49 protein-coding genes (2 of these 49 running past the window's edge) are annotated in these 56,790 nt (G+C 74.4%); 25 read left to right on the top strand and 24 right to left on the bottom strand.

Annotated elements, in window-relative coordinates:
* The 5 genes in view from FGW37_RS30390 to FGW37_RS30370 are tightly spaced (each overlapping or abutting the next) and all read right to left on the bottom strand, a layout consistent with a single transcriptional unit that may run on beyond the window.
* Positions 1-1,673 carry the 5' portion of an aldehyde dehydrogenase family protein gene (locus FGW37_RS30390; RefSeq protein ID WP_218650617.1) on the bottom strand. The gene continues 829 nt to the left of window position 1, outside the view, so 1,673 of the gene's 2,502 nt are visible here — the first part of the coding sequence; it begins with the start codon at positions 1,671-1,673; its stop codon lies off the left edge, out of view.
* Positions 1,670-2,836, bottom strand: coding sequence for a LuxE/PaaK family acyltransferase (locus tag FGW37_RS30385; RefSeq protein WP_179083996.1), 1,167 nt, complete (start codon positions 2,834-2,836; stop codon positions 1,670-1,672). The genes FGW37_RS30390 and FGW37_RS30385 overlap by 4 nt, the downstream gene beginning before the upstream one ends.
* A complete protein-coding gene (locus FGW37_RS30380) occupies positions 2,833-3,978 on the bottom strand; it encodes a GNAT family N-acetyltransferase (RefSeq protein WP_179083995.1) in 1,146 nt (381 codons plus the stop codon). The genes FGW37_RS30385 and FGW37_RS30380 overlap by 4 nt, the downstream gene beginning before the upstream one ends.
* On the bottom strand, positions 3,975-5,411 hold the full coding sequence (locus FGW37_RS30375) for an MFS transporter (RefSeq protein WP_179083994.1): 1,437 nt from the start codon (positions 5,409-5,411) through the stop codon (positions 3,975-3,977). Before FGW37_RS30375 ends, FGW37_RS30380 begins: the two co-directional genes overlap by 4 nt.
* The gene (locus tag FGW37_RS30370) at positions 5,408-6,679 is read right to left on the bottom strand and encodes a phenylacetate--CoA ligase family protein (protein WP_179083993.1); all 1,272 of its coding nucleotides are present in this window, start codon (positions 6,677-6,679) and stop codon (positions 5,408-5,410) included. Before FGW37_RS30370 ends, FGW37_RS30375 begins: the two co-directional genes overlap by 4 nt.
* Before the next feature lie 658 nt (positions 6,680-7,337).
* Here FGW37_RS30370 and FGW37_RS30365 point away from each other — a divergent pair.
* Positions 7,338-11,231: a type I polyketide synthase gene (locus FGW37_RS30365; protein ID WP_179083992.1), complete on the top strand. Its 3,894-nt coding sequence runs from the start codon at positions 7,338-7,340 to the stop codon at positions 11,229-11,231.
* A gap of 100 nt (positions 11,232-11,331) precedes the next feature.
* Here FGW37_RS30365 and FGW37_RS30360 read toward each other — a convergent pair whose 3' ends face one another.
* Positions 11,332-11,721, bottom strand: coding sequence for a DUF6233 domain-containing protein (locus FGW37_RS30360; RefSeq protein WP_179083991.1), 390 nt, complete (start codon positions 11,719-11,721; stop codon positions 11,332-11,334).
* 567 nt (positions 11,722-12,288) lie between these two features.
* On the opposite strand from FGW37_RS30360, the gene FGW37_RS30355 reads away from it, so the two are divergent.
* The 7 genes from FGW37_RS30355 to FGW37_RS30325 all read left to right on the top strand — a co-directional run bounded on the left by FGW37_RS30355 (position 12,289) and on the right by FGW37_RS30325 (position 19,578).
* Complete coding sequence (locus tag FGW37_RS30355; RefSeq protein WP_246430647.1) at positions 12,289-12,894, top strand: GTP cyclohydrolase II; 606 nt, start codon at positions 12,289-12,291, stop codon at positions 12,892-12,894.
* Positions 12,891-14,603 (top strand): WD40 repeat domain-containing protein, encoded by a 1,713-nt coding sequence (locus FGW37_RS30350; RefSeq protein WP_179083989.1) that lies wholly within the window; start codon positions 12,891-12,893, stop codon positions 14,601-14,603. The genes FGW37_RS30355 and FGW37_RS30350 overlap by 4 nt, the downstream gene beginning before the upstream one ends.
* A gap of 128 nt (positions 14,604-14,731) precedes the next feature.
* Entirely contained in the window at positions 14,732-15,487 is a 756-nt protein-coding gene (locus FGW37_RS30345; protein WP_179083988.1) for an SAM-dependent methyltransferase, read from the top strand.
* Positions 15,484-16,476: a formylglycine-generating enzyme family protein gene (locus FGW37_RS30340; protein WP_179083987.1), complete on the top strand. Its 993-nt coding sequence runs from the start codon at positions 15,484-15,486 to the stop codon at positions 16,474-16,476. The genes FGW37_RS30345 and FGW37_RS30340 overlap by 4 nt, the downstream gene beginning before the upstream one ends.
* 38 nt (positions 16,477-16,514) lie before the next feature.
* Positions 16,515-17,603, top strand: coding sequence for a bifunctional diaminohydroxyphosphoribosylaminopyrimidine deaminase/5-amino-6-(5-phosphoribosylamino)uracil reductase RibD (ribD, locus tag FGW37_RS30335; protein WP_179085001.1), 1,089 nt, complete (start codon positions 16,515-16,517; stop codon positions 17,601-17,603).
* Positions 17,600-18,841 carry a flavodoxin family protein gene (locus FGW37_RS30330; RefSeq protein ID WP_179083986.1) on the top strand — a complete coding sequence of 414 codons (1,242 nt, stop codon included), beginning with the start codon at positions 17,600-17,602 and terminating at the stop codon, positions 18,839-18,841. Before ribD ends, FGW37_RS30330 begins: the two co-directional genes overlap by 4 nt.
* Positions 18,838-19,578: a class I SAM-dependent methyltransferase gene (locus tag FGW37_RS30325; RefSeq protein ID WP_179083985.1), complete on the top strand. Its 741-nt coding sequence runs from the start codon at positions 18,838-18,840 to the stop codon at positions 19,576-19,578. The genes FGW37_RS30330 and FGW37_RS30325 overlap by 4 nt, the downstream gene beginning before the upstream one ends.
* Positions 19,579-19,677: 99 nt before the next feature.
* Here FGW37_RS30325 and FGW37_RS30320 read toward each other — a convergent pair whose 3' ends face one another.
* Together FGW37_RS30320 and FGW37_RS30315 are read right to left on the bottom strand one after the other, a co-directional pair.
* A complete protein-coding gene (locus FGW37_RS30320; RefSeq protein ID WP_179083984.1) occupies positions 19,678-20,280 on the bottom strand; it encodes an NAD(P)H-dependent oxidoreductase in 603 nt (200 codons plus the stop codon).
* A gap of 113 nt (positions 20,281-20,393) precedes the next feature.
* Positions 20,394-21,869, bottom strand: coding sequence for an MFS transporter (locus tag FGW37_RS30315; RefSeq protein ID WP_179083983.1), 1,476 nt, complete (start codon positions 21,867-21,869; stop codon positions 20,394-20,396).
* A 70-nt stretch (positions 21,870-21,939) separates the two neighbouring features.
* Between FGW37_RS30315 and FGW37_RS30310 the strand changes: the two genes are divergently transcribed.
* Complete coding sequence (locus FGW37_RS30310) at positions 21,940-22,614, top strand: TetR/AcrR family transcriptional regulator (protein ID WP_179083982.1); 675 nt, start codon at positions 21,940-21,942, stop codon at positions 22,612-22,614.
* A 65-nt stretch (positions 22,615-22,679) separates the two neighbouring features.
* Entirely contained in the window at positions 22,680-25,535 is a 2,856-nt protein-coding gene (locus FGW37_RS30305) for a helix-turn-helix transcriptional regulator (RefSeq protein ID WP_179083981.1), read from the top strand.
* A 66-nt stretch (positions 25,536-25,601) separates the two neighbouring features.
* On the opposite strand, the gene FGW37_RS30300 is transcribed toward FGW37_RS30305, so the two are convergent.
* Positions 25,602-25,973 (bottom strand): peptidase inhibitor family I36 protein, encoded by a 372-nt coding sequence (locus FGW37_RS30300; protein ID WP_246430646.1) that lies wholly within the window; start codon positions 25,971-25,973, stop codon positions 25,602-25,604.
* 170 nt (positions 25,974-26,143) lie between these two features.
* On the opposite strand from FGW37_RS30300, the gene FGW37_RS30295 reads away from it, so the two are divergent.
* The gene (locus FGW37_RS30295; protein ID WP_179083979.1) at positions 26,144-27,664 is read left to right on the top strand and encodes an alpha/beta hydrolase; all 1,521 of its coding nucleotides are present in this window, start codon (positions 26,144-26,146) and stop codon (positions 27,662-27,664) included.
* Between the two features lie 15 nt (positions 27,665-27,679).
* On the opposite strand, the gene FGW37_RS30290 is transcribed toward FGW37_RS30295, so the two are convergent.
* Positions 27,680-28,420, bottom strand: coding sequence for an oxygen-binding di-iron domain-containing protein (locus tag FGW37_RS30290; protein ID WP_246430645.1), 741 nt, complete (start codon positions 28,418-28,420; stop codon positions 27,680-27,682).
* A 176-nt stretch (positions 28,421-28,596) separates the two neighbouring features.
* Between FGW37_RS30290 and FGW37_RS30285 the strand changes: the two genes are divergently transcribed.
* From FGW37_RS30285 to FGW37_RS30265, 5 genes are read left to right on the top strand one after another with little or no spacing between them, the layout of a single operon-like run.
* Positions 28,597-29,418 carry a class I SAM-dependent methyltransferase gene (locus FGW37_RS30285; RefSeq protein WP_179083978.1) on the top strand — a complete coding sequence of 274 codons (822 nt, stop codon included), beginning with the start codon at positions 28,597-28,599 and terminating at the stop codon, positions 29,416-29,418.
* A 20-nt stretch (positions 29,419-29,438) separates the two neighbouring features.
* On the top strand, positions 29,439-30,332 hold the full coding sequence (locus FGW37_RS30280) for an FAD binding domain-containing protein (protein WP_179084999.1): 894 nt from the start codon (positions 29,439-29,441) through the stop codon (positions 30,330-30,332).
* Entirely contained in the window at positions 30,323-30,805 is a 483-nt protein-coding gene (locus tag FGW37_RS30275; RefSeq protein WP_179083977.1) for a (2Fe-2S)-binding protein, read from the top strand. The genes FGW37_RS30280 and FGW37_RS30275 overlap by 10 nt, the downstream gene beginning before the upstream one ends.
* On the top strand, positions 30,802-33,156 hold the full coding sequence (pucD, locus tag FGW37_RS30270; protein WP_179083976.1) for a xanthine dehydrogenase subunit D: 2,355 nt from the start codon (positions 30,802-30,804) through the stop codon (positions 33,154-33,156). The genes FGW37_RS30275 and pucD overlap by 4 nt, the downstream gene beginning before the upstream one ends.
* On the top strand, positions 33,153-33,896 hold the full coding sequence (locus FGW37_RS30265; protein ID WP_179083975.1) for a class I SAM-dependent methyltransferase: 744 nt from the start codon (positions 33,153-33,155) through the stop codon (positions 33,894-33,896). Before pucD ends, FGW37_RS30265 begins: the two co-directional genes overlap by 4 nt.
* Positions 33,897-33,963: 67 nt before the next feature.
* Here FGW37_RS30265 and FGW37_RS30260 read toward each other — a convergent pair whose 3' ends face one another.
* Complete coding sequence (locus FGW37_RS30260) at positions 33,964-34,269, bottom strand: ArsR/SmtB family transcription factor (RefSeq protein ID WP_229899435.1); 306 nt, start codon at positions 34,267-34,269, stop codon at positions 33,964-33,966.
* 82 nt (positions 34,270-34,351) lie between these two features.
* Here FGW37_RS30260 and FGW37_RS30255 point away from each other — a divergent pair, with 82 nt between their 5' ends.
* Together FGW37_RS30255 and ribA are read left to right on the top strand one after the other, a co-directional pair.
* Positions 34,352-35,818 (top strand): MFS transporter, encoded by a 1,467-nt coding sequence (locus FGW37_RS30255; protein WP_179083974.1) that lies wholly within the window; start codon positions 34,352-34,354, stop codon positions 35,816-35,818.
* A 156-nt stretch (positions 35,819-35,974) separates the two neighbouring features.
* Positions 35,975-36,598 carry a GTP cyclohydrolase II RibA gene (gene ribA / locus FGW37_RS30250; RefSeq protein ID WP_218650616.1) on the top strand — a complete coding sequence of 208 codons (624 nt, stop codon included), beginning with the start codon at positions 35,975-35,977 and terminating at the stop codon, positions 36,596-36,598.
* 42 nt (positions 36,599-36,640) lie between these two features.
* Here the strand turns inward: ribA and FGW37_RS33915 are convergent, their stop codons facing one another.
* From FGW37_RS33915 to FGW37_RS30190, 12 genes are all read right to left on the bottom strand, one after another.
* On the bottom strand, positions 36,641-39,532 hold the full coding sequence (locus FGW37_RS33915) for a helix-turn-helix transcriptional regulator (protein WP_179083973.1): 2,892 nt from the start codon (positions 39,530-39,532) through the stop codon (positions 36,641-36,643).
* Positions 39,533-39,888: 356 nt separating this feature from the next.
* Positions 39,889-40,350 (bottom strand): XRE family transcriptional regulator, encoded by a 462-nt coding sequence (locus FGW37_RS30240; protein ID WP_179083972.1) that lies wholly within the window; start codon positions 40,348-40,350, stop codon positions 39,889-39,891.
* A 32-nt stretch (positions 40,351-40,382) separates the two neighbouring features.
* On the bottom strand, positions 40,383-41,543 hold the full coding sequence (locus FGW37_RS30235) for a DUF5954 family protein (RefSeq protein WP_179083971.1): 1,161 nt from the start codon (positions 41,541-41,543) through the stop codon (positions 40,383-40,385).
* A gap of 129 nt (positions 41,544-41,672) precedes the next feature.
* Positions 41,673-42,341, bottom strand: coding sequence for a UdgX family uracil-DNA binding protein (locus FGW37_RS30230; protein ID WP_179083970.1), 669 nt, complete (start codon positions 42,339-42,341; stop codon positions 41,673-41,675).
* Positions 42,341-42,886 (bottom strand): type 1 glutamine amidotransferase domain-containing protein, encoded by a 546-nt coding sequence (locus tag FGW37_RS30225; protein WP_179083969.1) that lies wholly within the window; start codon positions 42,884-42,886, stop codon positions 42,341-42,343. Before FGW37_RS30225 ends, FGW37_RS30230 begins: the two co-directional genes overlap by 1 nt.
* Positions 42,887-42,936: 50 nt before the next feature.
* Positions 42,937-43,893: a TIGR03557 family F420-dependent LLM class oxidoreductase gene (locus FGW37_RS30220; protein ID WP_179083968.1), complete on the bottom strand. Its 957-nt coding sequence runs from the start codon at positions 43,891-43,893 to the stop codon at positions 42,937-42,939.
* A gap of 75 nt (positions 43,894-43,968) precedes the next feature.
* Positions 43,969-44,976 (bottom strand): SDR family oxidoreductase, encoded by a 1,008-nt coding sequence (locus FGW37_RS30215; RefSeq protein WP_179083967.1) that lies wholly within the window; start codon positions 44,974-44,976, stop codon positions 43,969-43,971.
* 53 nt (positions 44,977-45,029) lie between these two features.
* The gene (locus FGW37_RS30210) at positions 45,030-46,151 is read right to left on the bottom strand and encodes an enolase C-terminal domain-like protein (RefSeq protein ID WP_179083966.1); all 1,122 of its coding nucleotides are present in this window, start codon (positions 46,149-46,151) and stop codon (positions 45,030-45,032) included.
* Positions 46,148-48,601, bottom strand: a complete 2,454-nt coding sequence (locus FGW37_RS30205; protein WP_179083965.1) for a GMC family oxidoreductase — start codon at positions 48,599-48,601, stop codon at positions 46,148-46,150. The genes FGW37_RS30210 and FGW37_RS30205 overlap by 4 nt, the downstream gene beginning before the upstream one ends.
* 2 nt (positions 48,602-48,603) lie before the next feature.
* Positions 48,604-49,080 carry a hypothetical protein gene (locus FGW37_RS30200; protein ID WP_246430644.1) on the bottom strand — a complete coding sequence of 159 codons (477 nt, stop codon included), beginning with the start codon at positions 49,078-49,080 and terminating at the stop codon, positions 48,604-48,606.
* On the bottom strand, positions 49,077-50,897 hold the full coding sequence (locus tag FGW37_RS30195) for a thiamine pyrophosphate-requiring protein (RefSeq protein ID WP_179083964.1): 1,821 nt from the start codon (positions 50,895-50,897) through the stop codon (positions 49,077-49,079). The genes FGW37_RS30200 and FGW37_RS30195 overlap by 4 nt, the downstream gene beginning before the upstream one ends.
* Before the next feature lie 132 nt (positions 50,898-51,029).
* Positions 51,030-51,569, bottom strand: a complete 540-nt coding sequence (locus tag FGW37_RS30190; RefSeq protein ID WP_246430643.1) for a DUF6328 family protein — start codon at positions 51,567-51,569, stop codon at positions 51,030-51,032.
* Positions 51,570-51,751: 182 nt separating this feature from the next.
* Between FGW37_RS30190 and FGW37_RS30185 the strand changes: the two genes are divergently transcribed.
* The 7 genes from FGW37_RS30185 (at position 51,752) to FGW37_RS30155 (ending at position 55,920) form a co-directional block, all read left to right on the top strand.
* The gene (locus tag FGW37_RS30185; protein WP_168092243.1) at positions 51,752-51,928 is read left to right on the top strand and encodes a hypothetical protein; all 177 of its coding nucleotides are present in this window, start codon (positions 51,752-51,754) and stop codon (positions 51,926-51,928) included.
* Positions 51,925-52,356, top strand: a complete 432-nt coding sequence (locus FGW37_RS30180; protein ID WP_179083963.1) for an MrpF/PhaF family protein — start codon at positions 51,925-51,927, stop codon at positions 52,354-52,356. The genes FGW37_RS30185 and FGW37_RS30180 overlap by 4 nt, the downstream gene beginning before the upstream one ends.
* Positions 52,349-52,597, top strand: coding sequence for a Na(+)/H(+) antiporter subunit B (locus FGW37_RS30175; protein ID WP_179083962.1), 249 nt, complete (start codon positions 52,349-52,351; stop codon positions 52,595-52,597). The genes FGW37_RS30180 and FGW37_RS30175 overlap by 8 nt, the downstream gene beginning before the upstream one ends.
* Positions 52,594-53,355: an MnhB domain-containing protein gene (locus tag FGW37_RS30170; RefSeq protein ID WP_179083961.1), complete on the top strand. Its 762-nt coding sequence runs from the start codon at positions 52,594-52,596 to the stop codon at positions 53,353-53,355. The genes FGW37_RS30175 and FGW37_RS30170 overlap by 4 nt, the downstream gene beginning before the upstream one ends.
* Positions 53,352-53,696, top strand: a complete 345-nt coding sequence (locus FGW37_RS30165) for a sodium:proton antiporter (RefSeq protein ID WP_179083960.1) — start codon at positions 53,352-53,354, stop codon at positions 53,694-53,696. The genes FGW37_RS30170 and FGW37_RS30165 overlap by 4 nt, the downstream gene beginning before the upstream one ends.
* Positions 53,697-53,702: 6 nt before the next feature.
* Positions 53,703-55,505, top strand: coding sequence for a complex I subunit 5 family protein (locus tag FGW37_RS30160; RefSeq protein WP_179083959.1), 1,803 nt, complete (start codon positions 53,703-53,705; stop codon positions 55,503-55,505).
* 91 nt (positions 55,506-55,596) lie between these two features.
* Positions 55,597-55,920, top strand: a complete 324-nt coding sequence (locus tag FGW37_RS30155) for a plasmid stabilization protein (RefSeq protein WP_179083958.1) — start codon at positions 55,597-55,599, stop codon at positions 55,918-55,920.
* A 34-nt stretch (positions 55,921-55,954) separates the two neighbouring features.
* Here the strand turns inward: FGW37_RS30155 and FGW37_RS30150 are convergent, their stop codons facing one another.
* Positions 55,955-56,790 carry the 3' portion of an ABC transporter substrate-binding protein gene (locus FGW37_RS30150; RefSeq protein WP_179083957.1) on the bottom strand. Its footprint extends 715 nt past the window's final position, so only the last 836 of its 1,551 coding nucleotides appear in the window; the start codon falls outside the window, past its right edge — the gene reads right to left on this strand; it ends in the stop codon at positions 55,955-55,957.

The raw sequence follows: 56,790 nt of genomic DNA, 5'->3' as shown, positions 1-56,790 counted from the left end.
GGTATCTGGACGCCGCCCAGCCGCTCCAGGATGGAGAAGAAGCTGATGAAGCTGCCGTACATGCCGCCGCAGTAGAAGAGGTTGGCGGTGCGGTCGCGTGCCGGGTCGTAGCCGGCGGCGAGCAGGCCGCGGGCGGCGGCGTGCATCTGGGTGTCGTAGTCGTCGTAGCTGAAGAGGGACAGGGCGGGGGCGCCGGTGCTGCCGCCGCTGCGGAAGTACAGCTCGGCGTCGCCGCGGGCGACGTCGCGGTTGCGCTCCTGGACGGCAGCCTTGTCCAGCAGCGGGCCGGTGGGCGCCGGGAAGTCGGCGGCTCGGGCCAGGTCGTCCAGGCAGGCGGTGGTGGCGAAGCGCTCGTCGGCCTGGACGGCGACGCGGCGGCTGTAGCGCTGGAGGGCGTAGACGCCGTCGTGGGGCTCGCCGGAGTAGCCGGCGGTCATCGCGCCCACGGGGGTGACGCGGGTGGCGCCCGCGGCCAGGACCGTGGCGGACAGCTCCGCGACGTCGGTGCGGCTGCCGGCGATGCCGGCGGTCTGCAGGTAGCGGCGCATGGGGCGCAGGGCGCCGATCAGGCCCTTGCGGGGCAGGGGCTTGACCCACACGCTGCGGTGCAGCGGGGAGGCGGTCAGCGCGGGCCGGGTGTCGGCCATGACGCGCCAGGAGCCGTCGGGGGCGGTGATGACCCGGGTCAGGCCGAGGTGTTCCTCGAGGCGGGCGATGAGCTCGGTGGTGGTGAGCTCGGCCTCCTCCGCCGGGTCGAGGTCCTCCGCGGCGGCCGCCGGCATCCCGGCGAGGACGGCGGCGAAGCGCTCCGCGAAGGCGAAGACCTCGTCGGCGTCCTCGGTGTCGAGGTAGACGACCTGGGGGCTGGAGCAGGCCTGCTGCTCGAAGAGGCACACGTCGGCGGCGAGGGCGGCGAGGGTCTCCTCGTCGGCCCACGCGTCGCGCGTGAGGTAGGCGAAGGAGATCTTGTGGCCCCACTCGACGAGCCGGCAGCCGGCCGGGACGTGGGCGGCGACGCCCTCGACGGCCGCCTCGCCGCCCCAGACGGCGACGGCGTCGGCCGGGGCGCACATGAGCTTGAGCCAGTCCTGGCGGCCGGAGGAGAAGCGCAGCACGATGACGCGCTCGGCGACGGCCCCCGTGGGGTCGAGGGCGGCGAGCTCGGCGAGGAGGTGCTGGGCGAGGAGGGTGTCGGCGCTGCTCGTCTTGAGGACGTTGACGTTGCCGGCGAGGAGGCCCTCGATCAGGCTGAGGGGGGCGACGGTCGCGGCGTTGCCGGGGGCGATGTGGGCGACGAGGCCGACGGGGGCCCACGCCTCGTAGACGGTCTCCTTGGCGTCGGGGCGGTTCAGGCGCTGCGGCGCGGTGCCGCCCAGTTCGCGGCGGAGCTTGCGGCCGAGCGCGTCGCGGCCGAGGAAGGCGGCGAGTTCGCCGAGGAGGCCGTCGGCGTCCTCACCCGCCGGCAGGTGGGGGGCGAGCCGGGCGCGGACGGGGTGGGCCGGGTCGCGCAGGGCGTTCGCGAGGCTGTCGCAGGCGGCCAGGAGGGTCTCGGTGTCGAGGGGGGACGCGAGCGCCTGCTCGACGGCCGCGGGCAGGGTCTCGAGGCGGCGTGCGGCCTCGTCGTCGCCGATGAAGGCGCCCTGCCAGTAGTGGTGGTTCATGGTCTCGGTCATGACATTCCCTTCATCAGCTCGGCGGCGGCCACCGCGCAGCTCTTGTTGCGGCTCACTCCGGCGCGGCCGTGAATGGTGAACCACGGAGTGTCCAGCTCGCAGCCGCACTCCTCGCCGGGGAGGAGGGAGGCGAGGTCGCCCATGACGACGCTCTGGGCGGGCACGGAGGTGATGTACGGGGAGACGAGGTGCAGGTAGCCCTTCTCTCCGTAGGACAGCGGTTCGAGGGTGCGGGTGGAGCGGATGAACACCCGGGACCACACCGGCGCGTGCAGGTTGTGGTGGGAGCACTCGATGTAGGGGATGCAGTGCTCGACGGAGCCGAAGGTGTCGCGGATCCGCTCGGAGGGGACGCCGAGCTGTTCGGTGACGCGGGCGTAGAGCTCGTGCTTGCCGATCTGCCGGTCGGTGTGGCCCTTCCAGCCGCCGCCCAGGATGATCAGCGAGCCCTCGGGCAGCTGCAGGGGCGGCAGGCCCATGGCGCGCATGCGCTCCAGGGTGAACCAGAGGAAGGCGGGGAAGCCCAGGATCCGGACCGGGGCGTCGTCCTCGGCGAAGCGGCGCAGCGCGGCGATGCAGCCGAAGGGGTCGAACTCGTGGCCGCCGCCGGTGTTGCGCAGGGCGTACTCGACCTGGCGGGCCGGGGCGAAGTCGCACAGGTAGTTGTCGGTGAAGGACGTGCCCAGCTTGAGGGAGGGGGCCGGCTCGTAGCTGTAGAGCAGGTAGTTGACGGGCTGGTCGGGGGTGATCCAGCCGTTGCGCTCGAAGATGCGGGCGACCATGCGCTGGGCGGAGCGGATGGTCCACTCGTCGAAGAACATCTGCGACTTCTGCCCGGTGGTGCCGGACGAGGTCAGGTGCAGGTGGACGTCCTCGCGGGGGATGGACAGCACTTCGTGGCGCTTGAAGAAGTTGGCGTGGACCAGGGGCGCGCCGTAGGGCGCGTCCGCGGCGGTGGCCGTGTGGAGGTCGTGGAAGAACGGAGAGCGCTCGCGGTGCCAGGCGTGGCTCTCGGCCATGGCGGCGGCGAAGAGCTCCTCCTCGGCGGGGCCGGAGGTGTAGGGGTCGGTCAGGTCGCACAGGCGCTGGACGTGTGCGAGCGCGTCCGGGTCGGGGACGGTGACCGGGGCGAGATGGGGGTTGAGGGGTGTGGTGAGTGTCATGAGGCAACCTCGCGTGAGGGCAGATACGTCGACGCCCAGGCCGATACGTAGGAATCCAGGAAGGGCTGCAGGGCCGCGTCGGCGACCAGGCCGCGGAAGTCGATCTGCTCGGTGGTCCGGGACATCACGACGTAGTCGTGGAAGCCGTCGCCCTCCCGGCGCATGGCCGGGTAGAGGGCGCTGGGGATGAAGCCCTGGGCGAGGCCCGCGGAGAGCAGGTCGTGCCGGTCCAGCGGGAGCAGCGCCTCGACGTAGCCGGCTCCGGCGCGGGTCAGGGCGCGGGTGATCGGTTCGAGGTGGGCGGCCGCGACGGCCGGGCCGGGGTGACCGGCGACGAGGGCGCAGTAGCCGCCGGCCCGGTTGAGGCAGGCGTAGACCTCGAAGCTCCCGTCGCCGGGGACGAGCAGCACGTTGGGGGTGTGCAGGGGGTAGAACCAGTGGCCGGCGTCGGGGAAGCGCTCGCGGAAGCGGCGGCGCACGAACGCCGGTGCCTCGATCATCTCCAGGTCCGCGGCCGCGGGTCCGGCGGGTGCCGGCGCCGGTGCGGTGGCCCGGGTGCGGGCGTAGCTGACGCCCAGGCTCTGCTCCGCGGTGCGCAGGAGGGGGACGAGCGGGGCGGGCACCTCGGCGACGGGGGCGCGGCGTTCCAGCACGCCGGGCGAGTAACGCGCGTAGAGCGCGAGGCTCTCGCGGCTGTGGACGTCGACGGCGTTGGGCAGGACGCCCATGGGGCGGAAGCCGTTGCGGGCGACGACGCGCTGGGGGCCTGCGCTGACGGTGCGGACCGTGGCGTAGACGGAGTCGAGGCGGCCGGCGTCCAGCGTGCGCCGGCACAGGGCCTCGGTGAGCAGGCCGGCGAGCCCCGAGCCGCGCTGGTCGGGGTGGACGGCGAGCCCTTCGAGGCGGCCGAGGCGGCTGCCGGGCTCGCTGTGCACCGCGGCGGAGCCGGTGAGGGCGCCGGTGCGCGGGCAGCGGGTGACGAGCCAGAGGGTGTGCGGGTCCTCGATGAGGCCGGCCATGACGGCGGGGTCGGTGCCGAGCGCCGTGGGGTAATGCGGGCCGTAGACGGCGTAGTAGAGCTGGCGCAGTTCGGCGATGTCGCCGGGGGTGGCCTGCTCGGCGGCTGGGGCGGGGACGGTCACCTCGCGCCTCCCGCGCGACCGGCCGCCGCCGGGATGCCGGGGTCCTCGGCGGGCTCGCCCGGGCGCCCTTGCGCGAAGGACGTGGCGGACGTGGCGGGCGTCTCCGACGGCCCGTCCGTGAACGGCCTCGCCGGCTTCTCCGCGGGCTCTCCGGTGGACAGCGGAGCAGGCTCGCCCGCAGGCTTCTCCGCGGAGCCGCCCGCAGGGCCCTCGCGCAGCAGCGCCAAGGCGCACGCCGCCGGGACGAGACCCGCGGCCTGGATCAGGCACAGGGTCTGGGGCGAGAGGTGGTCGCCCAGCAGGCCGAACAGCAGCGAGGCCAGGGGGAAGGTCGCGCCGAGCACGGCCTGCATGACCGCGAAGAAGGCGGGCTTGTCGGCGGCGGGCACGAGGCGCTGGAAGAGGGCTACGAAGCGCACGCCGATGACACCGACGCACCAGCCGGTCACGGCGAGGCTGCCCGCGATGACGGGCCGTTCGCCGGCGATGCCGGGGACGGCGAGGGCGAGGGCCATCGCGCCGAGGCAGGCGGAGCCGACGACGGTGGGCCGTCCCGGGATGCGCGCGCCGGTGAAGGAGCCGATGAGGGTGCCGGTGCCGAGGGCCGCTTCGAGCAGGGCGACCGTCGCTCCGTCGCCGTGCAGCACGGACTTGGTGTAGAGCGGCATCACGATGAACACGGCCGTGGTGAAGAGGTTGGCCGCGGTGAAGCAGATCAGGATGGCGCGGACGAACGGCAGTCCGGACAGGACCTGGCGCAGCGTGCGCGGGCCGGTCCCCTCGCCCGCCTCCCCCTCGCCCTCGGCCGCGGCCGGGGTGCGGAAGCGGACGGTCGCGATGAGTACGGCGGCGGCCGCGTAGGCCGCGGCGCACCCGGCGGCGAGGCCGGGGATCCCGGCGCGGTCGACGATGAGGGCGCCGAGCAGGGCTCCGCCGAGGCTCGCAAGGGACTGGGTGGACAGTTCGAAGCCGGTGGCGGCCTCGATGTCCTCGTCGTCGACGAGTTCGGGGACGGAGGTGGTCAGGCAGGGGTCGAAGAAGGCCTGGCAGGTGGCGAGCGCGAGGGTCGCGGCGTAGGCGGCCGCGATGGGCAGGTCGCTCGCGTAGGCCCAGACGGCGAGGGCCGTGGCCGCGACGGCGGCGCCGCCGGCCGCGGTGCGCAGCACGGAGCGGTGGGCGAAGCGTCCGACGGCCCGGGCGACGACGGGGGCCAGGGCCACGGCGGGCACGGTGCTGACCGCCATGAACAGGCCCGAGGCGAGCCCGTTGCCGCCGGAGACGGCGTAGGCGACGAGCCACCAGGAGACGCCGACCTGGAACATGCGGACGGCGGCCTGGGTGAGCACCTGGCCGAGCCACACGGCGCCGAAGGCGCGGTTGCGCAGGACCAGCGGCAGCCGGCGGCCGGTGCCGGCCGTCGGGGCGGCGGTCATGCCGTGGGCCTTTCGTCGATGACGCGGACGAGCTTGCCGGAGCGCTGGTTGACGGTGAGGTCGCGGTGGCGTACCCACTCGACGGAGAGCGGGTGGACGAAGCCGGTGGCGACGGCGTCGGGGTAGAACGGGCGGGCCTCGGCGAGCTCGGTCACGACGGACTTGGCGAGGACGTCCAGCCCGGCCGGGTCCTCGTCGCCGGGGGCGGTGGCCAGGCGCAGCACGAGGCCGTCGCGGCCGTCCCAGCGGCGGACGACGAGCTGCATGCCCACGACGCGGCCCTCGGTGTCCGCCGCGGCGACGGCGCCCTGGGCGTCCTGGGAGTACAGGGAGACGGGGCCGACGCGCACGCCTTCCTCGGCGCGGCCGAGGATGCGGAAGACGCCCGCCTCGGGGTCGGTCCACTCGGCGCGGTCGCCCGCGGGGTAGCGGATGACGGGCATGAGGCGGCGGAAGAGCTGGGTGACGACCACGCGTCCGGGGCGTCCGGCCTCGCGGATGGGCTCGTCCGTGGCGTCGTCGAGGATCTCGACGACGGTGTGCGGGGCGAAGGCGCGGTGGACGCGGGCGTCGGGGCCCGGCACGGGGCGGCCGAGCAGGCCGGCGTCGACGCTGGCGTAGCCGAGGGAGCGGGGCTCGGCGTTGGGGAAGGCGCCGGCGAGGAGGCGGCGCTGGTCGGCGAAGAGCGCCTCGCCGCCGAAGAACAGCAGCTCGACGGAGGGGAGCTGCTCGCCGGCGGCGATCAGGTGCTCGGCCAGGCGGCACAGCGTGGTCGGGGTGCCGGCCACGATCTGGGCGGCGAAGTCGCGCAGCGTGGGGACGGTCGTCTCCAGCGGGGCGGCGCCGCCGATGGGCAGGCGCACGCTGCCCACGGGGGCGTGGGAGAGGGAGTCGAGGATGAAGAGGAAGCTGGCGTAGAGCTCGCCTGCGTAGAAGAGGTCCGCGACCCGGTGGCCGGGGCGCAGCCCGGCGTCGACGAGGCCGTGGCCGAAGGCGGTCACGAACTCCCGCCATTCCTCGCGGGTGTAGCAGGAGAATTTGGGTGCGCCGGTGGTGCCGCCGGTCTTGAAGACCGAGGCCTCGTCGAGCGGGGCGGTCAGGACGCGATTGCCGTGGAGGGTATTGGCGGCCCAGAAAGCGCTCTGGTCCACCACCGGCAGATCGGTGAGGCAGTCCACATCCGGCGGAAGGTCCGCGTAGAGGTCCGCATAGAACGGGGAGTTGTGACGGACATAACGTATGAGGTCCGATAGCTGATGGACGGGCATGCTGCCTTTGCCTAGCTCAGAGAATGAGGGATGGGGGTTCCGGCCGGGCGGGGCAGGTACGCTCGCCGCCCTCCGGTTGACTGTTCAACGGGAACGCGTGCACCACGCTCTCGTGAAGCGCCGGCAGTCCGCCTGACGCGCGGTCACAATGATGGAACACGGCCGAACGTCCTGCAAAATCGGTCGCCCGCGGACGGGTTCGGATGGCTGGAAACAGCGGCCATTCAGCGGTGTTGCAGCTCACACCCGGGCACCGTTCGCCACCGCGAACAGCACCGCCTCGAATGCGGGCCGGGAAACGGGCCGGACGGAGATTGGCCGGAGCGCCTCGCAAGGTGACCTCGGGTAACAGCTGCCGCCCGGCCAGCTCGCAGCCCCGCCCGGCGGGCGCGAAGCGCGTGCACCCCTTACCAAGTTGACAACTTCCACGGCGTCGTGTGGACCAACCACGCGGGCTGTGTGAGCGTTGCACAAGGACAGCGGATCTCGTCAGGAAGTCGCCGGGAACTCGTCAACGAGCATTTCCCTGCGGAGTGCCGGCAGCTCCGCGAACGCCCGCACGGACCCGTGCGCGGCCTTCTGCGAAAGCATCCCGGCCCCTGACTTCCGCCGCTCCTTCATGCATCCGCACTCGCCCGGACGAACGGAATTGAGACGCATGCGTATTCAAGAATCAGTGGCCCTCGTCGGCATCGGCTGCCGCTTCCCCGGCGGTATCGACTCCCCCGAATCCTTCTGGGACTTCCTGGCCGGCGGCAAGGTATCGGTGGAATCCACGCCGGAGGACCGGTGGCGCGCCTACACAAAGATTAGCCCGGAGTTCACCGAGGCGTTGCGCAGGGCCGAACGCCCGGGCAACTTCATCGGGGACGTCGACGGTTTCGACGCCGAGTTCTTCGGTATCGCGCCGCGCGAGGTCGAGCTGATGGACCCCCAGCAGCGGCTGGTGCTGGAAGTCGCCTGGGAGGCGCTGGAGCACGCCGGCATGGCGCCCCGCTCGGTGGCCGGCTCCGACGCCGGGGTCTACATCGGCACCTGCTCGGACGACTACGGGCGCCGGCTGCTGGAGGACCTGCCGCGGATCGAGCCCTGGACCGGCATCGGCGCCCAGCTGACCGGCATCGCCAACCGGGTCTCGCACGTGCTGGACCTGCACGGGCCGAGCTTCGTCCTGGACTCGGCCTGCTCCGCCTCCCTGGTGGCCGTGCACCTGGCCTGCCAGTCCCTGCTGGCGGGCGAGACCTCGCTCGCGCTGGCGGGCGGCGTGAACATCATCCTCTCGCCCGCCTACACCCTCACCCTCGAAGCGGCCGGCGCGCTCTCCCCCGACGGGCGCAGCAAGCCCTTCGACGCGGAGGGCGACGGCTACGGCCGGGCCGAGGGCTGCGGGGTGCTGGTCCTCAAGCGGCTGTCGGACGCGCAGCGCGACGGCGACCGGGTGCTGGCCGTGATCAAGGGTAGCGCCGTCGCACAGGACGGCCGTACCAGCGGCATCATGGCCCCGAACCCCGACGCGCAGCGCGACCTGCTCCGGCTGGCCTGGGAGAAGGCCGCGGGCCTGGACCCGGCGACGGCCGGCTACATAGAGGCGCACGGCACCGGCACCCGGCTCGGCGACCCCGTCGAGGCCTCGGGGCTGCACGCGGTCTTCGGTGCGGGCCGCCCCGCCGACAAGCCCTGCTGGATCGGTTCGGTGAAGTCCAACATCGGGCACGCCGAGCCCGCCTCGGGCGTCGCGGGCATCATCAAGGCGACGCTGATGCTGCAGCGCGCCGAGATGGCGGCGACGGTCCTCACCAGCGAGCCCAGCCCGGACATCCCGTGGGAGGAGTGGGGGCTGCGGCTGGTGACCGAGCACCAGGTCTGGCCCAAGGGCGATACCCCGCGGCGCGCGGGCGTCTCGGGGTACGGCTACGGCGGCACGATCGGCCACGTCGTCCTGGAGGAGGCGCCCGAGCCGGCCGAGGAGAGCGAGGAGGAGCCGCTGCCGGGCGCGCCGCGGCTCTTCCCGCTGTCCTACCGCTCCCGGGCGGGCGTCGCCGAGTACGCGTGCCGGCTCGCCGACTGGCTGGAGCGGCACCCCGACACCCCCCTGAGCTCGGTCGGCCACACGCTGGCCACCCGCCGCTCCCACCTCGACCACCGGGTCACGGTGGTGGCGGACGGCCGGGCGGAGCTGGTGGCCGCCCTGCGGGCCGTCGCCGCCGAGGAGGCGCAGGAGCAGGAGCTGGACAACGTCGCCGAGGGCACCGTCCGCCCGGGTCCGGGCGTGGGGACGGTGTGGGTCTTCTCCGGGCACGGCTCGCACTGGTCCGGTATGGCCCGCGAACTGCTCGCGGGTAACGCGGTGTTCGCGGACGTCATCGACCGCCTGGAGCCGGTGTTCCGCACCGAGCTGGGCTTCTCGCCGCGGCAGGCCATCGTCTCCGGGGACTTCGAGGCCGTCGACCGTGCCCAGTCGATGATCTTCGCGGTGCAGGTCGCACTCGCCGAGGTGTGGCGCTCCTACGGCCACCGGCCGGCCGCCGTCATCGGCCACTCCGTGGGCGAGATCGCCGCGGCCGTCGTCGCCGGGGCGCTGTCCCTGGAGGACGGCGCCCGGCTCAGCGGGCGCAGGTCCTCGCTGCTGCGCCGGGTCGCCGGCAAGGGCGCCATGGCCATGGCGGGCCTGCCCTTCGAGGAGGTGGCCGCCCGTCTCGAAGGGAACGCCGAGGTCTGCGCCGCGATCGCCTCCTCCCCCGCCTCGGCCGTGGTCTCGGGCGACGCGGAGGCCGTCGCCGCGCTCGTGCGGGACTGGGGAGCAAAGGGCGTGCCCGTCCGCAGCGTCAACTCCGACGTCGCCTTCCACAGCGCCCACATGGACCCGCTGACGGAGGGCCTGCGCGAGGCCCTCACGGACCTGCAGCCGCGCACGCCGCAGGTGACCCTCTACAGCACGGCGCTCGACGACCCGCGGGCGCAGGTGCGCCACGACGCCGGCTACTGGGTGGCCAACCTGCGCAACCCCGTCCGCCTCGCCCAGGCCGTCACCGCCGCCGTCGAGGACGGCCACCGCCGCTTCCTGGAGGTCTCGCCCCACCCGGTCGTCTCCCACTCGATCGGCGAGACCCTGGCCCACCTGGACGTGACGGGCGGCCACGTCGCCCACACCCTGCGCCGCGACCGGCCCGAGCTGCGCACGCTGCTTGTGAACCTGGCCTCGCTGCACAGCCACGGCGCCGAGGTCGACTGGAGCGCACAGTACCCGGCGGGCCGGATCGCGGAGCTGCCCCCGATCGCCTGGCAGCACCGCCGCTACTGGACCGACGCCGTGCTGCCCGCGGGCGCCGTCGTCGCCCACGGGCACGACGTCACCGGGCACACGCTGCTGGGCCCGCCGGTCGACGTCGCGGCCTCGACACCGCTGCGCATCTGGAACACCTATCTGGACGACGCCGTCCGGCCGTTCCCCGGCGGGCACGCGCTGCACGGCACCTCGATCGTCCCGGCCTCCTCGATCATCCACACGTTCCTGGAGGCCGCGCCCGGGCAGGGCGGCAGCAAGGCGCTGTTCGACGTCTCGCTGAAGTTCCCGGTCGCGCTGGCGATCCCGCGTGAGGTACAGGTCGTGCAGGAGGGGCTGACGCTGCGGCTGAGCACGCGGCCGGCGGGCCCGTCCGGCACCTCCGGCCCCGGCAACTGGCTGACCCACACCACCTCGTCCACCATGGCCGCGGACGCCCCGCCGTTCCCGGCCGGCATGCTCTCCGTGACGCCGCCCCGGGACCTGGCGGCGGCGGACCCGTCGGTCGTGATCGGGCGCCTGGACGCGATCGGCGTGGAGGGCATCGCCTGGCCGTGGACGGTCGAGGAGCTGCTGACGGGCGACGGCGTCATCCGCGCCCGGGTGCACGCGCCCGCCGTGCCCGGCGACCAGGTCACGTGGGCGCCGCTGCTGGACGCGGCCCTCGGCATCGTCCCGGTCATCTACGGCGGCCCGCCCACGGTGCGGATGCCCGCCCACATCCGCGAGGTCCGCGTGGTGGGCGAGGCCCCCGAGACCGGCTGGGTCGACATCCGGCTCGTGGACCCGGCGACGGACACCGTCGACATCGTCATCAGCGACGAGCAGGGGCAGTTGCGCGCGTGGCTGCCGGGCACCCGCTTCGGGGCGCTGCACGAGAACGGGTCTGCGGCGGACGGCGACGCGGCGGCGGACGGCCCGGAGCCGCTGTCCGCGGACGGCGCGGCGGCCTCCGCCGAGGACGACCCGGCGCGCTGGCGGGAGCTGCCGGCGGACGTGCTCGCCGCCCGTGTCGGTGAGGAGATCATCGGCCGGCTCGCCCGGGAGATGAAGATGCCGGCCGGTGAGCTGGACCCGGAGCGGCCGCTGACCGACCTCGGGCTCGACTCGGTGATGTCGATGCGGGTCTGCGCCCAGCTGGAGAAGCTGCTCGGTGTGCGGCTGCCGGTGACGGTGCTGTGGAACTACCCGACGGCGAAGGGGCTGGCGGGCTACGTCACCTCCGTCCTCGCCCCGCAGGACGAGCCGGCGGGGGCCCCCGCCGCGTAGCGGCCGGCGGGAGGACGGACCGCACAGGCGGCCCGTGCGCGGTGCCCGGCCGGGCCGCGCACGGGCCGCCGTGCGAGTCGGCAGCGCTTGCGGCGGACGGCTAGACCAGCGGGGTAAGGAACCGTTCCGGCTGGCAGGCCTCGCAGGGATGGGCGTTGCGCGCGAGGAGCTCTTCACGGGCCTGCGCGGTGGACATGGTCCTCTCGCCCCCCTTCGGTACCCAGCATCCGGCGTGATGCACCTCGTGCATGTTCCTGCCGGATCCGCGGTGCGTGGTGACCGGCCACACGGCGTGCTCCATGTCGGCCCGGTACGGCGGGCGGCCGTCCCCCGTGGAGCCGCCGGAGGCGGCGGGGTCCTCCTCCATGTACTCGTCGTCGGTGAGGATTTGCAGGACCACGGCGCGGACCCAGTCGCGCGGGTCCATCCCCGACTCCTGCGCGGCCGCCGTGATGAGGGCGAGTTCGTCGTCGCTGAAGAGCTGCTCCATGCCGCGCGACGGTAGCAGCGCAGGGGGCTCGGCGGGGGGTGGTTGCGCAGGTCGCAGTACCGGTGCGCGGAGTACCCGCGCGGTGCCCGGCGACGGTTCCCGGCAGCCGTGAGATTAGCCCGAAGGAGTGACGTCGGGGGGCGGCTCGGCCGGCCGGTGGCCCACCGGTCCGCGACCGGGCTCATCGGATCGTTGATCGCAAAGGGCGGTCCGGGACCGGAACCTCCCCTAGGCTCCAGGACGTCCCTGACAGAACCGGACGAGCGGTTTCCGCTCGCAGGAGCCTGACCGAAGATCCCGAAGCGTCCGGATCGCGCGGCAGAACTGACGCGCCAAAAGCTTCGGGCTTCCAAACGAACAGACCGGATGGTTCGGTACCGCTGCCAAATGATCTCGGTACCCGTACCGGTACGGACCGTGCTGTCCGCGCTGCCCTCCGCACCCATGCTGTGACTGCGCCCTGGGGTTCGGGGCGTGCTCGTTCTACGGGAGGAAGCAGTGCCCAAAACACTCAATGGGGAGGACACCCCGTTGCACGGAGCGTCGGTGGAACCGCCGGAGGGGCCCGTGGGCATCAGAGCCCGCGTCGAGATCCCCGTGCAGCGGGCCGACGGGGCCTGGACGCCCGGCCAGATGGTGACGTTCACCGGGCTCGGCGACGGGCTCGAGCACGTGGCGGTGCAGTTCGGACCGATCGCGGACGTCCCGCTGGTCCGGCTGCACTCCGAGTGCCTGACCGGTGACGTCTTCGGCTCCGCGCGGTGCGACTGCGGCCCTCAGCTGACCGAGTCGATGCAGCTGCTCGCCGCTTCCGGCGGCGTCCTGCTCTACCTGCGCCAAGAGGGCCGGGGCATCGGGCTGTACAACAAGCTCGACGCCTACCGCCTGCAGGACCAGGGCCTGGACACGTTCGCCGCCAACCGCGAGCTGAACTTCTCGGACGACCTGCGGGACTACCGCTCGGCCGCCCAGATGCTGCAGGCCCTCGGGGTGACGCGGATCAGGCTGCACACCAACAACCCCGACAAGGCCGCGCAGCTCGCCTCGTACGGGATCGAGGTCCTCGAACAGGTCCGTACCGGAATCTTCCGTAACGAGAACAACGACCACTACCTGCGCGCCAAGGCCGAGTACGGCGGCCACTCGATCGAACTCGTGGAAGGAACAGCGTGATCCAGCACCGGGGACCCATCAGCGGCATCGCGGCGTGGCAGGACGCCTACGTCGCCACCGCCGGCTACGACAACCAGGTCATCTGCTGGGACCAGCGGACCGGAACGGCCATCGCCCGCTCCTTCCACGACCACCTGGCCAACCAGTGCTCGTTCTCGCCGGACGGACGCCACCTGGTGACCTCCTCCAGCGACTACACCGCCCGCCTGTGGACAGTGCCGGACCTGCGCCTGGTCGCGGTCCTCGCCGACCAGGAGGACGACGTGGAGATGTCCGTCTTCCACCCGTCCAAGGAGCTCATAGCCACCGCCTCCCGCGACCACCGGGTGCGGGTCTACGACTTCACGGGCAAGCTCGTCGCCCGCTTCACCGGCCACACCGCCGACGTCATCTCGGTGGAGTGGGCCCGCGACAGCGACGAGCTCATCTCCTCCAGCGACGACGGCACCATCAAGCGCTGGTCCCTGGAGACCGGCGGGCTGATCGCCGACCTCGACATGGACGGCATCGAGACCGACACCATCGCCATCTCCTCCGGCGGCACCATCTTCGCGGGCAACGACGAGGGGCAGATCATCGTCGTCGGCCCCACCGAGCGCACCGTCCTGCCGGCCCACGAGGCGGGCATCAAGCGCCTGGTCCTGGACGACGCCCGCAATCTGCTGGTCAGCCTCAGCTACGACCGCACCATGCAGCTGTGGGACGTCGCCTCGGGGATCCCCGAGCGGCGCGACACCACCGCCCTGCCCGACGACGTCTGGCCCCGCTCCTGCGCCTTCGCCGGCGGCTCCCGGCTGGTCTTCGCGACCTTCGGCGCCGGCTACCGCGGCTACGACTACGAGGGCAAGGCCTGGGACGTCGCCGAGGTGCCGCCCACCCAGGGCGTCAACGCCGTGCTGCCCACCGCCTCCGGCACGCTGACCATCGGCGACGCGGGCATCGTGCACCGCGGTGACACCGGCGTCGTACACCACGAGGGCGAGGTCGTGGCCCGCACCGGCAGCCTGTGCAACTTCCTCACCCCGCTCGGCGGCCTGGTGCTCTCCGGCGGCCAGCTCGGCAAGGTCTTCGACGCCCTGACCGGCCGTGAGCTCCACCAGCACCGCTCCCCGCTCAACTGCGGCGCGGCCTTCGAGCGCGACGGCGCCTCCTACGCGGTCGTCGGCGCCTACACCGGCGAGGGCCTGCTGCTGCGCCTGACCGGCGACGGCGAGGCCGAGCACGTCAAGGACCTGCCGCTGCACACCAACGCCGTCAAGGGCGTCGCGGTCTCCGGCGACTTCATCTTCTCCGTGGCCGCCGACGCCTCCGCGACCTGGTACCGCATCTCGGACCTCACCGAGGTCGCCACGCTCGAGGACGCGCACGACCGGATCGCCAACGGCTGCGCGGGCCTGGGCGACGGCTGGTTCGCCAGCGTCAGCCGCGACCTGAAGCTGCGCATCTGGGACCCGCAGCAGCGCGCCGAGGTGCTCGACACCCCGCACACCCACTCCATCAAGTGCGTCGCCGCCTCCGGCGACGGCCGCGTGGTCGCCTCCGGTGCCTACAACGGCCGCATCGCGCTCTACGACCGCACCGCCGGTAAGTGGACCACCGTCGTCCGCCCGACCACCGCGGGCATCTCGTCCCTCACCTGGGACACCGAGCGCAAGGCCTTCGCCGCGTCCTCCTACGACGGCCAGGTGTACTACACGCCCGTCGTCTAGCACGGGCACCCGCACCGGTCGCGGGGGAGGCGAGGACTGCTCGCCCGCCTCCCCCGCGACCGCCCCATGCCCGGACCCGCTTCAGCACCAGCAACACCAGCACCAGAACACGACAGGACCGTGCACCGATGGGCGCAAGCCACTCCATAGCCGACCGGTATACGGTCGAACGCACCGAAGCCGCACCGCTCGACGAGGCCCTCTACGCCGCCGTCCTGCACAGCGACTTCCGCGACCACTACGCCCGCGGCCGCGACGTCTGGACCGGTGAGGAGGCGATGCGGCAGGCGCCGCGCCTGCTCATGGACGCCCTTCGCCACCGGACCGGCGCCGCCGGCCCCGCCCACGTGCTCGACATCGGCGCCGGCCGCGGCCGCGACGCCGGGCTCCTGCTCGCCGCCGGACACCGGGTCACCGGCATCGACCTCGTCGTCTCCCCCGAGTGGGAGACCCTCACCCGCCGCCACCCCGGCCGCGCCCGCTTCCTCGCCACCGCCGCCCTAGACCTGCCCGGCACCGCGCAGTACGACGCGGTGCTGGACAACGGGTGCTTCCACCACCAGCACCCCGGCGCGTACGGCCCGTACCTGCGCCGCGTCCGCGAACTGCTGCGCCCCGGCGGCCTCCTCACGCTCTCCGTCTTCCACGCGGCGGACGGCAGGGGCGGCCTCTACGCCAACGAGGGCAGCCGCCTCTACCGCGAGTTCACCGAGGACGAGCTGACCGCGCTGGCAGCCGGCCACGGGTTCGCCCTCGTGGGGATGCGCCAAGTGCCCCGCGCCGTCGGGGACCTCACCTATCTGGTGAGCACGTTCCGCCGCGCCGGAGACCGCTTCCGGCCGGCCGGAAGCCCCTTCCGACCGTCCACGGGAGACCAGTCATGACCTGCAGCACGCCGCCGGTCGTCCTCACCAACCCCAACACCCTGACCGACCGCGCCGCGATGGGCCTGCCCGACGCCTTCGTCTCGCGCGGCCCGCAGTACCTCCTGGCCGGCCACCGCGACCTGCTCACCGCGGCGCCGGACACCCTCGTCGCGATCGCGGAGGAGCCCGCCGAGCCGTTCGCCCGCCGCCACGCCGCCGGCACCGTCCTCGGCCTCGTCGGCGATCCGCGGATCCGTCCCGAGGACCCCCCGATGGCCGATGTGCCGGCCGCCCGGGTCCGCCTCGGCCTGGAGCCGGGCGAGGTGGGCGCGGTCACCGCCCGCTGGAGCCATGCCGGGGTCGAGGAGGAGTGGATCGCCAAGGAGTCCCCCGTCTACGAGGCGGACCTCGCGGCCTTCCGGATCGCCCTGTACCCCGTCACCAACGCCGAGTACCGCCTGTTCCTGGAGGACACCGGCGGCACCGGGCTGCCGACCGCCTGGCGCTTCGGCGTCTACCCCGAACAGCTCGCCAACCACCCCGTGTGGACCGTGGCCCCCGAGGCCGCCGACGCCTACGCGGCCTGGCTCGCGGCCCGCACCGGGCGCGCCTTCCGGCTGCCGACCGAGGCCGAGTGGGAGTACGCCGCCTCCGGCGGGGACGGCCGCGACTTCCCCTGGGGCGACGACTTCCGGCCCGGGGCCGCCAACACCGTCGAGGAGGGCCCCCTGGCGACCACGCCGATCGGTGTCTTCCCCGGCGGCCGCTCGCCGTTCGGCGTGCACGACCTCGCGGGCAACGTCGAGGAGTACGTGGCCGACGACTACGCCGCCTACCCCGGCGGGGAGGAGATCGCCGACGACCTCGCCGTGGCCCAGGGCGACTACCGGATCGCCCGCGGCGGCAGCTTCACCCGCTTCGGCGACCTCACCCGCGTCCGGCGCCGGCACGGCTGGTACAAGCGCGAGATCTACGCCATGGGCTTCCGCCTCGCGGAGACGCCGTGACGGCCCCGGGCGGCGCCACGCCCGCCGAACAGGCGGCGATGCGGCGCGCGCTCGCGCTCGCGGTCACCGCGCTGGGCCGCACCAGCCCCAACCCCGTCGTCGGCTGCGTCCTGTTGGACGCGGACGGCGCCACCGTGGCGGAGGGCTACCACCGCGGCGCCGGCCACATGCACGCCGAGGTCGAGGCCCTGGCCGCGGCCGGGCACCGGGCGCGGGGAGCGACGGCCGTGGTCACCCTGGAGCCCTGCGCGCACCAGGGCCGTACGGGGCCGTGCGCGGACGCGCTGCTCGCGGCCGGGGTCACCCGCGTGGTGTACGCGGTGCCGGATCCCGTCCCCGGCCACGCGGGCGGCGCCGAGCGGCTGCGCGCCGCCGGGGCCGAGGTCGTCGGCGGCGTCCTGCGCGAGGAGGCGGAGCGGGCCAACGAGCTGTGGCTGACCGCCACCCGGCTCGGCCGGCCGTGCGTGACCTGGAAGTTCGGCGGGAGCCTGGACGGCCGCTCGGCGGCGCCCGACGGGACCTCGCGCTGGATCACCGGCCACGAGGCCCGCGCCGACGCGCACACGCTGCGGGCCACGCACGACGCGGTGCTCGTCGGCTCGGGGACGCTGCGGGCGGACGACCCGCACCTGGGCCTGCGGCACGGTGTGGAGGGCGAGCCGCCGCTGCGCGTGGTGCTGGACCGCACCGGCGGCATCCGGCCGGACGCGCGCGTCCTGGACGACGCCGCGCCCACCCTCGTGGTCGTCGGCGAGTCGGTGGCCCCGCCCGTACTCCCCCACGGCCACGCGGTGCTGACCCTCCCCGAGCCCGGCGGGCGGCTGGACCTCACGGCGCTGGTGAAGGCGCTGTACGAGCGGGGGCTGCGCTCCGTGCTGCTGGAGGGCGGCGCCCGGCTTGCCGCGGAGTTCGCGGCGCAGGACCTGCTCGACCGCGTCGTGGCGTACGTCGCCCCGGTGCTGATCGGCGGTGAGGGGCGCGCGGTGCTCGACGGGTTCGGCGCGGGCACCTTGAGCGAAGCGCTGCGCCTGCGGCTGGACGAAGTGGCCCGGCTCGGCGACGACGTCCGGATGGTGCTGCGCGCCCGCCCCCTCCCCGGCGGCCCGGAGCCGGAGGAGGTGCCGTGACCCCGCGGGTCGCGGTCGTCTACCACAGCCGGCGCGGCACCATGCGGTCGCTGGCCGAGGCCGCGGCCGCCGGGGCGCAGGCGTACGGCGCCCAGGTGCGGCTGCTGCACGTCGCCGACGACGAGGCCGGTCCCGCGTGGCCGGACGAGGAGGCCGGGCCGGAGGACGTGCTGTGGGCCGACGGCCTGGTGCTGGCCTCTCCCACGTACTTCGGCAACGTCTCCGCACCGTTCAAGCGGTTCCTGGACGGCACGACGAAGCTGTGGTGCGACGGTCTGCTGAACGACCGGGTGGTGACGGGGATGACGGCCTCGACCTGCCTGCACGGCGGCCGCGAGGCCACCTTGCTGGCGCTCTATCAGTCGGCCCACCACTGGGGGGCCTGGACCGTCGGTGCCGGACCGGCCCACCGCGGCGGTCCGGCCGGTCCGGCCGGTTGCGGCGTGGGCGGAAATCCGTACGGGCTCGCGGTCACCGCCCTTCGCGACGGCAGTGTCGCGGAGCACGACCGGGCCGCGGCCCGGGAGCTGGGCGGCCGCCTGGCCGGCGTGGCCGCCCGGGCGCGCTCCGGCGGCCGTCCCGCCCCGGACGCCGCGGTCCGCAGCCGGGTGGCGGTCGTCCACTGCGCCGAGGACGAGACGGTCCGGCTGCTGGCGCAGGAGTGCGCGGCCGGCGCCCGGGAGCTCGGTGCCGAGGTGCGGCTGCGCCGGCTGACGGGGCCGGGCGTGCGGCGGGAGTCGGGACTGCCCGGCCGTGCGGGCGGCGCCCCGGCGGCGGCCGCCGTCGACCCGGCCGACGTGGCGTGGGCGGACTCGGTGGTCCTCGGCGCCCCGGTACGGGCGGGCGCCGTCGCCGCGCCGCTGCTGGGCTTCCTGCAGTCGCTGGAGCCCCCGGCCGGGCCGGGGCCGCTCGCGGGCAAGCCCGCCGGCGGGTTCGTCTCCACCGCCCGGCCGCACGCGGGCAGCGAGTCGGCGCTCCTCTCCCTCCACCACGTGCTGCACCACTGCGGTGCGGTCGTGGTGCCGCCGGGCTACACCGATCCCGTGGTGTTCGAGGCCGGTGGCAATCCGTACGGCACGTCGCACGCCCGGTCGGCGGGGGTCCTGCCGACCGTCCAGGCGCTGGCGGCCGCCCGGCACCAGGGCAGGCGCGCGGCCCTGGCCGGCGACCGGCTGCGCCGCCGGCCCGCCCCCGACGCCGGCGTCCTCGACACCCCCCTGGAGAAGGAACTCACATGACCGTGCAGCAGTACGACGACATCGGCGAGGCCTACGAGGGCTTCAAGTCGCTGCCCATGGCCCGCTACCCGGAGTCGGACAGCTTCCTGCGGATGCTCGGGGACCTGAGCGGCAAGTCGGTCCTGGACCTGGCGTGCGGGACGGGCTTCTACAGCCGGCAGGCGAAGCGGCTCGGCGCCGCGGAGGTCCTCGGCGTCGACGTCTCCGACACGATGGTGGCCGCCGCCTGGTCCATCGAGAAGCGCAACCCTCTGGGGGTGCGCTACCTGGTGGGCGACGGCGCCGAGCTGCCCCTGTTCGACCGGCGCTTCGACGTGGCGACCGCCGTCTACCTCCTCAACTACGCCGACGACGCGGCCACGATGGAGTGGATGTGCCGGGGCATCCACCGCAGCCTGCGGCCGGGCGGGGAGTTCTTCGTCCTCACCCAGGCACCGGAGTTCCGCTTCGACGGGCCGCCCACGGAGAAGTACGGCTTCCGTTACGAGCAGGTGGGCGAGGGCGAGGTGGGGCCGCGCGTGCGGATCACGGCGCTGCTCGACTCCCCCGTCGAGTTCGTGACGAACTACCCGCGGCGCGAGGTGTGCGAGGGCGCGCTGTGGGCGGCCGGCTTCCGCGACGTCACGTGGGTGCCGCTGGAGGTGCCCGAGGACGGCATCAGCATGTACGGCGCGGAGTTCTGGGAGGACTTCCTCGCCAACCCACCGCTGGTGATGCTGCGCTGCACGGCCGGCTGACGGCGGCCTGACCTGCGGCACGGCTGGTTTCACGGCCCTTGCGGCCTCTGACGGCCCCGGCGGCGATCGTCCGCCGCCGGGGCCGTCCTTCGTGCGCGGTCAGAGCAGCCACGGCCGGAAGTCGTCCGCGGGCGGCAGGCCGGAGGTCTCCCGGGCGGCCGCGGCGGTGCGGTGGACGTGGAACAGCAGCCGGACGGCCGCGCCGGGGTCGCCGAAGGCGACCTGCCCGTCGGGCTCCTCGCGCAGGGCCCGGTCGACGCGGGGGACGACGGTGCGCGGGCCGATGATGGTGGCGCCGGCGGAGAAGAGCATCCGCTCGACTTCGCAGTACGGTTCGGGCTCGGCCGCGGGGGCGGTGGAGGTGGTGATGACCGCGACGGGCTTGCCGACGAGCGGGGAGCCTTCGGTGGGCCACGTCAGCCAGTTGAGGAGCGTGCGCAGCGAGGTGGGCGGCGCGGCGTCCGTCTCGGGGGTCGTGATGACGATGCCGTCGGCGAGCGAGGCCATCTGGCGCAGGGCGTCGGCGACGGGGTGCGAGGGCGCGATGATCTCGCTGCCCGCGCGGGCCAGTACGGACGGCGCCGTGCTGACGACGAGCCGGGTGCCGGAGGCGCCGGGGGCCGAGAGCGCGCGCAGCAGCGGGTCGCCGTAGGGGTCGTCGTCGGCCGGGGCGCTCAGCCCCAGCAGCAGTACGTTCTCCACGGTCGGACTCCTTCCTTGACGTTCGGTGGCCTTGGGGTGCGCAGGCCTTGGGGACGGGGGCCCTGGGGGAAGGGCCCCGGAGGTGCGAAGGTGCGGGTGCGGGGCCCGGCCGGTCAGCCGGCCGGGGCGGGGCGCAGGCGCCTGGAGAGCAGGACGCCTGCCACGGCGAGCGCCGCGGTGAGCGCGAAGGTGAACACGAGCCCGGCCCGGGTGGTCGCGCCGTGCTGGTGGGCCATGGCGACTGCGGCGCCGCCGATGCCGGAGACCAGGGCGGTGGCGAGGGTCTGGGCGAGCTGAAGGGAGCCGCTGACGAGGCCCTGCCGGGCGGCGGGGGCCTGTTCGAGGGTGTCGGTCGTGGCGGCGTTGAAGGCGACGCCCATGCCGACGCCGCCCAGGGCCCAGCCCGCGACGGCGACGAGCGGGGGCACGGCCTCGGTGAGGACGGCGGCGGCCATGACGGCGAGGCCGGCGAGCAGGACGGCGAAGCCGAGGGTGACGCTGCCGGTGCGGCCCTGCGCCCGGCCGTCGCGGCGGGCCTGCCAGGCGGAGCCGGCGACCCAGGTGATGGCGCCGGCGGACAGGCCGAGGCCGGCCAGGGAGGCGTTCACGCCGCGCAGTTCCTGCAGGCCGAGCGGGAGGAAGGCCTCGCTGCCGAAGTAGACGCCGCACAGCAGGAAGCGGATGCCGATGCCGGCGCCGACTCCGGCCCGCAGGCCGAGGGTTCCGTCGGGTGTGACCCGGCGCAGGGCGGGCACGGCGACGGCCGGGCCGGCGAGGGCGAGCGGGATCAGCAGGGCGAGGTTCTTGAGGAGCAGCGCCTGGAGGAAGAGCGCGGTGCCCGCGGTGAGGAGGACGCTCGCCGCGAGGGGGCTCTGCCACCAGGGTCCGGCGGGGGCGGCGGCCGGGGCGGCGGAGGGGCCGTCGAGCCGGCGCAGCCCGGGGAGGGTGAGGGCGGCGGCGACGGCGATCAGCGGCAGCATGAGCAGGAACACGCCGCGCCAGCTGGTGAGGTCGGAGAGGGTGCCGGCGATGACGGGGCCGATGAGCGAGGGGACGGTCCAGGCGGAGGAGAGGAGGGCGAACATGCGCGCCCTGAGGTGTTCGGGGTAGGCGAGCCCGATCACGGTGTAGGCCATGCTCATGACAGCCCCGACACCGAGGCCCTGGAGCGCACGGCCGAGCAGGAACAGCGGCCAGGAGACCGCCGCACCCGCCACCGCGCAGCCGACGGCGAAGACCAGCATCCCGGCGGCCATGGAGCGCGCGGGCCCGCTCCGGTCGGCCGCGCGTCCGGCGACCACCGTGCCGACGATGTTGGCGAGCATCAGGGCCGACAGACCCCAGCCGTAGGCGCCGAGTCCGTGCAGGTCGTCCGCGATGCCGGGCAGGACCGTGGCCACGCCCAGGGATTCGAACGCGACCATGCTCACGGACAGGACGACGCCGAGGGTCAGCGCACGGCGCGCCCCTGAGAAGACACTCTCCGCCGGGCCCTCCCCCGCCGTCACCGACGGCGGGGCGCCGTCCGCACCGGGCGGTGCGGACGGGCCGCCGGCCCCCTCCACCGCCTGGTTCACCTCCTGCGACACGACGACCTCCAGCACAAAGTTTCGTTACGTTCCGGGACGGAACCAATTGCAGCTTACCTATACTGGCCGCATGGTGAACACCCCGAACGGCGCGGTGGCCGAAGCGCGGGAGACGCGCGAAGGCGGTCAGCAGCGCACAGGAAGGCCACGGGACGGCCGCATCGACGCAGCCGTGCCCGCCGCGGTGATGGAGATCCTCAACGAGTCGGGCTACGGGAACCTGACGCTCGAAGCGGTGGCCGCCCGTGCGGGGACGAGCAAGCCGGCCCTGCGCCGGCGCTGGCAGTCCCGCCAGCACCTCGTCGTGGACGCGCTGGTCACCACGGTGGGCACCACCCCGACCCCCGACACCGGCTGCACCCACTGCGACCTGATCGCCGGCATCGGCACGCTCAGCCAGGCCTTCGGCACCACACTGGGGCGGCGCGTCCTGCCCGCCCTCGTGGCCGACCTCGCCGACCACCCCGAGCTGGAGAGCCTGTTCCTGGAGCGCTTCTTCCACACGCGCCGGGCCTCGACGGCCGAGGCGCTGCGCCGCGGCATCCGGCGCGGGGACCTGCGCCCCGACGCCGACATCGACCTGCTGCTCGACATGCTGGCCTCCACCACGTACTACCGGGTGCTCTTCGGGCACCTGCCGGTGACCGCGACGCTCGCGGAGGACGTGGTCGAGGTCGTGCTCAAGGGCGTCGCCACCGAAGCCTGGCGCGGACGCCACAGCCACGGGGTCTTCGACGGCTTCTGACGCGCGGGGGCGGCGCAGGCCGGGCGCCGTGACGGCCCGGCAGGTACGAGGGGAGGGAGAGACTGTTGCTCAGCCGCGACAGCGAAATGACGGCCCTGGACGGGGCCTTGTCCGCCGCGGAGGCGGGCATGGGGGCCAGCCTGCTGCTGGAGGGCGGCATCGGTGCCGGCAAGTCGCACCTGGTGCGCGCCGCGCTGAGGACCGCCCGCAGCAAAGGCTTCGGAACGGTCTCCGCGCGCGCCAGACCCGGCGAGCGCGACCGCGCCCACGGCGTCCTGCACCAGATCCGCGACCAGCTGACCGGCCTGCCCGGTGCCGCCGGAGGGCCTTTTTTCGGCCCGCGGGAGGCCGACGGCGCGGACGGGGCCGACGAGGCCGCCGCGGTGCACCGGCTGATCACGGCCGCCACGGCCGGCGCCCCCCTGCTGGTCGCGATCGACGACCTGCAGTGGACGGACGCCCCGTCGCTGCACTGGCTCGGCTACCTGACGGCGCGTCTGGAGGGCCTGCCCGTCGTCCTGCTGGCCACCCTCGGCACGGACCGCCCCGACCTGACCGGCGAGGGCTCGGGCCGGCAGGGCTCCGAGTCCGCGGCCGGCGTCGCCTCCTTCTTCCACCGCCGCGTGGTGCTGCAGGGTCTCAACGCCGACAGCGTCGGCTATCTGCTGGCCTCCTTCCTCGGCGAGCCCGCGGACGACGCCCTCACACGCGCCTGCCGCACGGCCACCGGCGGCAATCCGCTGCTGCTCCAGGCCCTGCTGCGCGAGCTGCGCCGCACCGGCCTCATGCCCGGGGACCTCTCCGCCGACCGCGTGGCGCGGCTGGCGCCGGTGGAGGTCGCCGAGACCCTGCTGACCCGGCTCGGCGGCTGCTCCCCCGAGGTCGGCGCCGTCCTCGACGCCGTCTCGATCGTCGCGCCCGGGGCGAGCGGCCCGCTCGTCTCCCATCTCGTCGGCATCGGCGCCGACGAGGCGGCCGACGCCCTCTACCGGCTGGTGCGCCGGGGCATCCTGACGGAAGTCCACGACGGCATCGGCTTCGCCCAGCCCGTGGTCGCGGCCTCCTTCCGGGCCCGGATGCCGCCCAGCGAGCGGGCACGCCTGCACGCCGAGGCGGCCAAGGCCCTCTACGCGGGCAGCGCCCCCCGCGAGCGCATCACCGCGCACCTGCTGCCCGGCGCCCCCGTGGGCGAGCGCTGGGCGCTGCGGCTGCTCGTGGACGCGGCCGACGCGGCCCTCGCGGGCGGCGCCCTCGCCGAGGCCCGGGTCTGCCTGGAGCGCGGTCTCGCCGAGTGCGGGCCGCAGGAGGAGCCGGGGCTGCTGCGCCGGCTCGGCCACATCGAGCTGGCCGACGGACCCGAGCCCGCGGTCGCCCGGCTGCGCCGCACGGTCGACCTGATCCAGGGCGACACCGGGCACCGGGCCATGGCCCTGCTCGACCTGGCCCAGGCCGCCGCCATGACCGGCGACGTGCCGGAAGCGCTGCGGATCGTGGAACAGGAGGCGTGCGAACTCGACCGCGCGGGCGCCCCGAAGGAGCTGCGGGCGGGCTTCCGCGCCGTACGCGGCCTGCTGGAGCTCCTCGAAGGCCGCGGGCTGCACCAGGCGCCGCCCTCGACGTCCTCCCCCGCGCAGCTCAGCGAAGTCGCCCGGAGCCCGTGGGTGCGCCGCGCCGAGGCCGCACTGGCCGCCGTGAGCGCCCAGTGGAGCGGCACGCAGCGGGCCGAGGCGCTCCAGCAGGCCCGCCTGGCGCTCAGCGAGCCGGCCGCCACCGTCAACGACCACGCCCTGATGCGGCTGGGCCTCGTCCTCGTCCTGGCCCGCTCGGGTGCCGAGGAGGAGGCCCTGGAGAACTGCGCGGCCCTGCTGAGCGCGGCGACCGCGGAGGGTTCGCGCACCGTGGCGGCGCTCGCCCGGGCCGTGCTCGCCGAATGCACCTACCGCGCGGGCCGGCTGACGGAGTGCCTGGACGCGGCGCGCGAGGTGCTGGAGCGGGGCCCGGAGCCCACCGAGCACGAGTGGCTGGGCTCCGCCATGGCCCGCGGCTGGCTGGGCAGCGCCCTCTACGAGTCCGGGGACCTGGACCAGGCGCAGCGGGTCCTGCTGGAGCCCGGCCTGGAGGGCGCGGTCCCGGCGGTCACGCTGCCGGGCCTGCTGTTCCACCGCGGGCGGCTGCAGGTCGCGCTGGGGCGGGTCGGTCCCGGGCTGGCGGACCTGGAGGAGTGCGGGCGGCTGCTGCTCCACCGGGGCTGGACCAACCCGGCGCTGTGGCCCTGGCGTTCCGAGGCGGCCCTGGCACACGCCCGGCTGGGCGACGAGGAGGCGGCCCGGCAGCTCGCCGGTGAGGAGCTGGTCCTCGCGCGGGCGTTCGGCGCGCCCCACGCGGTGGGTGTCGCCCTGCGCGCGGCGGCGCTGCTGGCTCCCGGCGAGGAGCGGGCGGTGCTGCTCACCGAATCCGTCCAGCTGCTGCGGGAGGCGGGTGCGGCGCTGGACGAGGCGCGGGCGCTGCGCGACCTCGGGCGCGAGCTGATGCGCACCCGCAAGGCGCGCCAGGCCCGCGAGCACCTGCGGGCCGCGGCCGCGCTGGCCGAGAAGTGCGCGGCGCACGTCCTGGTGCAGGAGCTGCGCCAGGACATGGTCGAGGCCGGGGCGCGCCCCCGCCGCGACACCGAGATCGGCCCCGCCTCGCTCACCCCCGCCGAACGCCGGACCGCGCTGCTCGCGGCGGAGGGGCTCACGAACAAGGAGATAGCCGGGCGGCTGTACGTGACCCGGCGCACGGTGGAGATGCACCTGAGCCGGGTCTACCGGAAGCTGTCGATCTCCGACCGCCGCGCCCTGCGGCTGGTGACGGGCGATCAGCGGCCGCCGTCACCTTCCGGCCCGCACCCCCGGCACGAGGCGGCGGAGTCCTGCGCGTGACGGCGCCCGGCACCGCGGTGGAGGCGTCGCCCGCCCGGATCAGCGTCCTTCGCCGGGCGGTGTGCCTCAGCTCTGGCCGCCCGGCCCGCCGACCTGCACCGAGCTGAAGAAGTCCTGGTAGGTGGGGAAGAAGTTGCCCTTGCCGGTCGGGCCCGCGGAGGTGACGGCCGTACAGCCGCTGTAGTTCTCGTCGGACCACAGGTAGATGGTCGAAGGGGTCCGGTTCCAGTCCGACTTGGCCCGGTCGTTCATGCCGAGCGCCGCGAGATCCGGCGCGCTCGCCCTGAGCTTGATCATGTCGCCGGTGCCGTCGAGGCCCGAGAACATGCAGTAATAGCCGTCGGGGCACCGGTCGTACCCGCCGGCCGCATGGGCCGTGGAGACGGGCAGCACGACGGCGGCCGCAGCCACCACCGGCGTGAGCAGGGTACGCATCATATTCCTCATCCGCCTGACGCTAGAGGGAATCGACCGCGCCGGGGAGACCCTGTGAGGTCCGCACGTCCGTTCCAGGTACCGCCGACCGGATGCACCCCGCCCCCGGCCCGTTTGAAGCAGCGACCAACCGGAACATAACCCTCCGTCAGATCCAGTGGAGAGGGTCCCTCGTGAGATGTCGCCGGGCGTGCCGCTGGGCCGCAGGAGTGGCGGTCGTGCTGGTGCTGCTGACCGGCGGGCGTCCGGCCGCGCCCGCCCCGCACCGCCTCCGGTGGGGGCCGTGCCCGGCGAAGGTCGCGGCGCCCGCCCGCAGCGGTCTGCGGTGCGCCACGGTCCGGGTGCCGCTGGACCACGCGAAACCGGCCGGCCGCAGCATCACGATCGGCGTCTCCCGGCTCGCGGCCACCGGGCCCGGCCCCCGGCGCGGGGTGCTGCTGCTCAATCCGGGCGGCCCCGGCGGCCCGGGGACGCCCATGCCGCTGTGGTTCGCGGCGCACGTGCCCGCGTCCGTACGGGCCGGTTACGACCTCATCGGCTTCGACACGCGCGGCCTGTTCACCAGCACCCCGGTCTCCTGCAGGCTGAGCGCCGCGCAGCTGCGGCACGCGCCCGTGTCCATGCCCCTCCCCCACCGGCCGTTCGCCGCCACCGCCGAGCTGCACCGCAGCATCGCGCAGTCGTGCGCCCGGCACGCCGGGGCCCTGCTGCCGACCATGTACACGGCCAATACCGCCCGGGACATGGACCGCATCCGGCGCGCGCTCGGCGAGGAGCGCATCTCGTACTACGGCGTGTCCTACGGCGCCCACCTCGGCGCCGTGTACGCCACCGCCTTCCCCGGCCGCACCGACCGGATGGTCCTGGACAGCGCGCCCGACGCCCGGGCGGGCTGGTGGAAGGCCCTGCGGGCGTTCGGGCCGGGAAGCCAGCAGCGCTTCCCCGACCTCACCGCGTACGTGGCCGAACGGGACGCCGCCTACCACCTGGGCGCAACAGCCGACCAGGTGTCCGAGACGTACGCCCGGCTGCTCGCGGAGACCGCCGCCCGTCCGAAGGACGTCGGCCACTACACCGTGGACGACAACGTCCTGCGCCAGATCACCCTGCAGGCCCTGTTCTCGGACGCCTCCTTCCCGCAACTGGCGGACGTGTGGCGCTACCTGGCCCGCGCGCCCGGTGCGCCCGACGCGGCCGGGGCGGAGAAGGCCCTGGTACCGCTGCAGGCGGCCGTCCCCCTGGAGCCGCGGACCCAGCAGCTGGTCCTGCCGGCCATGCTGGCCGCCCTGTGCCAGGACACCCCGTGGCCGCGCTCGGTGGACACCTACCGGCGGGCGCAGCAGCACGACGCGTGGCGCTATCCCGTCGCCGGGGCGATGACCGGGAACATCTGGCCGTGCGCCTTCTGGCCGTACCGACCCGAGGAGCCTCCCGTGCGCATCGGCGACCGGGGCCCGCGCAACATCCTCATGCTGCAGAACCGCCGCGACCCCGCCACGCCGTATGCGAGGGCGCGGGCCGTGCGGAAGGCTCTGGGCCGGCGCGCGGTCATGGTGGACGCCGCGCAGGGAGGGCACGGCGTCTACGGGTTCACGTCCGACCCGTGCGCCGGCGGCGCGGCGACGGCCTGGCTGACCTGGGGCACGCTGCCGCGCACCGACCTCTCCTGCCCCGCGCGGCGTACGGACCGATGACGTGACCGCCGGGCCTCAGCGCAGGCCGCCCTCGCGCTCCACCGAGGCGGTGAACCGCTCGTCGTAGGCCCCGGCCAGGTCCCGCAGCGCCTGCGGGCAGTCGCCGTTGTAGGAGGGGCCGTGCATCAGGCCCAGCGTCACCGGCTCCAGCCCGGCGAGGCGGCGCATCGCCGGGGCGGTGGCGGCCGTCAGGCAGGTCGCCCCGAAGACGTCCTCGGCGGCGACGGCCGGTCCGACGATCTCCTGTTCCGTGAGGGCGGGTGCATCGCCGATGCGGGTGAAGAGGTCGCCGCAGAACAGGGTCCGCGTGGTCTCCTCGAAGAGCAGCCCGGCGTCCCAGCCGTGCGGCACGTGCGGGGTCTCCAGCCGCCGGACCCGCTTCCCGCCGAGGTCGATCACCTCGCCGTCGCTCAGCGGCACCGGCGGGCGGTCGGCCAGGTCGTTCACGGACACCAGGCAGCCCATGGCCCCGTGCGCCGCGCGGGCCTGCGGCGCGGCGGCGAGCCAGGAGTTGAGCGAGCCGCACTCGTCGGCCTCGACGTGCCCGAAGGTGATCCAGCGGAGGTTCTCCACCGGCGTCACCCGGGCCACGGCCCGCGTGACGAGCGGGAAGAGCGACCGCAGCCCGCAGTGGAACAGCAGCGGCTCCTCGGCGTCGACGAGGAACTGGTTGAACAGGAAGTCCGCCTCTTCGACGTACGTCGAGAGCCGGTAGATGTCCGGCGCGATCTCCGTGACCCGGGTCTCCATGGGCATCGCCTCTCTCCCCCCGGCTTCGCGGGTACGGCGCCAGTCTGGCGCGGCCGGGGCTGTTGTCTCGGTACCGGCACCCAAATGCTCCGGGTCGTGTTACGGGGCCCTCCGTGATCCACCTGCCGCACGGCGAACGGAATCGTGGAGTCCTGAACGTCCGGATGAAGGAGACGCGCCCCATGACCGACGCCGCCGACGGCCGCGCAGCGCACCCCACCCACGACGATCTGCAGTACGACCGGATCGGCGGGGACTACGAGCTCTCCAAGCTGCTCCCGCTGACCCGGTTCGTGGAACGGCCCAGCGTGCTGGGCCTGCTGGCCGACGTGCGGGGCAGGAGCGTCCTGGACCTCGCCTGCGGCACCGGCGTCTACAGCCGGCACGCCCGCCGGCTCGGCGCGCGGCGCGTGCTGGGCGTGGACATCTCCCCCAAGATGGTCGAGGTCGGCCGGGCCGCGGAGGAGCGCGAGCCGCTGGGCGTGGAGTACGCGGTCGGCGACGGCACCGAGCTGCCGCGGCTGGGCGACTTCGACGTGCTGCTGGCGGCGTACCTGTTCAACTACGCCGACTCCCCGGAGACGATGGGGCTCATGGCTCGGGCGTGCGCGCGCAACCTGCGCGAGGGCGGCGAGCTGCGGGCCCTCGTCGCGCACCCGGACTACGACTTCGGCCGGCCGCTGCCGCAGAAGTACGGCTTCTCCTTCGAGCGGGAGGCGGACCCGGCGCACGACGGCCGGATCCGGGTCACGGCGCACACGCAGCCCCCGGTCAGCTTCAGCGCCTACCTGCCGTCGGGGCGGGTGTACGAGGAGGCCTTCACGGCCGCCGGGTTCCGTGACTGCACGTGGAGCCCGGTCCGGTTGTCCACCGACGGCGTCCTGGAGTTCGGGCCGGAGTACTGGGACGACTTCACGGCCAACCCGCCGTGGGTGCTCTTCCGCTGCGTCAAGGGCGCCGCGGGCGCCGGCGGGGCCCGCACCCCCGGGGACAGCCGCGGGTGAGCCCGCAGACCCCCGGTCCCATGGATTTCCTGCTGCCCGAGCGCCTGGACGACGTGCTGGAGGCCATGGCCGCCCGCGCGGGCACGGTCCCCGTGGCGGGCGGCACCGACGTGATGGTGCGGCTGAGCACGGGCCGCGAGCGCCCTGCGGCCGCCGTCGACCTCACCCGCATAGGCTCGCTGGCCCGCTGGGAGCGGCCGGCCGGCGAGGTCCGGCTGGGCGCTGCGGTGCCGTACACCCGGATCGCCGAGGAACTGGCCGCACCGCTGCCCGGACTCGCGGCGGCGGCCCGTACCGTGGGCTCCCGGCAGATCCGCAACCGCGGCACCGTGGGCGGCGCCCTCGGCACCGCCTCCCCCACCGGCGACGTCCACCCCATGCTGCTGGCGAGCGGGGCGGAGGTGGAGCTGGTGTCCGTGCGCGGCGCCCGCCGGGTGCCGGTGCGGGACTTCTACACCGGCCCCGGCCGCACGGTCCGCAGGCCGGACGAGCTGATCCGCGCGGTGATGGTGCCCGAGGCGGAGGGCCCGCAGGCCTACGCCAAGGCCGGGCGGCGCGGCGCCGTGGTGATGGCGACCTGCTCGTTCGCCGTGGCGCTGTGGCCCTCCCGCGCATGGGTGGGCACCGGCATCGGCTCGGCGGCGCCGGTACCCCTGCCGGCCCTGGAAGCCGAGCGGTTCATCGCCGACGAGCTCACCGAACGGCGGTTGTGGCGGACGCGGGGGCCGCTCCCGGACACCGTGCTCACGCGCTTCGGCGAGCTGGCCGCGGCGGCGACCGCACCGGCCGACGACGTACGCGGCTCGTCCGCCTACCGCCGGCACGCGGTGGCCGTGCTGGCGCGCCGGGCCCTTGGCTGGGTGTGGGACGACCACCGCGCGCACCGGCGGACGGAGAGGAAGTCATGCGCCTGACCTTGACGGTGAACGGCGAGCGGCACGACGTCGAGGGCGTGGCCGGGACGGAGAGCCTGCTGTACGTCCTGCGGCAGCGCCTCGGCCTGCACGGCGCGAAGAACGCCTGCGAGCAGGGCCAGTGCGGCTCGTGCTCGGTCCACCTGGACGGGGTGCTGGTGTGCGCGTGCCTGGTGCCCGCGCCCCAGGCTCACGGCCGGAGCGTGGAGACGGTCGAGGGCATGGACGGCGAGGACGGGCCGCACCCGGTGCAGGAGGCCTTCCTCGCCTGCGGCGCCGTGCAGTGCGGCTTCTGCACGCCCGGCATGCTCAAGGCCACCGAGGACCTGCTGCGCCGCTGCCCCGACCCCGGCGAGGCCGAGATCAAGGACGCCCTCGCGGGGAACCTGTGCCGCTGCACCGGCTACCGGCACATCCTCGAAGCCGTCCGCCTGGCCGCCGCCCGCACGCGAGCCCTGGAGCCCCGCCCGTGACCCCGTACGCCCCGCACACCCGCCGCGTTCCCGGAACGGTCGGCGACAGCGCGCCGCGCCCCGACGGGCCGCTGAAGGTCCGGGGCGCCTTCGCGTACTCCTCCGACCTGGAGGCGGAGGGCATGCTGTGGGGCACGACGCTGCGCAGCCCCCACCCGCACGCCCGGATCCTGTCCGTCGACACCTCCGCCGCGCTGGCCCTGCCCGGCGTCCGCGCGGTGCTGACCCACCGCGACGTGCCCGGCCGCAACCTGCACGGCTCGATGGTCGTCGACCAGCCGGTGCTCGCCGTGGACACCGTGCGCTACGAGGGCGAGCCGGTCGCCGTCGTGGCGGCCGAGGACCCGGAGACGGCCCGCCGCGCCGCGGAGCTGGTGCACGTCGCCTACGAGGTGCTGCCGCCGGTCACCGACGCCGAGGCGGCCCTCGCCCCGGACTCCCCCGCCGTGCACCCGGGCGGCAACCTCCTGCGGCACGTCCCCCTGCGCCGCGGCCGTGCCGCGGGCGGCGAGCCGCTCACCGCCGACGTGGTGGTGCGCGGCGTCTACGAGGTCGGCATGCAGGACCAGGCGTTCCTGGGGCCCGAGTCCGGCCTGGCCGTGCCCGACCCGGACGGCGGGGTGTCCTTGCACGTCGCCACGCAGTGGCTGCACGTCGACCACGACCAGGTCGTCGCGGCCCTGGGCCTGCCGCGCGAGAAGGTGCGGCTGTACCTGGCGGGCGTGGGCGGGGCGTTCGGCGCGCGCGAGGACCTGTCGATGCACGCGCACGCCTGCCTGCTGGCGCTGCGCACCGGCCGCCCGGTGAAGATGTGCTACACGCGCGGCGAGTCCTTCGTCGGCCACGTGCACCGCCACCCGGCGAAGATGGCCTACGAGCACGGTGCCACGCGCGACGGCAGGCTCGTCTACGTCAAGGCGTCGATCGTCCTCGACGGCGGCGCCTACTCCTCCAGCTCCCCCGCCGTGGCCGGCACCGTCGCCACCTGCTCCCTGGGCCCGTACGAGGTGCCGGACGCCGAGGTGGACGTGCGCGTCGTCTACACCAACAACCCGCCGTGCGGAGCGATGCGGGGCTTCGGCGCCGTGCAGGCCTGCTTCGGCTACGAGTCGCAGATGGACCGGCTCGCCCGTGAACTGGGCATGGACCCGGTGGAGCTGCGGATCCGCAATGCGGTCGCCGAGGGGTCGGCGGTGGCCAACGGCCAGGTCCTGGACCACCCGGCGCCGGTCGCCGGGCTCCTGCGCCGGGTGCGGGAGCGGCCGATGCCCGGCCCGTCGCTGCCGGAGGGCGGCCACCTGACCGGCACCACCTCGCGGGGCGAGTCGGTCGTGCGCGGCGTGGGCTACGCCGTCGGCTTCAAGAACGTCGGCTTCGTGGAGGGCTTCGACGACTACTCCACGGCCCGGGTCCGGCTGGAGGCCGGCGGCGGGCAGGTGCGGGCGGTGGTCACCAGCGCGGCGGCCGAGGTCGGTCAGGGCGTGGTGACCGTGCAGGCCCAGATCGCCCGTACCGAACTCGGCGTCGAGCAGGTGGCGGTGGAGTTCGGGGACAGCACCTTCGGCTCGGCCGGCCCCTCGTCGTCCTCCCGTCAGACGTACGTCACCGGCGGCGCGGTCAAGGCGGCGGCCGAGGCGGTGCGGGCCCGCGTCCTGGAGCGTGCGGACCGGCTGCTGGGCCGGCCGGGCGCCGCCACGGGCCTGTCCGGCGAAGCGGTGACCGGCGCCGGCGGGGAGGTGCTGTGCAAGCTGGCCGACGTGCTGGGCGACGAGGCCGCCGAGGAGACCGTGGAGTGGCACCACCGGCCGACGTTCCCCCTGGACCCGCACACGGGACAGGGCGACTCGGTCTTCCAGTTCGCCTTCGCCGCCCACCGGGCGGTGGTGGACGTGGACGTCGAGCTCGGCCTCGTCCGGACGGTCGAGATCGCCACCGCGCAGGACGTCGGCAAGGCCGTCAACCCGCAGGCCCTGCTGGGCCAGATCCACGGCGGCACGGTGCAGGGCCTGGGGCTCGCGCTGATGGAGGAGATCCGGGTCGAGGACGGTCTGATGCAGAACCCCTCGTTCACCGACTACCTCATCCCGACCGTCCACGACGTGCCGGCTATGCACGTGGACGTGCTCGAACTGGCCGACCCGCACGCCCCCTACGGCGTGCGCGGCGTGGGCGAGCCGCCGAACATCTCCAGCCCCGCCGCCGTGGCGGCGGCCGTGCGGGACGCCACCGGCCTGGCCCTGCCGCGCATCCCGCTGCGCCCCGAGGACGTGGCGGGGCTGACGGCCGCGCGCACCGCCCTCCCCGAGCCGGTCACGGCCGGGGCCCCGCCCACCGGAGGAGACCCCTCATGACCCAAGAGCCCACCGCTGCGCAGTACGACGTGATCGGAGCCCGCTGGGAGGACGCCCGGTCGCTGCCCACGGTCCACCCGGAGCGCGCGAGCTTCCTGGCCCTGCTCGGCGACGTGAGCGGGCTGGACGTCCTCGACCTGGCGTGCGGCGACGGCTTCTACACCCGCCAGGCGAAGATGCTGGGCGCGCAGCGGGTGGTGGGCGCGGACGTCTCGGAGGAGATGGTCGCGGCCGCGCGGGCGGTCGAGGAGCGGGCGCCGCTGGGCACCCGCTACGTGGCCGCGGACGCCGCGGACCTGCCGGGCCTCGGCCGCTTCGACGTGGTGACCGCGGCCTACCTCCTCAACTACGCGCGGGAGGAGGAGACGCTTACCGCCATGTGCCGCGGCGCGTTCGAACGGCTGCCGCAGGGCGGGCGGTTCATCGGGGTGACGCAGAACCCGCACTTCTCCTTCGAGGGGCCGCTGCCCGACCCGTACGGCTTCGCCTTCGCCCCCCTGGAGACCTCGGCCTTCGGTACCCGGATCCGGGTGACCGCGGCGCTGGAGCCGCCGATCACCTTCGAGACGTGCCTGATCCGGCCGGAGGTGTACGAGGCGGCGTTCGCGGCGGCGGGGTTCGCGAAGGTGTCGTGGGTGCCGCTGCACGTACCGCAGGCGGCGCTCGAGCGCTTCGGGGCCGCGTACTGGGAGGGGTTCCTGGCCAATCCGCCCATCGTCATGTTCGAGGCGGTCCGCTGAGGGCGCGCCGCCCCGCTCCGGTGCCCGCCCCGGTGGCCGCGACGGGCACCGGGGCGGGGCGGGCGGGTCAGCCGGCGGCGGCCAGCCGGGGCGGCTGAATGGCCGTCAGGAGCTCGTGGAGCCGGTCGAGCCCGTCGGGGCGGACCGAGTAGCAGATCTGGGTGCCGCGGCGGCGGGTGACCACGAGGCCGGCCTCGCGCAGCACCTTCAGGTGCTGGCTGATGGTCGGCTGGGTGACCTCGAAGAGCTCGGTGAAGTCACAGGCGCACGTCTCGGGTTCGGCCGCCAGCGCGCGCATGATGCCGAGCCGCACGGGGTGTCCGAGCGCCCGGAGCATGGCGACGTCCGTCTTGTCCTCCGCAGTGTCTCTCACGTTTGACAGGCTATCAAACAGCGCCTATATAGTGGATCTCCTAAATAGTAAATTGCCTATGTACCGCTGGTTCGGAGGTCCGATGACCGACAAGACCGAGGCGCCCGCCGCCGACCCCGCCGAGGGCGGCGTCCTCTCGCCGCAATACCGCGCGCTGTCCTTAGGGCTCATCACGTCCGTCACCCTGGTGGCCTTCCTCTGGCTGGGTGTCGCGACCGTCCTGCCCGAGGCCGCCGAGGACCTGGACGGGGTCCACCTCTTCGGCTGGGCCTTCACCGCCTTCATGCTCGCCAACCTCTTCGGCACCATCGCCGCCGGACAGGGCGCCGACAAGGCCGGGCCCACCCGCCCGTACGTGCAGGCCTTCATCGTCTTCGTCATCGGCTGCGTGGTCGCCGCGATCGCCACCAACTGGTGGGTCCTGCTGGCGGGCCGCATCCTCCAGGGCCTGGGCGTCGGCGGCGTGCTGGCCCTGGCCTACCTGATCGTCGGCCTCGCCTACCCCGACGCGCTGCGCGCCCGGATGCTCGCGCTGGTGGCCTCGGCGTGGACGCTGCCCGCCCTGCTCGGCCCGGCCATCGCGGGTGCGATCGCCAGTGCGAGCAACTGGCGGGTGGTCTTCCTCATCCTCGTGCCGCTGGTGCCCGTCGCCGCGCTGCTCACCCTGCCGGCGATGCGCAAGCTCAAGCCCACCGGCGACGGCACGCCGGGCGAGAACCGGCTGCCGATGACGGTGCTGCTGGTGCTCGGCGTCGGCGCGCTGCTGGCCGGCCTGGAGAACCGCAACATCGCCGTGCTGGTGCCGCTGGTCGTGGTCGGCGTCGCGATCACCCTGCCCGTGCTGCACAAGCTGCTCCCGGCGGGCACGCTCACCATCCGCCGCGGCATGCCCGCCGGCATGATCGTGCGCGGTCTGGTCAGCGCCGCCTACTACGGAGGCGAGTCCTTCTTCCCGCTCAGCATGACCCGCGTCCTCGGCCTCAGCACGCTCGGCTCCGGCCTCGCACTGTCCGCGGGCGCCCTCACCTGGGTCAGCGGCGCCTGGCTCCAGGCCAAGCTGGACACCCGCAGCGGCGGCAAGGGCCGGCACGCCCGCGTCGTCCTCGGCTTCGTCCTCCTCGTGGCCGGTGACGCGCTGATCGCCCTGGCGGTCGGCACCGACCTCAAGAGCGTCCCGCTCGCGATCGTCGGCTGGGCCGTCGCCGGTCTCGGCATGGGCTTCGTCTACCCCGCCGTCACCACGATCGTCCTGTCGCTGGCCCCCAAGGGCAAGGAGGGCTCGGCGAGCTCCAGCCTGCAGCTGTGCGAGACCCTGTCCGTGGCCGTGATGACCGGCCTCGGCACGGCCATCACCGCGTACGGCTCCTCGCACGACTGGAACGACAGCCGCGGGCTCGGCATCATCTACGTCATCGCCGCGGTGTGCGCGTTCCTCGGCATCGCCGCCGGACTGCGCACCGCCGTCCGCAAGTTCGCCGGCGACGGCGAGGCCGGGGAGGAGCCGCCCGCGGCCGCCGCACCGCTGCAGGAATCGGAGCGAACGGCCTGATTCCTCCCCGGCGGGGACCCGGTTCGGTACGCGGCGCGGAAAAGCTTCGGTCGCTGTACCGGGCCGGTCCGTGCTGTGCGGGAGCGCCCCGGCCGTGATGCTGGAGTGACCCGGGGCGAACGACGCGCCGGTTGTGCATCTCCATGGGAGGCAGCCGTGCCCGAAGTGCTGAACTGCGATGTGCTGAACGGCGAGACCTGGGACCCGTCCCCGGCCCCCGCGGGACACCGGGGCGGGGCCCGCGTCCGGTCCCGGGTCGAGATCCCGCTCCACCTGGCCGACGGCTCCTGGCAGACCGCGCACGTCATCACCTTCGACGGTCTCTCCGACGGCCTGGAGCACATCGCGGTGTCCTACAGCCGCGACCCCGGCGTCCCCCTGGTCCGCGTCCACTCGGAGTGCCTGACCGGCGACGTCCTCGGCTCGGGCCGCTGCGACTGCGGCCCGCAGCTGGACGAGTCGCTGCAGCGGGTGGCGGCGGACGGCGGCATCCTGATCTACCTGCGCCAGGAGAGCCGGGGCGGTACGGACCTCAGCCTCTACGACAAGCTCGACGCGTACAGCGTCCAGGACCGCCGCCCCGGCCGCGCCGGAACGGGCCACGGCCTGCGCCTGGCGGACGACGCCCGCGACTACCACGCGGCCGCCCAGATGCTCCGGGCCCTGGACGTCTCCCGGGTCAGGCTGCTGACCAGCAACCCCGACAAGGTGCGGCAGCTGAGCTGGTACGGCATCGCCGTCGAGGAACGGCTGGACTTCGCCCGCCGGCGCGGCGCGTGAGCCGCCGCACCCGGCCGGCGGCGCGCGGCCGCACCGGCCGCCTCAGACGGCCGCCCTGTCGCGCGCACCGTCCCGGACGTCGGGCCAGGCCCGCTCCGCGGGGTGCTCGGAGCCTGCCGAACCGCTCTCCGGGAGTTCCGCGAAATACTCCGCCAGGCCGGAGCGGCCCGTCACCGCCAGCTTGCGGTAGACGCGGCTGAGGTGCAGCTCGACGGTGCGCTGGGTGACGAAGAGCTTCCCCGCGATCTCGCGGTTGGTGAACTTGGCGACCGCCATCAGCGCGACGCGGCGCTCGGTCGGGGTCAGGGCGTCGATGCCCACCTCGGTCGGCCGCCGCGGCCGGGCCCCGGCCACCAGCAGCTCCTGACGGGCCGTCTGGGCCAGCACGGCGGCCCCGCACTGCTCGGCCAGCGACTGCGCGCGCCGCAGGTGCTCGCGCGCCTCGCCGAGCCGGCTGGACTTGCGCATCAGGATGCCGAGGTCGGTGAGCACCCGCGCCAGGTCCAGCCGGGCCGAGGACTCCTCCAGCACCCCGACGGCCTCCCGCAGCGCCTCCTCGCCGCCCAGGCCCTTGGCCAGCAGCCCGGCCGCCCGCAGGGCCCGGCCGGTCGCCCGCCGGCCGCCCCACTGGCGGGCGCGGGCGAGCTCCTCGTCGACAAGGACGAGCGCGGTGTCGCGCTCGCCGAGCGCCGCGTGCACGAGCGCCGCCTCGGAACGCCAGGAGAGCACCGCGGGGTTGAGCTGGCCGGCGGCGGCCAGCCGGCGGCCGCACTCCAGCAGGTCGGCCAGCCCCGCCTGCGGGTGGCCGCAGGCCACACGCAGGCGCCCGCGGTGGAAGAGCAGGGCCGCGAACCCGGCGCCCTCGGGCACGTCGCCGTCCAGGGCGAAGTCGCTCAGGGCCCGGTTGGCCTCGCGCAGCTCGCCGGTCTCCAGCAGCGAGGCGACGACCGCCGCCACCGCCTGGCCGGTGCGGCTCCAGTGCCCGGAGGGCGAGGTCCCGGCGGGCTCCAGGGCGCTGCGGGCATCCTCCAGGCAGCCGGGTATGTCACCGGTGCGGTAGCGCACTTCGGCGCGCATGCTGTGGGCGATGGTGAGCAGGGTGCGCGAGCCTTCGGCCCGCGCGCGGTCCAGCAGCGCCTGGCACTCGGACAGGGCCAGATCGAGTTCGTCGGCCCGGGCGAGCACCTGCAGGGGCACGGTCCGGGTCGCGATGCGCCAGTCGAGGCTGGTGTGCTCCTCCTGCAGTGCCTGCCGGGCCTGGTGGACGGCCCGGTCGCGCTCCTCGCCGCGGCGGGAGGAGCGCAGGGCCGCCAGGCTCAGCCGGGTGTGGCGCTCGCCCGGGGTGGCGCCGGCCTCCAGCGGGAGCGGGTCTCCCACCCCGGCGCAGTCCGCCTCGACGGCCGCGTCGACGGCGTGGTTCAGCTCGCGCAGCAGGCAGCGCTCGGCCCGCAGGACGGCCGCGGAGGACTCCTCGGCGCTGCGGGCCTCCGCCACGCCTTCCAGCAGGACGCGCTCGGCCTCCTCGGGGCGGCCCAGGAGCTGCAGGGCGTGGGCGATGCACAGCCGGATGTCGGCGCGCCCGTCGGCGTCGGGCTGGAGAGCGAGCGCGCGCCGCAGGTGTTCGACCGCGGCGGCCGGGTCGGCGGCGAGCTCGATCTGCCCGAGGGCGCGCAGCAGCTTGGCCCGGCACAGGCCCTCGCACTCCTCCAGCCCGCGGTGGAGATAGGCCCGGGCCCGGTCCGGTTCGCCGCGCTGGATCACCTCTCCGGCGGCCGTGCACAGCACGGAGCAGGTCCAGTGCAGGCCGAGGGTGCTGCGGACGCGCAGGAGCTGGGTGGCCACGCGCTCGGCGGGGGCGCCCGACTCGTGGAGGAGCTGGGCGGCGCGGGCGTGCAGGGCGTCGCGGCGGCTGGGCGGGATGCGGGCCAGGACCGCGGTGCGCAGGACCGGGCGGGCGAAGCCGACGACGGTGTCCGCTCCGGTGAGGGCGCCGGCGCGGACGAGGGCGTCGACGATGTCGGCCGCGCCCAGGGCGTCCAGCCCGAGCAGCCGGGCGATCATGGGGGTGGTGGCGGAGCCGTCGAGGACCGCGGCGGCCTGCAGCACGGCGGCGGCGCCGGGGTAGGCGCGGTCGTAGCGCGGCAGCAGGGTGTCGGCGACCTCCACCGGGGCGAGCTCCCCGATGCGGCGCGCGGCGTCGGCGTCGGGCCGCAGGCCGTGCAGGCGCATGACGCGGAAGAGGGCTTCGAGGAGGTAGGGGCTGCCACCGGTGGCGGTGCGGCACGCGGCGACGAAACGGGGGTCGGGCGCGGCGTCGGCGGCGTCCGGGACGGCGAAGGTGTCGGCGGCGATCCGGGCGGTGTCCTCGGTGGTGAGGTCCCGTAAGAGGACCCGGTGGCGGAAGGAGGAGAGCACCTCCGCCAGCACCGCGTCGCCGGGGGTCTCGCCGAGGGCGACGGTGGCGACGAGGGCGACCGGGGTGTTCTCCAGCCGGGCCATCAGGTAGCCGAGGCAGCGCAGGGAGGCGGTGTCGGCCCACTGGAGGTCGTCGATGGCCAGCATCAGCGGGGTGCCCGTGGACAGCAGCCGGGCGAGCGGGTGGACCGCGCCGGAGCCGGGCGCGGCGTGCGGGGCGTACGGTGCGGGGCAGTTCAGGTGGGCCTCCCAGGGGGCGGAGGCCTGGCCTCCGGGGCCCTCGTGCCCCGCGCCGGCGCCGTCCAGGACGGTCCGGGCCCCGGCCATGAGCTGCTGGGCGATGCTGTATTCGACGTCCTGCTCGGAGGCGCGGGCCCGTGCGGAGAGCAGGTGGAGGCCGTGCTCGCCGGCCTGGTCCATGGCGTGGCGCAGGAGCCTGGTGCGCCCCATGCCGGCCGTGCCTTCGATGAGGATGCTCTGGCCCCGGCCGTCGCCGGCGGCTTTCAGGATGTCGTGCACGCGCGTGCCCTCCCCGTAAAGGCGGCGGGGCCGTCCCGGAGCTGCATGCCACTCCCCCCGGGTCCCCCGTGTGACGGCCCGGTCTTTGCTGCCGTGATGCCGTGGGTAGTGATGTGTCTCAGGAGGCCGGACCGTGAAGTCAATACCGTGAAGTCAATGAAGTCGTTAACTCGTATGAACAGTTGACCAATAGTTGGTTCACCGTAGCTTATGGCGACACAAGAAGTGACCCTAACTTGAGAGTTGGGGCATTTCAACCGCATGCCGAAGCCACGGACGCCGCGCGGTACGCGACGCCCGTGGCTCGGCAGAGCACGGCTCTCGTGGGGGGATCGGGGGCGGGGCCCCGGCAGGCGCTAGGCGCGCCTGGTGCCCTGCTCCAGCTCGCGGAGCTGGCGGATCATGTCGGCGGCCATCCGTTTCCCCTCCGGGGAGAGCGCCGCGAGGTCGCCGCGCAGATAGACCGCGCTCACCCCGGCCTCGGCCATGGCCTGGTCCAGCTCGCGGCCGGCCAGCACCTCCTCGTCGATCATCCGGCGGGCCACGTCGTCCTCGGTGAAATAGGAGACGGGCACGTCGAAGTACGTGGCCAGCGCGCGCAGGTGCCGCAGCGTCGGGTTCGTGCGCTCCCCGCGGTGCAGCTGCCACAGATATACGCTGGAGAAGGTCTCGCCGGACTGGGCGGCTATCTCCGCCGCCAGCTTCTTGTAGGACGGCTTGCCGTTCTCGCTGGGCCCGGCACGCATCTTGAGCAGGTGGTCGAGCTTCTGCGCCACCGTCAGCCGGCGCCGGGCCGGACCGTCCCTCTCTTCACTCATCGTCTGCCAACCCCCCTCTGCACGGCATCAGTTTAGGCACGACGGGCCTGGTCCTGCGCCTCCGGGCCCTGCCGCGCCCCGCCCCGCCCCGCTTCGTCGAGCCGCCGTCTGCGCTCCTGTTCCTTGCGCGCGAGCGCCATCATCTCCTTCGCCTCTTCGGAAGGCTCGAAGTCCTCGTCGTCCTCGTCGTCGTGGAACAGCCCCTGCTCGCGCAGCTGCCGGTCGTGCACCTTGACCGGCGGCTGGGGGTCGTGGTCGGAGGGGCGCGGTCCCTCGGGGCCGTCCGGCCCGACGCGCACCAGGCGCTCGATGCGCACCACGCGAAAGCGCCGCCCGGCCGCCTCCGCCTCCGGGCCGCACTCGGCGTCGAGCCGGTCCGCCGCCCGGGCGTACTCCTCGCGCTCCTTCTCGTCCAGTCGCAGCAGCACCGGGGCCATGACCCGCAGGTCCATCGTGAGGGCGTCGCGCGCGGCCTGGGGCGTGGGGCAGCCGGTGGTCACGGGCTCCCACCGCCCGCCGGACCGTTCCGCGATCATGTACGCGGCGGGCAGCAGCACGCCGCCCGGGTGCGTGGCGGCGGCCCGCAGGGAGTCGGCCCGCACGTCGGGGGGCACGGTGCCGGGGCCCTGGACCAGCGACAGCAGTTCGGCCTTGAGGATGCCCTCGGACATGCCTGTGGCCGTGAGGGTGTCGAGGACCATGCCCTCGACGGGGTCAGGCACCTCGTGGGACCTGCCGGGCGCGGCCGGGTCGGGGTCGGAGGGGCGCGGGGGCTCGGGCCCGTCGGGGCCGGTCCGGATGAACTGCTCCGCGCGCACGACCCGGTGGCGGCCGCCCAGCACCGTCATCTCGTCGAGGGCCTCCCAGTCCAGCCGTTCGGCGGCCGCGCAGTACTCCTGCGCCGCGGCGCCGTCGCCGGACTCCTCCGCATCGCGGGCGGCCCGGCGGAAGAGGGCGGCCATGGTGTCCCGGGAGTCCTGGGGCGCGCGGTCGCCGATGTGGGTCAGCACCTGCCAGCCGCCCTCCTCCCGCTCGCGCACGACGCCGAAGACCGGGCCGCCGCCTCCGAGGATCTCGGGGTACGCCTCGCGTGCCCGCCACGCCTCCTCGTCCGCCAGGGCGGCGACCGGGGCGTCGGGCGCAGCCATCCTGATCTGCCGGTACCCCGGCACTCGCTCGCTGTGATCGGACATGCACTCAGCATGTCGCGCAAGGCCGCTCCCGCGCAGGAAAACGCCTTTCCCGCCGTGTGCTTTCCCGGTACGGGCCGTCCGGGTACGGGCCGCGTGCCGGGCCGGTACCGGGCCGGCGGGGCGGGCCGCTCACCCGCTCCCGCCGCGCAGCATCCGGGCCGCCACGCCGAGGTCCGAGACCAGGCCCGCGTACGCATCGGCGCGGGCCCGGTCGTCCGCGCGCAGCACGGCCGACGGGTGGATGGTCGCCACGAGCGTGCCCTCGCCCTCCCCGTCACCGTCGAGTGACGGCAGCGGCAGGGGGACGCCGCGCTGCTGTGTCACCCGGAAGGAAGAGCCGAGCAGGGACTTGCCCGCGGTCGCGCCGAGGGCGACGACCACCTCCGGGCCGATCAGCCGCAGTTCGGAGGCGAGCCAGGGGCGGCAGGCGCTGATCTCGTGGAGGTTGGGCGCCTTGTGGATGCGGCGCTTGCCCCGCGCCTGCCGCTCGAACTTGAAGTGCTTGACGGCGTTGGTGACGTACGTCTCCGCCGGATCGATGCCGGCCTCCGCGAGCGCCCGGGTCAGCACGCCGCCGGCCGGGCCGACGAACGGCTCCCCCTTGCGGTCCTCCTGGTCGCCCGGCTGCTCGCCGACGAGCACCACCCGGGCGGAGGCCTCGCCGGAGCCGAAGACCGTCTGGGTGGCCTCGCGGAACAGCGGGCAGCCTTGGCAGCCGGCCGCGGCGTCCCGCAGGCTCTGCAGGTCGGCTCCGCCGGGTACGAAGGGCCCCGCGTCGTAATCCTCCGGAGCGGGCATCAGTCGCCGGACGCCTTGCCGAACTCGGTCATGAAGGCCGCGCAGAACGCCTTGAGGTCGGCCGGCTTGCGGCTGGTGATCAGGGTGGCGGCGGCGCAGGTGCAGACCTTGACCTCCTCGTCCACCCAGGTGCCGCCCGCGTTGCGGATGTCGGTGCGCAGGCTGGGCCAGGAGGTGAGGGTGCGGCCGCGCACGACACCGGCCTCGACCAGGGTCCACGGGGCGTGGCAGATGGCCGCGACCGGCTTGCCCATGTCGAAGAAGTCCTTGACGAAGGAGACGGCCCGCTCGTCCATGCGCAGGAAGTCGGGGTTGGCGACGCCGCCCGGCAGGACGAGCCCGTCGAAGTCCCCGGCCCGCGCCGTGGCCACGTCCTCGTCGACGGCGAAGGTGTCGGCCTTGTCGAGGTGGTGGTAGGCCTGGATGCGGCCGGTCTTGGTCGACACCAGCCGCGGCGCGCCGGCGGCCTCCAGCACGGCCCGCCAGGGGTCCGTCAGCTCGACCTGCTCGACACCCTCCGGTGCCGCCAGGAATGCGATCCGCATGGTCATCGTGCGTCCTTTCCGTGTCGCCGTCTGTCCGCCGGTCCGGTCCGTCAGTCCGGCAGCTGCGGCAGCACCTTGCTGCGGTAGAAGTCGAAGAAGCCGCGCTGGTCGCGCCCGATCTGGTTGACGAAGACGGTGTCGAACCCGGCGTCGGCGTACGCCGTGATCGCGGCCAGGTGCGCGTCCACGTCGTCCCCGCAGGTGACCGCGTCGGCGACGCGCTCCACCGGAACCAGCTCGTTCGCCTGTTCGAAGTGCCGGGGCGTCGGCAGGATCTGGGCGAGCTCCCCGGGAAGCTGTTCGTTGGCCCACAGGCGGTGCGCGGTGCGCTCGGCCTCCTCGCGGTCGGTGGCCCAGCACACCTTCAGCCCGCCGAAGACGGGCTTGGCGCCGCCCCCGCTGCGCCGGAAGCGGTCGACCGCCTCCGCGTCGGGAGCCATCGTGATGAAGCCGTCGCCGATGCGCCCGGCCAGCTCGGTCGCGGCCGGCCCGAACGCCGAGACGTCGATGGGCACGGGTTCGTCGGGCACGGTGTACAGCCGGGCGTTCTCCACGGTGTAGTGCTTGCCGTGGTGGCTGACCTCGCCGCCCTCGAAGAGGAGCCGCATCACCTGGACGGCCTCCTGCAGCATCTCCAGCCGGACGGCCGCCTGCGGCCAGGCGCCGCCGAGGATGTGCTCGTTGAGCGCCTCCCCGCTGCCCACGCCGAGCCGGAAGCCCCCGCCGAGCTGGACGGCGGCCGTGGCCGCCGCCTGGGCCGTGACGGCCGGGTGCAGGCGCATGATCGGGCAGGTGACGGCCGTGCGGACGGGCAGGGAGGTGGCCTGCGAGAGCGCGCCGATCACCGACCAGACGAAGGGGCTCTGGCCCTGGGCCGGGTTCCACGGGTGGAAGTGGTCGGAGATCCAAAGGGAGGTGAAGCCGGCCTGCTCGGCCATGCGCGCCTGTTCGACCAGGTCGGCGGGGCCGTGTTCCTCGGTGGACAGGAAGTAGCCGTATTCCGTCATCGGGGGTGTCCTCCTGGAGGGCGGGGCTTCGGACCCCTGGGTAACCACAACGGGCGGCGGGGAAACACCCGGGTCTCAGTCCCTGCGCCGCCGCAGGACCGTCCGGACGGCGGCGGCCGTCCCGAGCAGCGCCGCGGCCGGGAGCAGGAGGGGGTGGCGGGCGAGGGCGGCCTGCGGGGAGCGCGCGTGGGACTCGGCGTCGAAGACGCCGTGCGCGCCGTAGTCGCCCCCGCCGGTGTCGTCCACCGGCTCCCACAGGTTGTGCGGCCGGTCCTCCCGCACCTGCTCGTCGGTCTGCTGCGCGGCGATGCCGGTACGGGCCAGATAGCGGTCCAGGAGGCCGGGGGCCGCCTTGTCGGCGAGGATCGTCGCGACGGTCGAGGCGCCGACGTAGTACTGCTTGCGCCGCGGGTGCCCGGCCGCGTGGAGGACGGCGCGGGCGGCGACCTCGGGCTGGTAGACGGGTGCCACGGGCCGGGGGTGGTTCGGCAGCCGGGACAGGACCCAGGAGAACTGCGGCGTGTTGACCGCGGGCATCTGCACGACCGTCACCCGCACGTTGCTGTGCCGGGCGAGCAGCTCGGTCCGTACGGCCGAGGTGAAGCCGTTGACGGCGTGCTTGGCGCCGCAGTAGGCGGACTGCAGGGGCACGGAGCGGTAGCCGAGCGCCGAGCCGACCTGGACGATGGTGCCCGCGTCGCGCGGCAGCATCCGGCGCAGCGCGGCCCGGGTGCCGTGGACGCAGCCCAGGTAGGTGACGGCGGTGACGCGCTCGTACTCCTCCGGCGTGATGCGGGTGAACGGGGCGAAGACGGAGACGAAGGCCGCGTTGACCCACACGTCGACCGGGCCGAACGCGTCCTCCGCCGCGGCCGCCGCGGCCTCCACCTGGGCGTGATCGGCCACGTCGGTGGGCAGGACCAGGGCCTTTCCGCCCAGCTCGCCGACCTCGGCCGCGGCGGCCGCCAGCCCGCCGTCGCCCCGGGCCAGCAGCGCCACCCGTGCGCCCCGGCGGGCGAACATGCGGGCCGTCGCGCGGCCGATCCCGGCGCTGGCACCGGTGATGACGACGGTCTGGCTCATGGGGCTCCTTTCCTTTCCCGTTTCCTTTCCCGGGGACGGGCGGTCACCGTAAGTCACCCGACCCGGTACGGTTCGGCGCGGCCGGCGAGCAGTACCAGGCCGTGCCCGGGTGTGCCCTCCGCCCCGGGGCGGACGCTTCCCCCGCCCGGGTCGAGGGCTCCGGCGAAGAACAGCGACTCGATCCTGGTGTGGTCGTGAAACCACTCCAGGTGGCGCAGGTTGGGCACGGCGGCCGCGGCGTGCGCGTGGACGTGCGGTGCGCAGTGCCCGGAGATCTGCAGGCCGGCCGCCTCGGCGAGCGCGGCGGCCCGCAGCCAGACGGTGATGCCGCCGCAGCGCGTGGCGTCGGCCTGCAGGCAGTCCACGGCACCGGCGGCGAGCATCGCGCCGAAGTAGGGGAGGGTGTAGCCGTACTCGCCGGCGGCCACGTCGGCGGTGACCGCGCCGCGGATCCCGGCGAGGCCGGGCAGGTCGTCGGAGGAGACGGGCTCCTCGAACCACAGGACGCCGTGGGCGTCGAGGTACCGGGCCGCGCGGACCGCCTGCTTGCGGGTGTAGGCGCCGTTGGCGTCCACGTAGAGCTCGGCGCCGTCGCCGATGCTGCGGCGGGCCCGGGCGACGCGGTGGCGGTCGCGGTCCTCCGCCCCGCCCCGGTCCTCACCGATCTTGATCTTGACGCGGGGGATGCCGAGCTCCTCGGTCCAGCCGCGCAGCTGCCGGTCCTGGCGGGCGTCGTCGTAGGTGGTGAAGCCGCCGCTGCCGTAGACGGGCACTTCGGTGCGGCTCGCGCCGAGCAGCCGCACCAGGGGCAGGCCGAGCAGCCGGGCCTTGAGGTCCCACAGCGCGATGTCGACGGCCGAGAGGGCGCCGGCGACCAGGCCGGGCCGGCCGGCGTTGCGCACCGCGCGGCTCATCGCCTCGTTGGCCGCCGGCACGTCGAAGGCGCAGCGGCCGGTGACGACGTCCGCGAGCTGACCGGTGATCACGTCCGCGGTGGCGGGGGCGCCGTAGGTCCAGCCGGTGCCGGTGGTGTCGCCGGAGCGGACGGTCGCCAGGATCAGGGTGGTCGCGCCCCAGGCGAGCGTGCCGTCGGCCTCGGGGACGTCCGTGGGGACGGTGTAGACGGCGGTCGTGACGTCCTCGACGACGGGGCCGCCCGCGCCCGGGCCGGTCACCGGCGGGCTCCTGCGGGCGAGCGGAGGCCGCCGCGCGCTCCGGCGGCCAGCCGTCCGGCGGCGCGGTCGACGAGCGCCATGATGGTCAGGGCGGGGTTGGCGCTGCCCTGGGTGGGGAGCACGCTGCCGTCGGTGACGAGCAGGTTGGGCACGGCGAACGCGCGCAAGTCGGCGTCGACGACGCCGTTCTCGGGGCCCGCGGCCATCCGGCAGCCGCCGACGAGGTGCGCGTACCGGTTGATGGTGATCACCTCGGTGGCGCCCGCCGCGCGCAGGACGTCCTCCATCACCGTCCGCGCCGCCCGGATGAGCATGCGGTCGTTGTCGCACTGGCTGTAGGAGAAGTGGGCGACGGGCAGCCCGTAGCGGTCCTTCTCCTGCGAGAGCGTCACGCGGTTGTCCGGCAGGGGCAGCAGTTCGCACAGCGCGCCCAGGGTCGCCCAGTGGACGTAGTCGCGCATGTACGTGCGCAGGTCCTCGCCCCAGTGCCCCTGGGCGGCCACGTGCTCGGCCCAGACGATGGGCAGCGGGGAAACGGTCTGCAGGGAGAAGCCGCGCTTGTAGGGCTTGGCGGGGTCGGTCTCGTAGAAGTCCTCGGAGGACACCTCGGGGGGCGGCGCCTTGTAAGCGCGCACCTCCTCGGTGAAGCGGCCGGAGGTCTGCGGTGCGCCCTGCACCATCACGTACCGGCCGACCAGGTCGAAGTCGTTGCACAGCCCGTCGGGGAAGCGGCGGCAGGCGGAGTTCAGCAGCAGCCGGGGCGTCTCGATGGAGTAGCCGGCGACGGCGACCGTGCGGGCGCGCTGCAGCCGTTCCCTGCCCTTGTGCACGTACCGCACGCCGGTGGCCAGGCGGCCCTGCGCGTCCAGCTCGATGCCGGTCACCATCGACTGCGCGCGGATCTCCGCGCCGTGGGCCAGCGCGTCCGGCACGTGCGTGATCAGGGTGGAGGCCTTGGCGTTGACCTTGCAGCCCTGCAGGCAGAAGCCGCGGTAGACGCAGTGCGGGCGGTTGCCGAAGCGGCCGTTGGTGATGGCGACCGGGCCCACCCGCGCCTCGATGCCCAGGGCGGCGGCCCCGCGCAGGAAGACCTCGCCGTTGCCGCCGACCGGGTGCGGCGCGTGCGGGTAGGCGTGCGGGTCGCCCCACGGCCAGTACTGGCCGGCGACGGGCAGCTCCTGCTCGATCCGCTCGTACGGGCCGCGCAGCTCCTCGTAGCCCAGCGGCCAGTCGGCACCCACGCCGTCGTCGGTGAGCGTCGAGAAGTCGGAAGGGTGGAAGCGCGGGGCGTAGCCGGCGAAGTGCGTGGTCGAACCGCCCACCCCGCGGCCGGAGTTGTTGGCACCCAGCGGCACCGGGTCGTCCCCGGAGACGACGCGCGGCTCCGTCCAGTACAAGTGGTGCGATCCGGCCTCGTCGCTGACCCAGTCGGTATCGGGGTTCCAGAAGGGGCCGGCCTCCAGGCAGACCACGGACCAGCCGTGGCGGGCCATGCGCTGGGTGAGGGTGGCGCCGCCGGCGCCGCAGCCGATGACGACGAGGTCGACCTCGTCGTCATCGGCGAAGCGGCGCATGCCGTCGATCAGGGCCGGGTCGAAGCGGGTGTCCCCGCGGGGGAGGAGCCAGGCGGAGGCGTTGCGGGCGCGGAGGCCGCCCATGGGGGCGGCGGTCAGGCGCAGCGTTTCGGTCGCGGCCCGGATCGCTGCCGCCGGGCCGCGACGGCGGGTGTCCGCGGCTGCGGCCCGGTGGCCGGTTGTGCCCACCCTCCCCCAGCTACCGCTGGGGGGAGCCCCAGCCCCAGCCCCAGCGGAACGACTGCCCACAACCTGGTCTGAACCCGTCACCGGGTCCACCGGGTGCCGGTCCGGGGACTCCCAGCGCTCCCTCAGGCCCACCCCCAGCCGTGCGTACCCCCGCGGGTACGCCGGTCCGCCGAAGCCGATCTCGTTCCAGGCCCACGGGTGGGAGTAGAAGGCGGTGGCGGTGTACCGCGTCCACAGCCCCCACACGTGGCCGGCCGGCATGCCGTGCCAGCGGTCCGAGCCGGTGTCGCGCACCGCTCGGATCAGGCCGGCCTGCCGTTCGCGGACCAGGCCGGCGAACGGGGCGCCGTACCGGGCGCGGGCGTCGTCGTCGAGGGCGGCGAGCGAGCACCGCCAGGCCTCGTCGTCCTCGGGCATGTCGGCGAACCGCCAGCCGTCGGTCTCCAGTTCGGCGAGCCGTGCGTCGATCATCTGCAGCACCGGCACCCCGGGGTCGTCCCACTGTGCCAGGAGGTGGTCGAAGAGCGGCCCGGCGACGGCCTCCTCGGCGAGGGTGAAGAACCGCAGGCCGGGCTGGACGGCCGTGCGGGAGAGGACGACGCCGGAGGTCGCGGCGTCCCACGTGCCGGCCTGGGCGAGGACGTCGTGCCCCGCGAACCCGGCGTCGTGCCGCCCGGGCGTCGTCACCGTCACTGCTCCCTGCGCAGCAGGGCGGCGAGCAGGCCCATGCCGCCGACCATCGTCACCAGCAGCGGCGCGAACAGGGGCGGTCCCAGCTCGACGTTGTACCGGGCCATCGACCAGCCGCCGGGCTTCTGGGCGATGCCGCGCAGGTGCAGGTAGGTGCCCTGCAGGCCGTTGGCGGCGATGGCCGCCGAGGCCAGCGGCAGGGCGGTCTTCGCCATCCGCTCGCTGGCGAACCCGGCGACGCCCGCGGCCGCGCCGACGGGCCCGAGCAGCACCGGCCACCACATGACGCGGTTGCCGAAGCTCGCGCGGTCGTGCTCCAGGTAGATCTCCGCCGCCGTGACGAGGGAGCCCACCGCCGTCAGCAGGGACAGGCTGCGTTCGAACCTGCCGTGGCGGACGTTGCGCACCATGCGGTCCAGGACGTACGGCGCCGGGCCCACCGGCCGGCCCCGGGCCTTCCGCGGCAGTGGGCTCATCCGCCGTCACCCGCCCCGTGCCCGCGGCGCTTGTGGCCGCCGGGCAGCATCTCCTGGATCTTCGCCTTGAGCCCCTGGCGGACCACGGCGGCGCGGTCGCTGTCGCCCTTGAGGACCGCCGCGGCGGCGGCCTCGATCTGGTCGAGGCTCGCGTGGGGCGGGATCGGCGGTACGGCCGGGTCGGTGCGGAAGTCGATGACGAAGGGCCGGTCGGCGGCGAGGGCGCGCTCCCACGCGGGGACGACCCCGCCCGGCTCCTCCACGCGGACGCCGTCGAGCCCGATCGAGCGGGCGAAGTCCGCGTAGGGCACGTCGGGGATGGCCTGCGAGGGCAGGAACTGCGGGGCGCCCTCCATGGCGCGCATCTCCCACGTGACCTGGTTGAGGTCCTGGTTGTTGAGGACGGCCACGACGAGGCGCGGGTCCTGCCACTCCTTGTAGTACTTGCCCGCGGTGATCAGCTCGGCCATCCCGTTCATCTGCATGGCCCCGTCGCCCACCAGGGCGATGGCCGGCCGGTCGGGGTGGGCGAACTTGGCGCCGATGGCGTAGGGGACGCCGGGCCCCATGGTGGCGAGCGTGCCGGACAGCGAACCGCGCATCGTGCCGCGGATGCGCAGGTGGCGCGCGTACCAGTTCGCAGCGGAGCCCGAGTCGGCGGTCAGCACCGCGTTGTCGGGCAGCAGCGGGTCGAGGGCGTGGAAGACGTACTCCGGGTTGACGGGGTCGGCGGAGACGGCGGCGCGCCGCTCCATGACCTCCCACCAGCGGGCCGTGTTCTTCTCGATGCCGGTCCGCCAGTCGCCGTGCTCCTTGGGCTTGAGCTGGGGCAGGAGCCGCGTCAGGGTCTCCCGCGCGTCGCCCACCAGGTTGATCTCGAAGGGGTAGCGCAGCCCCACCATGAAGGGGTCGACGTCGATCTGGACCGCCCGCGCCTGCCCGAACTCCGGCAGGAACTGGGTGTAGGGGAAGCTCGACCCGATGACGACCAGCGTGTCGCAGTCGCGCATCAGCTCGTACGAGGGGCGGGTGCCCAGCAGCCCGACGGAGCCGGTCACGTAGGGCAGGTCGTCGGGGAGTACGTCCTTGCCGAGCAGGGCCTTGGCCACCCCGGCGCCGAGCACCTCGGCGAGCTGCTCGACCTCCGCCCGCGCGCCGCGGGCTCCCTGCCCGACGAGGACGGCCACCTTCCGGCCGGCGTTGATCAGCTCCGCCGCCCGGGTGATCTCCGTGTCCGCGGGCACCGGCGCGTAGGGGGCCACGCCCAGGCTGGAGGGCACCATCTTGAACGCGTGCTGCGGCGGCGAGTAGTCGAGCTCCTGCACGTCGGCGGGGATGATGAGCGCCGTGACCGTCCGCCGCGTGTACGCGGTGCGCATCGCCCGGTCGAGGACGTTGGGCAGCTGCTCGGGGACGGTCACCATCTCGCAGAAGTCGGAGGCGACGTCCTTGAACAGGCTCAGCAGGTCCACCTCCTGCTGGTAGGAGCCGCCCATCGCGCTGCGGTCGGTCTGGCCCACGATCGCCACGACCGGTACGTGGTCGAGTTTGGCGTCGTAGAGGCCGTTGAGCAGGTGGATGGCACCCGGCCCGGAGGTCGCGGCGCACACCCCCACCTTGCCGGAGAACTTGGCGTACCCCACGGCCTCGAAGGCGGACATCTCCTCGTGCCGCGACTGGATGAACCGCGGGTTGTCGTCGGCCCGGCCCCATGCGGCCAGCAGGCCGTTGATGCCGTCCCCCGCGTAGGCGAACACCCGGTCGACGTCCCATTCCCGCAGCCGCTGCAGCAGGTGGTCGGACACCTTCGTGGACATGGGACTCCCTTCGCCCGGGGGTGCACGGTCGTCGCGGGACGGGTACGGGCGTCCCGCCACAGTGCTACGGGTGACCGGTCCCGGGCGGGGGAAACACGGCGCGGGGCGAATCCCTCGTACGGATGTGTGGGGTCACTCCTTCGATCTGTAGTGGCGCAGCACCCAGCCGGGCAGCCCGAACCAGCACAGCACCAGCCAGGCCACGACCGCCGCCACCAGCCAGGGGACCGCGCTGTTGTGCAGGGCGATCCGCAGGATCAGCGTCAGTGCCGAGGTGACCGTGCACAACAGCAGCACGATTCCCACCATCGTCAGCCGGGCGGCCCAGATGACCGTCTGCGGCTTGATGCGGCGGCCGCTGACGATGCGGTGGAGGGAGACCGGGCCGACGAGGGCGCCGGTGGTGGCGGCGCCGAGCAGCACCGTCACCACGTAGATGGTCCGGTCGGTGGCGCCGAGGTCGGCGAACCGCGGGGCGAAGACCACCGTGAGCAGGAAACCGAAGAGGATCTGCACGCCCGTCTGGGTGACCCGTACCTCCTGCAGGAGTTCGGCCCAGCGCCGGTCCGCGCGCTCCTCGGGCGTCTCGTGGCGCCCTCCGGGGCCGGGCGGAGCCCCGGAGGGCCCGGGCCGGCGGGGGCCTTGATCCTGCGGTCCGCTCGCTGCTGGCATGCCGTCCTTCCGCGTCGCCCCGGGCCCCGGAGTACCCCCGGCGCGCACCGGGCATGCGCCCGCCGCCATACCTCGCGGGGGTGCGGGTAGACGCGGTGCGACACGCCCCTGGCGACGTCCCGCGGATCGCGGGGCCTACGGGCCGATACTGGGGCATTCCCGCGGAAAGCGGAGGTGAGCGGATGCTGAACGGCATCGTCCGGGCCGCAGCGGAGATCCTCGCGTGGTGGGCCGGCCTCACGGCGGTGTGGACCCTCCTCATCAGCCGGGCCGACACGCTGGAGATCGCCGTCGGGGCGGCTGCGGCCCTGGTGTCGGCGTGGGCCGCACGCGGCGCCCGCCGGGCCGCGGACCGGTGAACTGGTGGCTGGCGGCCGCCTGCGCGCTCGTCGCCGGCGGCCTGGGCCCCTGCCTTTGGGGGTCGGCGCGCGGCTCGGCCGGGCAGCGCGTGGTCGCACAGAACACGGCGACGCTCCTGCTGTGCCTGGTCTTCCTCCTGCTGGCCCAGGGGTACGGGCGGCCCTCCTACGCGGACCTCGCCCTGGTCGTGGCCGTGCTGGGGCCCGCCGGGACACTGGTCTTCACGCGCCTGCTCGGTGACGAGATCGGGGCGCGGCCGCCCGGGCTGCGCCTGCTCACCCCCGCCGTCCTGGTCGCGACTGCGGCGACCGTCGTCCCCTTGTGCATCGCGACCGGCCCCGGCCGCGCCATGGGGAAGCTGGTGCTCATCGGCCTGCTGCTGATCGCCGGAGGGGTCGTCACCTCGGCGGCGGTGCGCCATGGCTGACGCGCTGATCGCCGTCGTGCTGCTGCTCGTCGCGGCCGCGGCCACGGTCGCGGTGCTGCAGCGCGACCCGGCCCGGCAGGCCGTCGTGCTCTCCCTGCTCGGTCTCGCGCTCGCCGCGCTGTTCACCGTCCTGCAGGCCCCCGACGTCGGTCTCGCACAGCTCGCCGTGGGCTCGGCCGTCACCCCGCTGATGATCCTGCTGACGGTCCGTAAGATCCGGCGCGACGGGCGGCGGAAGTGACGCGCCGCCTGCGGCTGTGGGTGCTGATGGCCGGCCTGCTCGCCACGGCCGCGCTGTACGCCGCCGCCTGCACGGACCTGCCCGGCTTCGGCGGCTCCCGGCACCCCTACGGCGACCGGGCGGTGCGCACCGCGCTGCAGCAGCACACCGCGAACGCCGTCTCCTCCGTCAACTTCGACCAGCGCGCCTTCGACACGCTCGGCGAGCAGACGGTCCTGTTCGCCTGCGTCCTCGGCACCGTCGTGCTGCTGCGGCAGACCCGCGGCGAGAAGCGCGTCCCGCCCGAGCCCGCCGACGTGCCGGCCGCGCTGCGCCGCTACGGCCTCCTCGTGCTGCCCGTCACCCTGCTCATCGGCCTCTACGTCATCGCGCACGGTCAGCTCAGCCCCGGGGGCGGCTTCCAGGGCGGCGTGGTCGTCGCCACGTCCCTGCACCTGCTGTACATCGCCGTCGACTACAAGGCGCTGGAGCGCGTCCGGCCGCTGGGGCTGTTCGAGCTGGCCGACGGCACCGGGGAGGCCGCATACGTCCTGCTCGGCGCGGCCGGGCTGATCGCCGGCTCGGCCTACCTCGCCAACACCCTGCCGCTGGGCACCTTCAACACCCTCTCCTCGGGCGGCACGGTGCCGCTGCTGAACGCCGCGGTCGGGGTGGAGGTCACCTCGGCCGTCGTGGTGCTGCTGGCGCACTTCCTCAGCCAGGCGCTGGAAATCGAAGGCGAGGACGACGGCGCGAGGGACGGAGGACGGAAAGCATGAGCCTGCTGCCCTACCTGACCGCCGGCTGGATCTTCCTCGTCGGCGTCCACGGCATCGCCACCAGCCGCAATCTGGTCCACGCCGTCGGGTGCCTGGCCGTCACCCAGTCCTCCACCTACGTCCTGCTGCTGGCCGTCGGCTACCGCAAGGGCGCCACGGCACCGGTCTTCTCCGACCTGCCGCCCGGTGCGCCCGTCGTCGACCCGGTCGTCCAGGCCCTCGCCCTCACCGACGTCGTCGTGGGGGCGACCGTGACCGCCCTGCTGCTCGCCCTCGTCGTCCAGACCGCCAAGCGGCACGGCACCGTCGACCCCGACGAGCTCTCCGAGCTGAAGGGCTGAGCCGCAGTGGACCGGCTGCTCCCGCTGATCGTCGTGGTGCCGCTGCTGGGAGCGGCCGTGCTGGTGGCCGCGGGGCGCCACGTGCCCCGGCCGGTGGCGGAGGCGGTCGCGGGCCTGGCCGCCGCGGCCTCCGCCGGGCTCGCCGTCGCCGCGCTCGCCGGCCCGCCGGGGGTCTCCTGGGTCGGCGCCTGGCGGCCGCAGGGCGGCCACAGCGTCGGGATCGTGCTGGTCGGCGACCGCATCGGGCTGGGCCTCGCCGCGCTCACCTCGCTGCTCGTCGTCGCCGTGCTCGCCTACTCCTGGCGCTACTTCGACGAGCCGCCGCACGGCCACGGCGGCGCCTTCCCCGCCCTGGTGCTGCTCTTCCAGGGCGGCATGTGCGGCTTCGCGCTGACGGGGGACCTCTTCGACGCGTTCGTCTTCTTCGAGCTGATGGGCGTCGTCGGGTACGCCCTGACCGGCTACCGCGTCGAGGAGGCACGGCCCGTGCAGGGGGCGCTGGTCTTCGGCTTCGTCAACTCCCTCGGCGGGTACGCGACCCTGCTCGGCATCGGCCTGCTGTACGCGCGCACGGGCGAGCTGGGCATGGCGCAGGTCGGGCGGGGGCTGGACGAAGCAGCCGGCGCGGCCGGGCACGGCGCGGACGCCCTGGTCGTCGCCGCGTTCGTGCTGGTGCTGACGGGGCTGCTGGTGAAGGCGGCGGCCGTGCCGTTCCACTTCTGGCTGCCGGACGCGCACGCCGTGGCGCCGACGCCGGTGTGCATGCTGCTGTCCGGCGTCATGGTGGAGATGGGCGGCTACGGTGCCGCACGCGTCTGGACGACCGTCTTCGCCGGGCCCGGCGGCGTCCCGGCGGCCGGGGCCCGGCGCACCCTCCTGGTCCTGGGGGTGGCGAGCGCCCTCGCCGGTGCGCTGATGTGCTGGCAGCAGCGGCACATCAAGCGGCTGCTGGCCTTCTCCACGGTGGCGCACACCGGGCTGTTCCTCACCGGCATCGCCCTGCTGACCCCGCACGGGGTCGCCGGCACCGCGCTCTACGTCCTCGGGCACGCCGGGGCGAAGGCCGCGCTGTTCGCGTGCACCGGCATCCTCCTCGACCGCCACGGCAGCGTCGACGAGTGCGAGCTGCACGGCAAGGGCCGTGACACCCCGCTCACCGGCCTGCTCTTCGCCGCCGGCGGGCTCGCGCTCGCCGGGCTGCCGCCGTTCGGCACGAGCCTGGGCAAGGCGCTCGTGGAGGAGCAGTCCCCCTGGCTGCCCGCCCTGTTCGTACTCGTCTCGGCGGTGACCGGCGGGGCGGTGCTGCGGGTGGCCGCGCGTGTCTTCCTCGGGGCGGGGCAGGCGGGGCGGGACGGAGAGGAAGGGGCCGAGGGGCCGGAGACCGCCGGCGGGGAGGAGGAGCCCGAGACCGGCCGCCGCGTGCGCCGCCCTCCCGTGCCCATGGTGACGGTGGCGGCGCTGCTGCTGGCCGGGTCGCTCGCCGTCGGCACGGTGCCCGCGCTCACCGGCGCCGTCACGGCCGCGGCGGAGGCCTTCACGGACCACGCCGGCTACGCGGCGGCGGTGCTCGACGGCGGTCCCGCCGGGCGGCCGGAGGGCCCGTACGACTGGTGGACGTGGACCGGTGCGGGCCTGGGCCTGCTGTCGGCCGCGCTCGCCGTCGCCCTCGCCGCCCGGTCCGTGGGCCTGTCCTCGCGGGCCGTGCCCTGGAGCGCACCGCTGCGGCGGCTGCACTCCGGGCACGTCGGCGACTACGTGGCCTGGACGGTGGCCGGCATCGGGCTGGTCTCGCTGCTGGCCCTGTGGTGAGCCGGCGTCCTGCCCGGGCCGACCGGTTGCAGGCTCCCGGGGCCGCGGGCAGGGTGGGAAATCAGTGCACACCGCGACAAGGATGGACATCATGCCCCGAGGTTCTAGTCCCAAGCGTGAGCGGCAGTACGAGCACATCAAGGAGAGCGCCGAGCAGCGCGGAGAGGGCACCAAGCGTGCCAAGGAGATCGCCGCGCGCACCGTCAACAAGGAGCGGGCCCGGTCCGGGGAATCGAAGACGGCGAGCAAGTCCTCGACCCGGGACATGTCCTCCTCGAAGCGGGGCGGGCAGCGCTCGCACAGCGGCGCCGGGGGACCCACCTACGACCAGCTCTACGCCGAGGCACAGCGCCGCAACATCCACGGCCGGTCGCACATGAACAAGGCCGAGCTCCAGCGGAAGCTGGGGCGCTAGCCCCCCCGGGGCCGGCCGCCCGCGGGGCGCCGCCCTACGGGGTCTTGTACAGCGGCCCGGGTCCCGGGGAGCCTCCGGGGGCCTGGATGATGGGCACCGGCTTGTTGTGCGGCCAGCCGTCGGAGGCGTCGTCGAAGCTGAGGTCCCCGCTCGCTGCGGGGACCACGGCGGCGTCGTGGAGGTTGGTCAGCTGGTTGAAGACGTCCTGCACGGTCGGCGTCTCCCGGCCGGTCTGGCCGGTGACCATGCGCAGCGCCCACACGGCCGTCAGCACGGAGTCGTGGTGCATGACGGCGTAGCCGTCGGTGAGCTCCTTGTCGGGGAACTTCAGGTCGCGGAAGCTCTGGTAGAAGGGCTTGAAGCCGCTGGGCGCATCGACCCCCTTGATCCACTGCTCCGTACTGGTCGCCGAGGCCTGCATGATGGTGATCTTGCTGTCCTTCAGCAGCCCCATCACGTCGTTGGCCTGCTGCACGGCTCCCTGCGAGCCCGCGAGGATCGTGATGGGCTTGTCGTGCCCGCACTGGCTGCGCGAGGACAGCGACCGCACGAGGTCGGAGAGGTCGCGGCCGCGCCCCGCGTAGAAGACGAGCTCGGACTTGGTCAGGCAGATGTTGTTGAAGGCGTTGAAGAACAGGCTGGGCACGCCGTCGGTGCGGGGGCCGGTGGTGCCCACGAAGGAGACGCGGCGCTTGTCGATGTAGTCGGCGAAGACATCGTCGTAGGCCTTGCGCATGGTCCGTACGTAGTTGTCGTCCCGGCTGTCGAAGACCAGGTAGCCGCGGCGCTGTTCGGCGGGCAGCCGGTCCAGGCGCTGCCGCAGCGCCTTGGCGTAGTCGGTGTTGGACGGCGAGACCTTGAACAGGCGCT

This window comes from Streptomyces rectiverticillatus (genome assembly GCF_013394065.1).
Taxonomy (GTDB): domain Bacteria; phylum Actinomycetota; class Actinomycetes; order Streptomycetales; family Streptomycetaceae; genus Streptomyces; species Streptomyces rectiverticillatus.
This window is presented reverse-complemented; position numbering and strand designations above follow the sequence as displayed.

What these genes read in the sequence shown, in the direction of transcription:
- FGW37_RS30385 (WP_179083996.1), bottom strand. Translation starts at nt 2,836, where the DNA reads ATGACACTCACCACACCCCTCAACCCCCATCTCGCCCCGGTCACCGTC.
- FGW37_RS30375 (WP_179083994.1), bottom strand. Translation starts at nt 5,411, where the DNA reads ATGACCGCCGCCCCGACGGCCGGCACCGGCCGCCGGCTGCCGCTGGTC.
- FGW37_RS30370 (WP_179083993.1), bottom strand. Translation starts at nt 6,679, where the DNA reads ATGCCCGTCCATCAGCTATCGGACCTCATACGTTATGTCCGTCACAAC.
- FGW37_RS30365 (WP_179083992.1), top strand. Translation starts at nt 7,338, where the DNA reads ATGCGTATTCAAGAATCAGTGGCCCTCGTCGGCATCGGCTGCCGCTTC.
- FGW37_RS30360 (WP_179083991.1), bottom strand. Translation starts at nt 11,721, where the DNA reads ATGGAGCAGCTCTTCAGCGACGACGAACTCGCCCTCATCACGGCGGCC.
- FGW37_RS30345 (WP_179083988.1), top strand. Translation starts at nt 14,732, where the DNA reads ATGGGCGCAAGCCACTCCATAGCCGACCGGTATACGGTCGAACGCACC.
- FGW37_RS30340 (WP_179083987.1), top strand. Translation starts at nt 15,484, where the DNA reads ATGACCTGCAGCACGCCGCCGGTCGTCCTCACCAACCCCAACACCCTG.
- ribD (WP_179085001.1), top strand. Translation starts at nt 16,515, where the DNA reads ATGCGGCGCGCGCTCGCGCTCGCGGTCACCGCGCTGGGCCGCACCAGC.
- FGW37_RS30325 (WP_179083985.1), top strand. Translation starts at nt 18,838, where the DNA reads ATGACCGTGCAGCAGTACGACGACATCGGCGAGGCCTACGAGGGCTTC.
- FGW37_RS30310 (WP_179083982.1), top strand. Translation starts at nt 21,940, where the DNA reads ATGGTGAACACCCCGAACGGCGCGGTGGCCGAAGCGCGGGAGACGCGC.
- FGW37_RS30300 (WP_246430646.1), bottom strand. Translation starts at nt 25,973, where the DNA reads ATGATGCGTACCCTGCTCACGCCGGTGGTGGCTGCGGCCGCCGTCGTG.
- FGW37_RS30290 (WP_246430645.1), bottom strand. Translation starts at nt 28,420, where the DNA reads ATGCCCATGGAGACCCGGGTCACGGAGATCGCGCCGGACATCTACCGG.
- FGW37_RS30285 (WP_179083978.1), top strand. Translation starts at nt 28,597, where the DNA reads ATGACCGACGCCGCCGACGGCCGCGCAGCGCACCCCACCCACGACGAT.
- FGW37_RS30280 (WP_179084999.1), top strand. Translation starts at nt 29,439, where the DNA reads ATGGATTTCCTGCTGCCCGAGCGCCTGGACGACGTGCTGGAGGCCATG.
- FGW37_RS30275 (WP_179083977.1), top strand. Translation starts at nt 30,323, where the DNA reads ATGCGCCTGACCTTGACGGTGAACGGCGAGCGGCACGACGTCGAGGGC.
- FGW37_RS30265 (WP_179083975.1), top strand. Translation starts at nt 33,153, where the DNA reads ATGACCCAAGAGCCCACCGCTGCGCAGTACGACGTGATCGGAGCCCGC.
- FGW37_RS30255 (WP_179083974.1), top strand. Translation starts at nt 34,352, where the DNA reads ATGACCGACAAGACCGAGGCGCCCGCCGCCGACCCCGCCGAGGGCGGC.
- FGW37_RS30240 (WP_179083972.1), bottom strand. Translation starts at nt 40,350, where the DNA reads ATGAGTGAAGAGAGGGACGGTCCGGCCCGGCGCCGGCTGACGGTGGCG.
- FGW37_RS30235 (WP_179083971.1), bottom strand. Translation starts at nt 41,543, where the DNA reads ATGTCCGATCACAGCGAGCGAGTGCCGGGGTACCGGCAGATCAGGATG.
- FGW37_RS30230 (WP_179083970.1), bottom strand. Translation starts at nt 42,341, where the DNA reads ATGCCCGCTCCGGAGGATTACGACGCGGGGCCCTTCGTACCCGGCGGA.
- FGW37_RS30225 (WP_179083969.1), bottom strand. Translation starts at nt 42,886, where the DNA reads ATGCGGATCGCATTCCTGGCGGCACCGGAGGGTGTCGAGCAGGTCGAG.
- FGW37_RS30220 (WP_179083968.1), bottom strand. Translation starts at nt 43,893, where the DNA reads ATGACGGAATACGGCTACTTCCTGTCCACCGAGGAACACGGCCCCGCC.
- FGW37_RS30215 (WP_179083967.1), bottom strand. Translation starts at nt 44,976, where the DNA reads ATGAGCCAGACCGTCGTCATCACCGGTGCCAGCGCCGGGATCGGCCGC.
- FGW37_RS30200 (WP_246430644.1), bottom strand. Translation starts at nt 49,080, where the DNA reads ATGAGCCCACTGCCGCGGAAGGCCCGGGGCCGGCCGGTGGGCCCGGCG.
- FGW37_RS30195 (WP_179083964.1), bottom strand. Translation starts at nt 50,897, where the DNA reads ATGTCCACGAAGGTGTCCGACCACCTGCTGCAGCGGCTGCGGGAATGG.
- FGW37_RS30190 (WP_246430643.1), bottom strand. Translation starts at nt 51,569, where the DNA reads ATGCCAGCAGCGAGCGGACCGCAGGATCAAGGCCCCCGCCGGCCCGGG.
- FGW37_RS30185 (WP_168092243.1), top strand. Translation starts at nt 51,752, where the DNA reads ATGCTGAACGGCATCGTCCGGGCCGCAGCGGAGATCCTCGCGTGGTGG.
- FGW37_RS30175 (WP_179083962.1), top strand. Translation starts at nt 52,349, where the DNA reads ATGGCTGACGCGCTGATCGCCGTCGTGCTGCTGCTCGTCGCGGCCGCG.
- FGW37_RS30165 (WP_179083960.1), top strand. Translation starts at nt 53,352, where the DNA reads ATGAGCCTGCTGCCCTACCTGACCGCCGGCTGGATCTTCCTCGTCGGC.
- FGW37_RS30155 (WP_179083958.1), top strand. Translation starts at nt 55,597, where the DNA reads ATGCCCCGAGGTTCTAGTCCCAAGCGTGAGCGGCAGTACGAGCACATC.